At 72.2% G+C, this 55,135-nt stretch carries 57 protein-coding genes and 2 pseudogenes (1 of these 59 cut by a window edge); 12 read left to right on the top strand and 47 right to left on the bottom strand.

From position 1 onward, the window contains the following. The 3 genes in view from G569_RS56085 to G569_RS64340 are tightly spaced (each overlapping or abutting the next) and all read right to left on the bottom strand, a layout consistent with a single transcriptional unit that may run on beyond the window. A protein-coding gene (locus G569_RS56085) for an NAD-dependent epimerase/dehydratase family protein (RefSeq protein WP_053227779.1) crosses the window boundary here: on the bottom strand, positions 1–179 show its start. 871 nt of this gene lie to the left of the window's left edge; only the first 179 of its 1,050 coding nucleotides appear in the window; its start codon is at positions 177–179; its stop codon lies beyond the left edge, outside the window. Continuing rightward, the gene (locus tag G569_RS0141495) at positions 176–1,021 is read right to left on the bottom strand and encodes a lysophospholipid acyltransferase family protein (protein WP_053227778.1); all 846 of its coding nucleotides are present in this window, start codon (positions 1,019–1,021) and stop codon (positions 176–178) included. The genes G569_RS56085 and G569_RS0141495 overlap by 4 nt, the downstream gene beginning before the upstream one ends. Then, a complete protein-coding gene (locus G569_RS64340) occupies positions 1,018–1,560 on the bottom strand; it encodes a 5' nucleotidase, NT5C type (protein ID WP_037503012.1) in 543 nt (180 codons plus the stop codon). Before G569_RS64340 ends, G569_RS0141495 begins: the two co-directional genes overlap by 4 nt. Positions 1,561–1,581: 21 nt before the next feature. Here G569_RS64340 and G569_RS0141485 point away from each other — a divergent pair, with 21 nt between their 5' ends. Then, positions 1,582–2,550 carry an alpha/beta fold hydrolase gene (locus G569_RS0141485; protein ID WP_028067774.1) on the top strand — a complete coding sequence of 323 codons (969 nt, stop codon included), beginning with the start codon at positions 1,582–1,584 and terminating at the stop codon, positions 2,548–2,550. 4 nt (positions 2,551–2,554) lie between these two features. On the opposite strand, the gene ilvD is transcribed toward G569_RS0141485, so the two are convergent. From ilvD to thiD, 4 genes are all read right to left on the bottom strand, one after another. Then, positions 2,555–4,264 carry a dihydroxy-acid dehydratase gene (gene ilvD / locus G569_RS56075; RefSeq protein WP_037503010.1) on the bottom strand — a complete coding sequence of 570 codons (1,710 nt, stop codon included), beginning with the start codon at positions 4,262–4,264 and terminating at the stop codon, positions 2,555–2,557. A gap of 346 nt (positions 4,265–4,610) precedes the next feature. Beyond that, positions 4,611–5,216, bottom strand: coding sequence for a hypothetical protein (locus G569_RS56070; RefSeq protein ID WP_037503007.1), 606 nt, complete (start codon positions 5,214–5,216; stop codon positions 4,611–4,613). Between the two features lie 10 nt (positions 5,217–5,226). Beyond that, a complete protein-coding gene (locus tag G569_RS0141470) occupies positions 5,227–5,478 on the bottom strand; it encodes a hypothetical protein (protein ID WP_028067773.1) in 252 nt (83 codons plus the stop codon). Between the two features lie 7 nt (positions 5,479–5,485). After that, a complete protein-coding gene (gene thiD / locus G569_RS56065; protein ID WP_245602729.1) occupies positions 5,486–6,367 on the bottom strand; it encodes a bifunctional hydroxymethylpyrimidine kinase/phosphomethylpyrimidine kinase in 882 nt (293 codons plus the stop codon). A 63-nt stretch (positions 6,368–6,430) separates the two neighbouring features. Between thiD and G569_RS56060 the strand changes: the two genes are divergently transcribed. Continuing rightward, positions 6,431–7,861, top strand: coding sequence for a circularly permuted type 2 ATP-grasp protein (locus tag G569_RS56060; RefSeq protein ID WP_084286294.1), 1,431 nt, complete (start codon positions 6,431–6,433; stop codon positions 7,859–7,861). Here G569_RS56060 and dprA read toward each other — a convergent pair. The 11 genes and pseudogenes from dprA to ffh form a co-directional block, all read right to left on the bottom strand. Continuing rightward, entirely contained in the window at positions 7,851–8,903 is a 1,053-nt protein-coding gene (gene dprA / locus G569_RS60170; protein WP_053227777.1) for a DNA-processing protein DprA, read from the bottom strand. The genes G569_RS56060 and dprA overlap by 11 nt on opposite strands. Further along, complete coding sequence (locus tag G569_RS56050; protein ID WP_037503004.1) at positions 8,900–10,414, bottom strand: YifB family Mg chelatase-like AAA ATPase; 1,515 nt, start codon at positions 10,412–10,414, stop codon at positions 8,900–8,902. Before G569_RS56050 ends, dprA begins: the two co-directional genes overlap by 4 nt. 406 nt (positions 10,415–10,820) lie before the next feature. Continuing rightward, positions 10,821–11,186, bottom strand: coding sequence for a YraN family protein (locus G569_RS0141445; protein WP_028067772.1), 366 nt, complete (start codon positions 11,184–11,186; stop codon positions 10,821–10,823). Positions 11,187–11,844: 658 nt separating this feature from the next. After that, positions 11,845–12,534, bottom strand: coding sequence for a ribonuclease HII (rnhB, locus tag G569_RS56040; RefSeq protein ID WP_053227776.1), 690 nt, complete (start codon positions 12,532–12,534; stop codon positions 11,845–11,847). Then, positions 12,482–13,132: a signal peptidase I gene (lepB, locus tag G569_RS0141430; RefSeq protein ID WP_245602727.1), complete on the bottom strand. Its 651-nt coding sequence runs from the start codon at positions 13,130–13,132 to the stop codon at positions 12,482–12,484. The genes rnhB and lepB overlap by 53 nt, the downstream gene beginning before the upstream one ends. A gap of 163 nt (positions 13,133–13,295) precedes the next feature. Continuing rightward, positions 13,296–13,646, bottom strand: a pseudogene (rplS, locus tag G569_RS65810) (50S ribosomal protein L19); the annotation flags it as partial. A 43-nt stretch (positions 13,647–13,689) separates the two neighbouring features. Next, positions 13,690–14,373: a tRNA (guanosine(37)-N1)-methyltransferase TrmD gene (gene trmD / locus G569_RS56035; RefSeq protein WP_053227775.1), complete on the bottom strand. Its 684-nt coding sequence runs from the start codon at positions 14,371–14,373 to the stop codon at positions 13,690–13,692. Next, the gene (gene rimM / locus G569_RS62060) at positions 14,363–14,836 is read right to left on the bottom strand and encodes a ribosome maturation factor RimM (RefSeq protein ID WP_306765401.1); all 474 of its coding nucleotides are present in this window, start codon (positions 14,834–14,836) and stop codon (positions 14,363–14,365) included. Before rimM ends, trmD begins: the two co-directional genes overlap by 11 nt. Before the next feature lie 4 nt (positions 14,837–14,840). Further along, a complete protein-coding gene (locus tag G569_RS0141410; protein WP_028067768.1) occupies positions 14,841–15,074 on the bottom strand; it encodes a KH domain-containing protein in 234 nt (77 codons plus the stop codon). A gap of 10 nt (positions 15,075–15,084) precedes the next feature. Beyond that, positions 15,085–15,339, bottom strand: a complete 255-nt coding sequence (gene rpsP, locus G569_RS0141405) for a 30S ribosomal protein S16 (RefSeq protein WP_028067767.1) — start codon at positions 15,337–15,339, stop codon at positions 15,085–15,087. Positions 15,340–15,401: 62 nt separating this feature from the next. Beyond that, a complete protein-coding gene (gene ffh / locus G569_RS0141400; RefSeq protein ID WP_028067766.1) occupies positions 15,402–16,733 on the bottom strand; it encodes a signal recognition particle protein in 1,332 nt (443 codons plus the stop codon). A gap of 31 nt (positions 16,734–16,764) precedes the next feature. On the opposite strand from ffh, the gene sthA reads away from it, so the two are divergent. Together sthA and G569_RS0141390 are read left to right on the top strand one after the other, a co-directional pair. Continuing rightward, positions 16,765–18,168, top strand: coding sequence for a Si-specific NAD(P)(+) transhydrogenase (sthA, locus tag G569_RS0141395; RefSeq protein WP_028067765.1), 1,404 nt, complete (start codon positions 16,765–16,767; stop codon positions 18,166–18,168). Positions 18,169–18,512: 344 nt separating this feature from the next. Then, on the top strand, positions 18,513–19,088 hold the full coding sequence (locus tag G569_RS0141390; protein WP_028067764.1) for a TetR/AcrR family transcriptional regulator: 576 nt from the start codon (positions 18,513–18,515) through the stop codon (positions 19,086–19,088). Between the two features lie 67 nt (positions 19,089–19,155). Here the strand turns inward: G569_RS0141390 and G569_RS0141385 are convergent, their stop codons facing one another. The 14 genes from G569_RS0141385 to G569_RS0141320 all read right to left on the bottom strand — a co-directional run bounded on the left by G569_RS0141385 (position 19,156) and on the right by G569_RS0141320 (position 32,212). Then, on the bottom strand, positions 19,156–20,202 hold the full coding sequence (locus G569_RS0141385; RefSeq protein ID WP_028067763.1) for an SPFH domain-containing protein: 1,047 nt from the start codon (positions 20,200–20,202) through the stop codon (positions 19,156–19,158). A gap of 10 nt (positions 20,203–20,212) precedes the next feature. Further along, positions 20,213–20,644 (bottom strand): NfeD family protein, encoded by a 432-nt coding sequence (locus G569_RS0141380; RefSeq protein WP_028067762.1) that lies wholly within the window; start codon positions 20,642–20,644, stop codon positions 20,213–20,215. A 31-nt stretch (positions 20,645–20,675) separates the two neighbouring features. Continuing rightward, positions 20,676–21,674 carry a signal recognition particle-docking protein FtsY gene (gene ftsY / locus G569_RS0141375; RefSeq protein WP_028067761.1) on the bottom strand — a complete coding sequence of 333 codons (999 nt, stop codon included), beginning with the start codon at positions 21,672–21,674 and terminating at the stop codon, positions 20,676–20,678. A 248-nt stretch (positions 21,675–21,922) separates the two neighbouring features. Then, positions 21,923–22,741, bottom strand: coding sequence for a class I SAM-dependent methyltransferase (locus G569_RS65025; protein ID WP_053227773.1), 819 nt, complete (start codon positions 22,739–22,741; stop codon positions 21,923–21,925). Next, complete coding sequence (locus G569_RS0141365; protein WP_028067760.1) at positions 22,741–23,103, bottom strand: glyoxalase superfamily protein; 363 nt, start codon at positions 23,101–23,103, stop codon at positions 22,741–22,743. The genes G569_RS65025 and G569_RS0141365 overlap by 1 nt, the downstream gene beginning before the upstream one ends. Then, positions 23,100–23,471: a hypothetical protein gene (locus G569_RS56020; RefSeq protein ID WP_037502997.1), complete on the bottom strand. Its 372-nt coding sequence runs from the start codon at positions 23,469–23,471 to the stop codon at positions 23,100–23,102. The genes G569_RS0141365 and G569_RS56020 overlap by 4 nt, the downstream gene beginning before the upstream one ends. Then, positions 23,468–26,803 (bottom strand): chromosome segregation SMC family protein, encoded by a 3,336-nt coding sequence (locus tag G569_RS0141355; protein WP_028067759.1) that lies wholly within the window; start codon positions 26,801–26,803, stop codon positions 23,468–23,470. The genes G569_RS56020 and G569_RS0141355 overlap by 4 nt, the downstream gene beginning before the upstream one ends. Before the next feature lie 4 nt (positions 26,804–26,807). Next, positions 26,808–27,452 carry a ribonuclease III family protein gene (locus tag G569_RS0141350; RefSeq protein WP_245602770.1) on the bottom strand — a complete coding sequence of 215 codons (645 nt, stop codon included), beginning with the start codon at positions 27,450–27,452 and terminating at the stop codon, positions 26,808–26,810. Between the two features lie 196 nt (positions 27,453–27,648). Next, the gene (acpP, locus tag G569_RS0141345; protein WP_028067757.1) at positions 27,649–27,900 is read right to left on the bottom strand and encodes an acyl carrier protein; all 252 of its coding nucleotides are present in this window, start codon (positions 27,898–27,900) and stop codon (positions 27,649–27,651) included. Continuing rightward, on the bottom strand, positions 27,897–28,928 hold the full coding sequence (plsX, locus tag G569_RS0141340) for a phosphate acyltransferase PlsX (protein ID WP_037503143.1): 1,032 nt from the start codon (positions 28,926–28,928) through the stop codon (positions 27,897–27,899). Before plsX ends, acpP begins: the two co-directional genes overlap by 4 nt. Further along, entirely contained in the window at positions 28,921–29,121 is a 201-nt protein-coding gene (gene rpmF, locus G569_RS0141335) for a 50S ribosomal protein L32 (RefSeq protein WP_028067755.1), read from the bottom strand. The genes plsX and rpmF overlap by 8 nt, the downstream gene beginning before the upstream one ends. A gap of 32 nt (positions 29,122–29,153) precedes the next feature. Next, positions 29,154–29,672, bottom strand: coding sequence for a YceD family protein (locus tag G569_RS0141330; RefSeq protein ID WP_028067754.1), 519 nt, complete (start codon positions 29,670–29,672; stop codon positions 29,154–29,156). Positions 29,673–29,678: 6 nt separating this feature from the next. Next, positions 29,679–31,286: an acyl-CoA synthetase gene (locus G569_RS0141325; RefSeq protein WP_028067753.1), complete on the bottom strand. Its 1,608-nt coding sequence runs from the start codon at positions 31,284–31,286 to the stop codon at positions 29,679–29,681. Then, complete coding sequence (locus tag G569_RS0141320) at positions 31,283–32,212, bottom strand: hypothetical protein (RefSeq protein WP_028067752.1); 930 nt, start codon at positions 32,210–32,212, stop codon at positions 31,283–31,285. The genes G569_RS0141325 and G569_RS0141320 overlap by 4 nt, the downstream gene beginning before the upstream one ends. An 18-nt stretch (positions 32,213–32,230) precedes the next feature. Here G569_RS0141320 and G569_RS0141315 point away from each other — a divergent pair, with 18 nt between their 5' ends. Together G569_RS0141315 and G569_RS0141310 are read left to right on the top strand one after the other, a co-directional pair. Continuing rightward, positions 32,231–32,503, top strand: coding sequence for an acylphosphatase (locus G569_RS0141315; protein WP_028067751.1), 273 nt, complete (start codon positions 32,231–32,233; stop codon positions 32,501–32,503). A 31-nt stretch (positions 32,504–32,534) separates the two neighbouring features. Then, positions 32,535–33,824: a hypothetical protein gene (locus G569_RS0141310; RefSeq protein WP_157592663.1), complete on the top strand. Its 1,290-nt coding sequence runs from the start codon at positions 32,535–32,537 to the stop codon at positions 33,822–33,824. Positions 33,825–34,062: 238 nt separating this feature from the next. Here the strand turns inward: G569_RS0141310 and G569_RS0141305 are convergent, their stop codons facing one another. Genes G569_RS0141305 through G569_RS0141295 form a run of 3 tightly spaced genes read right to left on the bottom strand, consistent with a single transcriptional unit; the run spans position 34,063 to position 36,073 of the window. Further along, a complete protein-coding gene (locus tag G569_RS0141305) occupies positions 34,063–34,932 on the bottom strand; it encodes an MYG1 family protein (RefSeq protein ID WP_028067749.1) in 870 nt (289 codons plus the stop codon). Next, complete coding sequence (locus G569_RS56015) at positions 34,929–35,726, bottom strand: arylamine N-acetyltransferase family protein (RefSeq protein ID WP_157592662.1); 798 nt, start codon at positions 35,724–35,726, stop codon at positions 34,929–34,931. The genes G569_RS0141305 and G569_RS56015 overlap by 4 nt, the downstream gene beginning before the upstream one ends. After that, positions 35,723–36,073, bottom strand: coding sequence for a hypothetical protein (locus G569_RS0141295; protein ID WP_028067748.1), 351 nt, complete (start codon positions 36,071–36,073; stop codon positions 35,723–35,725). Before G569_RS0141295 ends, G569_RS56015 begins: the two co-directional genes overlap by 4 nt. A 131-nt stretch (positions 36,074–36,204) precedes the next feature. Between G569_RS0141295 and G569_RS0141290 the strand changes: the two genes are divergently transcribed. Continuing rightward, positions 36,205–37,437, top strand: coding sequence for a phytase (locus G569_RS0141290; RefSeq protein ID WP_028067747.1), 1,233 nt, complete (start codon positions 36,205–36,207; stop codon positions 37,435–37,437). On the opposite strand, the gene G569_RS0141285 is transcribed toward G569_RS0141290, so the two are convergent. The 6 genes and pseudogenes from G569_RS0141285 to rsmD all read right to left on the bottom strand — a co-directional run bounded on the left by G569_RS0141285 (position 37,418) and on the right by rsmD (position 41,723). Continuing rightward, positions 37,418–38,293, bottom strand: a complete 876-nt coding sequence (locus G569_RS0141285; RefSeq protein ID WP_028067746.1) for a hypothetical protein — start codon at positions 38,291–38,293, stop codon at positions 37,418–37,420. The genes G569_RS0141290 and G569_RS0141285 overlap by 20 nt on opposite strands. Before the next feature lie 147 nt (positions 38,294–38,440). Continuing rightward, a complete protein-coding gene (locus G569_RS60155; protein ID WP_053227771.1) occupies positions 38,441–39,511 on the bottom strand; it encodes an ABC transporter permease in 1,071 nt (356 codons plus the stop codon). 53 nt (positions 39,512–39,564) lie between these two features. After that, a pseudogene (locus G569_RS0141275) lies at positions 39,565–40,236 on the bottom strand (ABC transporter ATP-binding protein); the annotation flags it as partial. Then, positions 40,233–40,697 (bottom strand): ATPase, encoded by a 465-nt coding sequence (locus G569_RS0141270; RefSeq protein ID WP_028067744.1) that lies wholly within the window; start codon positions 40,695–40,697, stop codon positions 40,233–40,235. The gene G569_RS0141270 and the pseudogene G569_RS0141275, both read right to left, overlap by 4 nt. A 17-nt stretch (positions 40,698–40,714) precedes the next feature. Next, positions 40,715–41,212 carry a pantetheine-phosphate adenylyltransferase gene (gene coaD / locus G569_RS0141265; protein ID WP_028067743.1) on the bottom strand — a complete coding sequence of 166 codons (498 nt, stop codon included), beginning with the start codon at positions 41,210–41,212 and terminating at the stop codon, positions 40,715–40,717. Next, a complete protein-coding gene (rsmD, locus tag G569_RS0141260; RefSeq protein WP_028067742.1) occupies positions 41,202–41,723 on the bottom strand; it encodes a 16S rRNA (guanine(966)-N(2))-methyltransferase RsmD in 522 nt (173 codons plus the stop codon). Before rsmD ends, coaD begins: the two co-directional genes overlap by 11 nt. 44 nt (positions 41,724–41,767) lie before the next feature. Here rsmD and G569_RS0141255 point away from each other — a divergent pair, with 44 nt between their 5' ends. Next, positions 41,768–42,412: an RraA family protein gene (locus G569_RS0141255; protein WP_028067741.1), complete on the top strand. Its 645-nt coding sequence runs from the start codon at positions 41,768–41,770 to the stop codon at positions 42,410–42,412. On the opposite strand, the gene G569_RS0141250 is transcribed toward G569_RS0141255, so the two are convergent. Both G569_RS0141250 and G569_RS0141245 read right to left on the bottom strand, forming a co-directional pair. Beyond that, positions 42,396–43,115, bottom strand: coding sequence for a VOC family protein (locus G569_RS0141250; RefSeq protein WP_028067740.1), 720 nt, complete (start codon positions 43,113–43,115; stop codon positions 42,396–42,398). The two genes, G569_RS0141255 and G569_RS0141250, sit on opposite strands and share 17 nt — an antisense overlap. Before the next feature lie 39 nt (positions 43,116–43,154). Then, positions 43,155–44,111, bottom strand: a complete 957-nt coding sequence (locus G569_RS0141245) for a hypothetical protein (protein WP_028067739.1) — start codon at positions 44,109–44,111, stop codon at positions 43,155–43,157. A gap of 46 nt (positions 44,112–44,157) precedes the next feature. Between G569_RS0141245 and G569_RS0141240 the strand changes: the two genes are divergently transcribed. Further along, positions 44,158–45,348, top strand: coding sequence for a low temperature requirement protein A (locus G569_RS0141240; RefSeq protein ID WP_028067738.1), 1,191 nt, complete (start codon positions 44,158–44,160; stop codon positions 45,346–45,348). Here G569_RS0141240 and G569_RS0141235 read toward each other — a convergent pair. Then, positions 45,345–45,806 carry an SIMPL domain-containing protein gene (locus G569_RS0141235; protein WP_028067737.1) on the bottom strand — a complete coding sequence of 154 codons (462 nt, stop codon included), beginning with the start codon at positions 45,804–45,806 and terminating at the stop codon, positions 45,345–45,347. The two genes, G569_RS0141240 and G569_RS0141235, sit on opposite strands and share 4 nt — an antisense overlap. Positions 45,807–45,895: 89 nt before the next feature. Next, positions 45,896–47,980, bottom strand: a complete 2,085-nt coding sequence (recG, locus tag G569_RS56005; protein WP_157592660.1) for an ATP-dependent DNA helicase RecG — start codon at positions 47,978–47,980, stop codon at positions 45,896–45,898. A gap of 110 nt (positions 47,981–48,090) precedes the next feature. Between recG and G569_RS0141225 the strand changes: the two genes are divergently transcribed. Then, complete coding sequence (locus G569_RS0141225; RefSeq protein WP_037502990.1) at positions 48,091–49,536, top strand: amino acid permease; 1,446 nt, start codon at positions 48,091–48,093, stop codon at positions 49,534–49,536. Next, positions 49,533–50,417: a universal stress protein gene (locus tag G569_RS0141220; RefSeq protein WP_053227768.1), complete on the top strand. Its 885-nt coding sequence runs from the start codon at positions 49,533–49,535 to the stop codon at positions 50,415–50,417. Before G569_RS0141225 ends, G569_RS0141220 begins: the two co-directional genes overlap by 4 nt. A gap of 43 nt (positions 50,418–50,460) precedes the next feature. Here G569_RS0141220 and G569_RS0141215 read toward each other — a convergent pair whose 3' ends face one another. Together G569_RS0141215 and rpmB are read right to left on the bottom strand one after the other, a co-directional pair. Next, positions 50,461–52,089, bottom strand: coding sequence for a DAK2 domain-containing protein (locus G569_RS0141215; protein WP_028067734.1), 1,629 nt, complete (start codon positions 52,087–52,089; stop codon positions 50,461–50,463). Positions 52,090–52,109: 20 nt separating this feature from the next. Then, positions 52,110–52,298: a 50S ribosomal protein L28 gene (rpmB, locus tag G569_RS0141210; RefSeq protein WP_028067733.1), complete on the bottom strand. Its 189-nt coding sequence runs from the start codon at positions 52,296–52,298 to the stop codon at positions 52,110–52,112. Positions 52,299–52,344: 46 nt separating this feature from the next. Here rpmB and G569_RS60150 point away from each other — a divergent pair, with 46 nt between their 5' ends. After that, on the top strand, positions 52,345–54,264 hold the full coding sequence (locus tag G569_RS60150; protein WP_053227767.1) for a serine/threonine-protein kinase: 1,920 nt from the start codon (positions 52,345–52,347) through the stop codon (positions 54,262–54,264). The last annotated feature ends 871 nt before the right edge of the window (positions 54,265–55,135 follow it).

The following is a 55,135-nucleotide window of genomic DNA, read 5'->3' as shown; positions in this document are numbered from 1 at the left end:
CGCCGCAGGAGCGCGTGCTGCGTGCCGACGCGGACGTACTCCGTGCGCTCCAGCGGGCAGGACGGGTCGTCAGGGCTGACGCCGATGATCGCCTCGTTGTCCGGGTCCTTCTCGAGCTCCTGGGCGAGGCGGCCGCCCCAGATGGTGCTGACACCGGTGATCAGGACTCGCCGTTTCATCCCAGCCACACCGACTTCCGATCGGCGAGCATCTCGTACAGCTCCTCCTGGATCCGCGCGCGGACCTCCTCGGCGACGGTCTGGACGAGGTCCGTGTCGATCCAGGGCTCATCGCCCCACTGGTCGGTCGGGATCGGCTCGAGGAAGCGGATGTGGAACTTGGCGGGCAGGTAGGCCGCGCCCGCGAGGCCGAGCCACGGGAAGAGCGGCGTGACGGGGAAGTAGATCAGGCCGGTGAGTTTCTGCAGCACCTTGATGTGGCCCAAGGTGGGCATGGCCTCCTCCGCGCCCACGACCGCGACGGGGACGATCGGGGCGCGGGCTCTCATCGCCGATTCCACGAAGCCCCCGCGACCGAATCTCCTGAGCTGGTAGCGGTCCTTGTAGAGCTTCTCGGTCCCCTTGCGGCCTTCAGGGAAGACGAGGACGAGTTGCTCCTCGTCGTAGAGGAGCCGGTGCACGTTGGCCGGGTGGGCGGGGACGCCGCCGAGCTTGGACACGAGCATGCCGAGGCCCGGATATCCCTTGAAGAAGTGCTCGACCGTGAGGTGCAGGGGGCGCGGCCGCGGGTGCTCGGTCTTGATCGCCTTGGCGAGCATCGCCGCGTCGGGCGGGAGCGCGCCCGCGTGGTTGGAGACCAGCAGCGCGCCGCCGGTGCTCGGGACGTGCTCGATCCCCTCGACGTCGCAGCGGAACCAGTAGTGGTAGAGGAACTCGTAGACCGTCTTGTCGAGCGCGTTCTCGACCCGCTCGGAGCGGCCCCAGTCGGTGACCTGGCGCTCCGGCTCGACCGCGGGCAGGTACGCGCGGTGGTCCGGTGGGGCGGGGAGCTCGCGGCTCATCCCAGCACCGCTTGCAGCTTCTGTGCGAGGCGCGGCCAGTCCGCCGCGCTGATCACGCCGGGGACGTCCTTGTTCCAGGGGTGGGTGAGCGTCGCCGCGACGATCCCGTGGTCGCGCGCCCGTTGGAGCGTGCTGGGCGCGTCGTCGATCAGCACGTCGATCCCGATCTCGAGGCAGCGGGCGATCTTGTCGTCGGAGCAGTAGAGCTCGTCGTGCGGCAGGCCGATGTTGTGCAGCCACTCGCTCGTGTGCGGGTGGGCGTCGGCGTCGCGGTGGCTGGTGATGTGGATGAAGTGGCCGTCGGCGTGCCACTGTCGGATCGTCTCGACCGCACCCGGGTACGGCTCGGCCTCGAGCACGTGCGTGGGGGTGTGCGTCTCCTTCACGCACGCCTTCAGCTGCGCCGGCTCGAGCCGGTCGATCGCCCACGTGAACTGCGTCTCGTACGGCAGCTCGACCCCGTAGCGCTCGCGCGCCACCGCCGCGAGCTGGTCCCAGTACGGGTGCAGCGTCGAATCGATGTCGATCGCAAGGCGCACGGCCGCTGGTACGGTAGCGGCGTGTCGGGGTTCCTCGGGCAGGTACGCGCGCTCCCCGCCAACGCGTTCGTCCGCTCGTCGCCGGATCCGACGTACGCGGACGGCGACGATTCGACCTGGATCACGGTCGATTGGCCGTCGTTGACGCGAACCGAGCTGATCCTCGGCCGCCGCGTGCGCGTGATCGACACGGGACCGCCCGCCTCGTCTCCCGCCTCGGCGCCTCCCCTCCTCTTCATCCACGGTCTCGGCGGGCTCTGGCAGAACTGGCTGCTGAACATCCCGGCGTTCATGGGCACCCACCGCGTGATCGCGCCAGACCTCCCCGGGTTCGGCGGCTCCGAGATGCCGTCCGGCCGGATCTCGATCCAAGGGTTCGCGCGGGTCATCGACGCTCTGTGCGAGCGGCTGGAGATCGAGTCACCGGTCGTGGTGGGCAACTCGATGGGCGGGTTCATCGGCGCCGAGCTCGCTCTGGCCTTCCCGACGCGGGTGACCAAGCTCGTGCTGATCTCCGCGGCGGGGATCTCGGCGGAGAACATGTGGCGCGAGCCCGTCATGGCCGTCGGCCGGCTGATGGCCGTGGGCGCCGCGCGCGGGGGCGTCAAGCAGCTGCCGGTCGTGAACCGCCCGCGGCTTCGTCGCGCCGCGCTGCAACTCGTCGTCCGCTACCCGGAGCGCCTGTCGGTCCCGTTGGCCACCGAGCTCGTGGTCGGCGCCGGCTCGAAGGGCTTCGTCGGCGGCCTGGACGCCGTGCTCGGCTACTCCTTCCGCGACCGCCTGCCGGAGATCGACGTGCCGACGCTGATCGTCTGGGGCCGCAACGACATCCTGATCCCGGTCGAGGACGCGTCCGAGTTCAAGCGCCTGATCGGCGACAACGCGCGGCTCGAGGTCTTCGACGACACCGGCCACCTGGCCATGCTCGAGCGCCCGTCCCGGTTCAACGATCTGCTCTCGGAGTTCATGGACGAACCTAAAGGGGCCTGACCCTTTAGGTTGCGACGGTCGTGCGGGCCGGTGCCGGCTGCGTGATCGCGCCCTCCGACGCGGACGAGACCTGCGCGGCGTACTTCGCCAGGACGCCCTTCGTGACCGTCGGTGCGGGCGGCTCGTAGTCGGCGAGGCGGGCTTCGATCTCCTCGTCTGAGATGTCGATGTCGATGCGGCGGTTGTCGACGTCGATCGTGACCGTGTCGCCCTCCCGGACGGCGGCGATCGGGCCGCGGTGCACCGCTTCAGGGGCGACGTGCCCCACCATGAAGCCGCGGGTGGCGCCGGAGAAGCGGCCGTCGGTGATCAGGGCGACGGAGTCGCCGAGCCCCTCCCCCACGATCGCGGCGGTGACGGCGAGCATCTCGCGCATGCCGGGGCCGCCCGCGGGGCCTTCGTTGCGGATCACGACGACGTCGCCGGGGTTGATCTGGCCGCTCGTGACGGCCCGCATCGTCGCCTCCTCGCCCTCGAACACGCGCGCCGGGCCGGTGTGATGGCGGCGCTCGTGGCCGGAGAGCTTCACGACGCTGCCCTCGGGGGCGAGGTTGCCTCTGAGGATCGCGATGCCGCCGGTCTTCTTGATCGGGTTCTCGACCGGGCGGATGACCTCCTGGCCGGGCGCCTCGTTCGCCTCGTCGGCGTGCTGGCCGATCGTCTTGCCGGTGACGGTGGGCGCGTCCGCGTGCAGGAGGCCGAGCTCCTTGAGGCGCTTCGCCAGCACCGCGGTCCCGCCCGCGGCGTGCAGATCGGTGGCCACGAAGCGGCCGCCGGGCTTGAGGTCGCACAGGGACGGCGTGGACTCGGCGATCCGGTCGAAGTCGTCGATGTCGAGCGGCACGCCCGCCTCCCGCGCGACCGCGAGCAGGTGCAGGACGCCGTTCGTGGAGCCGCCCGACGCGGCGACGGCGAGGATCGCGTTCTCGAGCGACTCTCTGGTGATCAGGTCGGACGGCCGTTGGCCCCTTCTGAGCACGTCCATGATCAACTCGCCCGCCGCGTACGCGTGATCGGACTTCGTCGCGTCCTGGGCGGGCGTGAGGCTCGGCCCGATCGGGCTGATGCCCATCATCTCGAAGGCCATCGCCATCGTGTTGGCCGTGTACTGGCCGCCACACGCGCCGGCGCCCGGGCTGGCGGCCGCCTCGATGTCGGCCAGCTCCTCCTCGGTGATCTTGCCCGCCGCGAGCGCCCCGACCGCCTCGAAGACGTCCATGATCGTGATGTCGCGGCCCTTGTAGTGGCCGGGCGGGATGCTGCCGCCGTAGAGCATCACGCCGGGCACGTCGAGGCGCGCGAGCGCCATGACCGTGCCGGGGATCGTCTTGTCGCACGCGCACAGCGCGATGACGCCGTCGAAGAAGTGTCCGAGCGTGACGAGCTCGATGCTGTCGGCGACGACCTCTCTCGAGACAAGGCTCGTCTTCATGCCGGACGTCCCCATCGTGATCCCGTCCGAGATCGCGACCGTGTTGAACTCCATCGGCGTCCCGCCCGCGGCCTTGATCCCGTCCTTGACGAACTTGGCCAGCGCCCGCAGGTGGAAGTTGCACGGCATCGTCTCGATCCACGTGTTCGCGACGCCGATGATCGGCTTCGACAGCGCCTCGTCGTCGTAGCCGATGCCCTTCAGGTACGCCCGCGCGGCCGCGCGATCGCGTCCCTCCGTGAGCTGCCGTGAGCGGTGCTTGAGGTCGAACTCGGCGGACATTCGCGCGAGTCTACGCCCGCCCCGAGCCGGGCCGCGGCGCGCCCGCGGCGCGCGTCCGTGGGCGGCTCGCGCCGCGCGGAGCTGCGCCGCCGCGCGCCCGCCGCCGCGCGCCCGCCGCCGCGCGCCCGCCGCCGCGCACCCGCCGCCGCGCGCCCGCCGGCGCGCGCCCGCCGGCGCGCGTCCGGCGGCGCGCCGCCGCCGCGCCGCGTCTCCGTGGCGGGGCCGCAGTGGCCGGGGGTGGTTGACGTTTCGCCCCTGTACAGGGGCGAAACGTACGCCACCCCCCTGCTCTTGTCAGCTGACGCGGCCGAGGGTCTTCGCACCCGCCGCGCGATCGCGCGCGGGTCTACGCCGCGCCGCTGGAGGCGCGGCGGTGACGCTCGAGGCGCTCGCGCTCCCACCGGCCGAGGCGCCAGATGTCGCGTTGGACCTGGCGAGGGTCGACCTGGCGGCCCGGGAGGTGCATGTTGGCGCTGGAGATCAGGCGGCGCTCGTCGCCCTTGAGCGCCATCCACTTGGCGAGCACGTCGTCGGAGTCCGGGAGCCGGGCGCTGCCGTAGGGCTTGGACTCGTCCGGGAACTCGACGCAGTACTCGTTCAGGAGGCGGCCGGTCTGCGGCAGGTAGGCCACGATCGGCTTGTGCGGGTAGACCAGGTACGCGTAGGGGACGCCGCGCAGCTCCTTGTCGAGCGACTCACCGCCCCAGACCCGGATCAGCCCCAGGTCGCGGTACATCTCCCACTCCTCCTCGTTCACGCACGACTTCAGGAGCTCGCGGGCGCGCTGCTCGGCGCGGCGCTCGCGACCCGGGTCATACGCGTGCACGTCGCCGGTCGCGCGCGCGGCGCGATGGTCGCGTCGGCGCTCCAGACGCCGGTTGACATACGGGAGCATGACCTCCCAGAGGAGTGCGATGACGACGATCGCCGTGGCGCAGAGGGCGACGGTCACCGCGAGCTGCTTACTGCGCTCCGCCCGCGGCGCGCGGGAAGAAGATGACCCGATCGGCGGCGCGCGGAATGTCCTCGAACGCCCGCACCATCTCGGCCTCGCGCCTGCCAGAGGCGTTCTCGACCGGAATCGCCGCCCACATCCCCTGCTCGAGCTGGCGCCGGAACTCCTCGACGAGCATCTGCTCGTCCTCGCCGACCTCGACGTCGCCCTCGGCGATCAGCTGCTCGCCATATCCCGGGCGCATGCGCAGGAACTTCATATCCGCATTATGTCACGCGCGACGCGCCGGTCCGCCGGGCATCCGTCCACCCCACCCCCACGCCGAGCACGTTCACCGGACCCGCTCCCCGGCCGATGCCGCGATGCCCGTCGCGCACCGCCTCCGAGGCGACCCGCCGCGCTTCCCGCGCCGCGTCGAGCGGGCTATAGCCAAGCGCCAGGTGCGCCGCGAGCGCACTCGAGTGCGTGCATCCAGACCCGTGAGCAGCACCGTCAGGGTGCCGCTCGCCGGACAGAAAAGTGATGCTCGTTCCGTCGAAAAAGACATCGGTGACCTCATCCCGATGTCCTCCGGTGACGACGACGTTGGCGGGTCCGAGCTCATGCAGCGCCCGTGCGAGGTCCTCGACGTCGTCACGCCCGGCGGCGTCGACGCCGCGCCAGGCCGAGGGGTCGCCCGCCGTCGCGGGTCGCGAGGCGCTCGCCGCCAGGACGCGCGCCTCGGGCAGGTTCGGGGTGATCACGGTCGCGAGCGGGAGCAGCTCCGTGACGATCGCGGCGCGGGCATCGTCATCGAGCAGCACGGCTCCGGACTCGGCGGCCATCACCGGGTCGATGACGATCGGCACGCCGTCATCGAGGTGAGACAGCGCCTCGCGGACCGCGCGCACGGTCTCGGCGGTGCCGAGCATGCCGATCTTGACCGCGTCCACGCCGATGTCGTCGGCCACGGCCCGGACCTGCTCGACGATGAACTCGCCCGGCACCGGATGGATCGCCGTCACGCCCACGGTGCTCTGCGCCGTCAACGCCGTGATCGCCGTCATCCCGTGAACGCCGCAGCGGGCGAAGGCCTTCAGGTCGGCCTGGATCCCGGCGGCGCCGCCGGAGTCCGAGCCGGCGATCGAGAGAACGGCGGGAACAGACACCCGTGTCAGATTAGGACCGCCGGGCGGAGCGCGTTGGACCTCTGTTCTGTCAGGCTCTCGCCGATGGCCCCAGCGCGTGCGGATGACCTGCTCGCCGGCTACTCGGTGAGCGAGGGCGTCTTCGACGAGGCGTTCTCCGCCGACGGGGTTCCGCGCGCCCACGCGCGCGCCGGCCTCGAGGCGGTCGCACGGGCCGATCCCGCTGAGCTTCCGGGCCGCGTCAGCCGCACGCTCCAGCGCTCGGGAGTGCGCTTCTCGTCGCTCGAAGGCGATCTGCAGTTCTACGTCGACCCGGTCCCGCGCGTGATCACCGCGGCCGACTGGGAGCCGGTCAAGCGCGGGCTCGCCCAGCGCGTCCGCGCGCTCAACGCCTTCGTGGCCGACGTCTACGGCGACCAGCGGATCGTCGCCGAGGGCGTGATCCCGCGCGAGGTCGTCACCTCCGCCGACTACTACGAGCCGGCGATGCGGGGCGTGCGGCCGGCGAGCGGTGTGTGGATCGGGGTCGCGGGCCTCGACATCGTCCGCGACGACAAGGGCGAGTGGCTTGTGCTGGAGGACAACGTCCGCACGCCGAGCGGATTCGCCTACCTGCACGCCACGCGCCGCGCCCTGCTCGAGCACATCGATATCCCGCCCGGGGCGACGCCGCGCCCGCTCGACGGCGAGATCGACCTGCTCACCGACGCGCTGCGGGCCGTGGCGCCGGAGAACGCCCGCGGCCGGCGCGCGCCGCTGGCCGCCGTGCTGACGGACGGCGAGCACAACTCGGCGTACTGGGAGCACGCGTGGCTTTCGCGCCAGGTCGGCATCCCGCTGGTCACGTTCGACGAGCTCGAGGTGCGCGACGGCGAGCTGTGGCTGCGCGAGCGCGGGCTTCGCGAGCCGCGGCGGATCGACGTCATCTACCGGCGCACGAACGCCGACCGGCTCGATTCCGACATCGGCCGGCTGCTGATCGAGCCGGTGAAGGCGGGGAAGCTGGGGCTCGTCAACCAGTACGGCACCGGCGTCGCCGACGACAAGCTCACCCACGCCTACGTCGAGAAGATGATCCGGTTCTACGTCGGCGAGGAGCCGGTCCTGCGCTCGGTCCCCACCTACGACCTCGCACAGCCGGAGCAGCTCGAAGAAGCGCTCGACGTGTTCGACCAGCTCGTGCTCAAACCCCGGGCGGGTCACGGGGGCGTCGGCGTGCTGATCGCCCCGCACGCCGAGCGGGCGGACATCGAGGCCACCCGCGAGCAGGTGATCGCCGAGCCCTCCGCCTGGATCGCGCAGCGGATGGTGATGCTCTCCACCCACCCGACGGTCGTCGAGGGGGGACGGTTGGCGCCGCGTCATATCGACCTCCGGCCGTTCGTGTTCCTGGGCGAAGGCGCGACCCCGCGCGTCCTGCCCGGCGGGTTGACCCGCGTCGCGCGCTCGGAGGGCGCGCTGGTGGTGAACTCCTCGCAGAACGGCGGGGCCAAGGACACCTGGGTCATGCGCTGACCGTCCGTTCCCAGCGCCCGGCGTAGCCGCGGCGCACGAGGCCGAGGCGCTCGAGCTCGGCCAGCCCGGCGAGCGCGGCGCGTGCCTGCTCGGGGGTGCGGTTGAGGTGGGTGAGCGTGCCGTCCTCGACGGCGTCCAGGACGCGTCTGAGCGTGGGTGCGAGCGCGACGGGTGGCGGTGGCTGCGGGACGTAGTCCCGGCCGAGCAGCTCAAGCGCGTCGGCCGCGTCGCGGATCAGCGGTGCGCCCGACTGGATCAGGCCGTGGGTGCCCGTGCTGAGGCGTGACGTGACCAGTCCGGGGACGGCGCCGACCGCGCGGCCCAGCTCGGCCGCGAAGTCGGCGGTCGTGAGCGAGCCGGAGCGCTCGGTCGCCTGGACGACGACCGTGGCGGCGCTGAGCGCGGCGATGATGCGGTTGCGGGCGACGAAGCACCACCGGTGTGTCTCCGACCCGGGCGGCATCTCCGAGATGACCGCGCCACGCTCGGCGACCGCGGCGTGCAGCTGCCAGCCTCGCCGCGGATAGGCGGTGTGGGCGCTGCCGGCGAGGACGCCGATCGTGCTCCCCGGCGCTTTGAGCGCGCCTTCGTGGGCGGCCGAGTCGACGCCCAGCGCGAGCCCGGAGACCACAGGCACTCGCGCGGCCGAGAGGCCTCTTCCGAGCGCGGCTGCGACCTCGAGCCCGTATGAGGATGCGCGGCGTGCGCCGACGATGGCGATCGCCTCCTCCTCATGGGCCAGGCTGCCGAGGCCGTGGATGACCGCGGGCGGGTCGCTGAGGTCGCGCAGCGGTGCCGGGTAGTCGTCGACGCAGCGGCAGACGGTCCACAGCCCGGCGTCGGTGGCTCGTTCGCGGGCCGCGCTCGGGTCGAAGTGGGCGTAGCGGTGGCGCGCCTCGCCGTGCGCGAGCTCGAGCAGGTCCTCGTCCGGCAGCGCGAGCACGCGGCCGGGCGCCGAGCGCTGCTTGAACTCGATCTGCAGCCGGCCGGCCAGGGCGGCGATGAGGTCCGTGCGGCGCAGGCACTCGTCACAGGCGGTCATGCCGCCTCCGCGAGCTGGTGGGAGTCGTCGAAGCGCAGGCTCGTCGCGATGCTCACGTGCTCGGTTCCGACCTCGTCCGCCCCGTCGAGGTCAGCGACCGTCCGGGCGACGCGGAGGATGCGGGTGTGGCCGCGGGCGGACAGCGTGTGGCGGTCGTAGAGCTCGCCGAGCAGGCTCAGTGCGGTCTGCGTGACCTTGCCGACCTCGCGGATCTGGCGGGACGTGAGCTGGGCGTTGCAGACCTCGGGATGGTCGGCGAGGCGGTGCAGCTGGCGCTCGCGCGCCGCGATCACCCGCTCGCGGACGGTCTTGGAGGCGGGCGCGATCTGCCGCCGGAGGGCGTCGGCGGGCGGGCGCTCGACGCGCATCAGGATGTCGATGCGGTCCAGCAGCGGGCCGGACAGGCGCCGGCGGTGGCGGGCCAGATCGACCTGGCTGCACTCGCAGTGGGTGCCGCCTCGTCCGCAGGGGCAGGGATTCGACGCGGCGACGAGCATGAAGCTCGTCGGGAACACCATGACGTGCTGGCCGCGGACGATCGTCACGCGGCCGTCCTCGAGTGGCTGGCGCAGCGCTTCCAGGCTGGGGCGGGCGAACTCGCTCAGCTCGTCGAGGAACAGGACGCCGCGGTGCGCAAGGGTCGCTTCGCCCGGTTGCGGCGGGTTGGCGCCGCCGACGAGGCCGGCGGCCGAGATCGTGTGGTGCGGCGCGCGGAACGGGCGCGCGGTGACGAGCCCGGCGGCGCCCCTCAGGCCCGCGATCGACTGGATGCGCGTGACCTCGATCGCCTCCTCGGGCGCTAGCGGCGGGAGGATCGACGGGAGCCTGCGGGCGATCATCGTCTTGCCCGTACCGGGCGGGCCTTGCAGAAACAGGTTGTGCCCTCCGGCCGCCGCGACCTCGAGGCCGGGGATCAGGCCGTTGTGGCCGCGCACGTCGGCCAGTTCGGCCTCCGGTTCGTCGGGGTCTGCGGGCTGGTCGGGGACGGCTTGGGGCTCCGCGTCGCCGCGCAGGGTCGCGACCAGCTCCTGTAGCGAGCCGACACCGACGACCTCGATGTCCGGCACGAGCGCCGCCTCTCGGGCGCGTGAGCTCGGCAGCACGATCCGTTGGAGCCCAGCGCGGCGGACGCCCTCGGCGACGGCGAGCGCGCCGCGGATCGCGCGCACCTCGCCGGTCAGTGACAGCTCCCCCACGATCGCGCAGCCCTCGACCTTCTCGGGCTCGAGTTGGTAGGACGCGACCAGGAGGGAGACCGCGAGCGGCAGGTCGAACGCCGGGCCGACCTTGCGCAGGTAGGCGGGCGCGAGGTTGACCGTGATGCGGCGCAGCGGGAACTCGTAGCCCGAGTTGACCATCGCCGCCCGCACGCGCTCACGTGCCTCCCGCACGGCCTTGTCGGCGAGCCCGACCACCGTGAACGCCGGCAGCCCCTGCCGGATGTCGGCCTCCACCCAGACCCGCCGAGCGTCGACCCCGTCGACCGCGAAGGTCGCAACGCGGGCGAGCATCAGGCCCCACCTTCCACTGCGGCGCCGACAGGCGCACAGGCGGGACCGGCGACGAGCGTTGCGGCCGTGCGACCGCGGGGTGAGACGCGGGGAATGATCGCGCCGGCGGCCCCTTCAACCGCCGGCGCGATCGGGGAGGAACTGCGAAGCGCGACGATCCGCCGCTGGGCGGCGATGCGCAGCGGGGGCGCGAGGCGGGCGGTTGGGCCGGGTGGCGTGGTGGCGTGAGGTGCGGTTGAGACGGACGCGGCGGCGAGGCGTGTGGATGTGTCGGCCGGGAGAGACGGCGGGCGGGCGGGGCGCGCGGTCAGCGCGGGAGCGGCGGCGCGCCGGGCGGCTGGGACGGACGCGACACCGGGGCGAGATGGCGCGGTAGCGGAGTGAGATGGCGTGGTCGTGGGGCGCATCAGAACGCGGCCTCCAGGTGGTCGAGGCGGATGAGGTCGCCCTTGGTGTCGAGGAGGACGGCGATGCCGTCGAAGCGCAGGTGGGGGCTGGAGGGGCGATCGGCGCTGTCCTTGAGCCAGGCCATCGCCATGCGGCGGACTTGGGTGCGTTTGCGCTCGTGGAGGCTCTCCCAGGGTTCCCGGGCGCCGGAGCGGCGGGTCTTGACCTCAGCGAAGACGAGGGTCTCGCCGTCGTAGGCGACGAGGTCGAGCTCGCCGAAGCGGGTCCGGTGGTTGCGGGCGAGGACCTGGAAGCCGAGGCGCTCGAGGTGCTCGGCGGCGAGATCCTCGCCTCGTCTGCCCGCCGTGTGCCGGACGTCTGTCATGGCCGGGCAAGCTATGGCCGGGGCCCGCTACGGCTCTACGCGTATTTGCGACGAAAGTGCACCAAATGTGTGCCTTTTGTGTGTCGGGTTCGCTGCGGGGCGGCGAGAGGTTGCCGGGTGCGCATGATGCGACGCGGTCGGCAGGCGGGGCCGCAAGCGTGACGGGTGACCGCAACGGCGCGCGGGCCGACGAGCCGGCCGGGAGAGAGGCACGGCGCAGCGGGCGGCACGGGCGGCGCGGCGCGCGAGGCGGTGCGGCGGCCCGAGGCGGCCCGGTGGCGGCGGCCCGAGGCGGCGCGATGCGGCGAGCCGCAAGGTGGCACGGCGCGCGCGGCGGCCGGGCGGCGCGCGGGGGCGCGGCGCGCACGGTGGCGCGGCGCGGCGCGCGTGGCGGCGGCGCGCGTGGCGGCCGGGCGCGCGCGGTGGCGCGGCGCGGCGCGCGCGGTGGCGCGGCGCGCGTGGCGGCCGGGCGCGCGCGGTGGCGCGGCGCGGCGCGCGTGGCGGCGGCGCGCGTGGCGGCCGGGCGCGCGCGGGGCGCGGCACGCACGGTGGCGTAGCGTGGCGCGGCGCGCGAGGCGGCGTTGCGCGCGCGGCGGCCGGGAGCGCACGGGGGCGCGGCGCGCATGGCGGCGCCGGCGCGCGGACTCGCGCGGAGTGGCTAGAGGGCGAGTTGTTGGTAGGCCATCGACTGGAACGACAGCCGATGGAGGGGTGAGACGCCGAGTTTCTCGATCGCGGCGCGATGTTCGGGGGTGGAGTAGCCGACGTGGGCGCCGAACTCCCAGCCCGGGTAGCGCTCTTCCATGCGTTGCATGAAGCGGTCGCGGGTGACCTTCGCGATCACGGAGGCGGCGGCGATTGCGGCCGAGGTGGCGTCGCCGCCCACGACGTGGCGCTGCTCGAAGCCGGTGGCGGGGACCGGGAAGCCGTCGGAGAGACAGATGCCTCCGGAGACGCCGACGCGGCGGAGCATGTCCGACAATGCCGCGAGGTTGGTCTTGTGCAACCCCCGCTCGTCGATGCCGCGCACGCAGCGCGACGTCACGGAAACGCGGACGGCGGCCCGCATGACCCGCGGGTAGAGCAGTTCGCGCATCTCCATCGTGTGCTGCTTGGAGTCGTTCAGCGCACTCAAAGAGCGGCGGTCCGACAGAGACAGGGTCTCGTAGTCGAACAGGACCGCTGCGGCGACCAGCGGGCCGGCGAGGCAGCCCCGGCCGGCCTCGTCCGCGCCGGCGACGAACCGGTAGCCGAGGCCACGGTCGAAGCGGAACAGCCGGGAGCCGGCCGACTTCTTAGAGGAGGCCGATGCGCTTCGGCGGCCAGTAGGTCGCGAAGGCTTGGCCAATGATCCACTTTTTGGGGACTGGTCCCCAGAAACGGCTGTCGTCAGAGGAGCCACGGTTGTCGCCCATCATGAAGTACATCCCGGCTGGAATCGTGATCTCGGTCGGGAAGTCGCAGCCTTCGCCCCCACCGCAGGGCTCGGCGAACGGCTCGTTCTGGAGCTTGCCGTTCAGCACGACCCTGCCGTTGTCGATCCGGAGCTTGTCGCCCGGGCCGGCCACGATGCGCTTGATGAAGTTCACGTCCGCGCGGTCGGAGGTCGGCTTGTCGCACGGCTGACCGGCGGGCGGCTGGCCGGAGCCGCAGGTGTTGTCCTGCTCGGCGCCGGCCGGCGGGTGGAAGACGACGACGTCGCCGACGTCGGGGTCCGAGAAGCGGGCGCCGATGCGGTTGACGAGCACCCGCTGGCCGACCTGGAGGGTCGGGACCATCGACTCGCTCGGGATCCGGTACGGCTTGACCAGGAAGGCTTGGATGCCCAGGGCCAGGCCGAGGGCAACCGCCACGATCATGATCAGCTCGAGGAGGGAGCCCGATGCCGAGGACGACCCCTTCTTGGTCGCCACCTTCTTGTACTCCCTAGCTTGCTTGCTCGTCACCGGTGGCCGCCGCAGCCTCGGCGTCCGGGGACGCGTCGGTCTCGACGACTTCGGCCTCGGCGAGCGCCTGCTCGTCGACGGCCTCACCGGGCACTTCGGCGTCGACCGCAGCCGCGGCCTCCGCCGCCGGGTCGTACAGGATGCCGCGCTCGACGACCTCCTCCGGACCGGTGTAGCGGCGCTCGCGGACGCGGGCACGCTTGCCGACGCGGCCGCGCAGGTAGTAGAGCTTCGCGCGCCGGACGTCACCGCGGGCGGCGACTTCGATCTTCTCGATCTTCGGCGAGTGAATCGGGAACGTACGCTCGACACCAACGCCGAAGGACTGCTTGCGAACCGTGAAAGTCTCACGGACGCCTTCGCCCTGGCGCTTGATGACGACGCCTTCGAAGACCTGCGTGCGGCGCCGCGTGCCCTCGATGACCTGGAAGTGGACCTTGACGCGGTCCCCGGCTTGGAAGCGGGGGACGCGGCGCAACTGATTGCGCTCGAGGGTGTCAATAACGGTGCTCATAAGCGATAAGAAGGCGCGCGAGGATCGGCCTCGCGGCGGTCGCTCATGGTAGCGGACGGCCGGCGCGCTTCCGTGATTGCTCGCGCCTCCACTCATCCACGCGGGCGTGGTGGCCGGACAACAGGACGTCCGGAACCGCCCAGCCACGCCAATCCGCGGGGCGGGTGTAGTGCGGATATTCCGGTGCGCCCTCCAGTGCCTCCGAGTACGACTCCTCGACGGCCGACGCATCCTTGCCCAGGACGCCCGGGAGCTTGCGCAGCACGGCGTCGAGCACGACCATCGCCGCGAGCTCTCCCCCGGCCAGCACGTAGCGGCCGATCGAGACCTGCTCGGTCACGAAGTGCTCGAGGATGCGCTCGTCGAAGCCCTCGTAGCGCCCGCAGAGCAGCGTGAGCTCGTCGCACGACGCCAACTCGGTGGCGAGGGCGTCGTCCAAGACACGGCCGGTCGGCGTCAAGGCGATGACGCGGCGGGAAGACCGCAAGGCCACGGGATCCTCCCCGTAGCGGTCACGCAGCGCCGCCTCCATCACGTCCACCCGCAGGACCATCCCCGCGCCACCGCCGAACGGCGTGTCGTCGACCTGCCCCCACTTCAGCGGCGTCGACGCCCGGAAATCCACCGTCTCGACCGAGTGGCCCAACGACAACGCGTTCTCGACGTGCCGCTGGGTCCGGAACCAGTCGAACGACTGCGGGAACAGCGTGAAGACGTCAGCCTTCACCGAGGAAGTCCAGGTCGATGTCGATGCGGCGCGCCTCGATGTCGATCGAGCGGATGCAGTCGCGCACCATCGGCACGAGCAACTCCGAGCCGTCGGCGCGGTCGACCTCCAGGACCTCGACGGAGGGCAGCGCGCTCATCTGGCGCACGAAGCCGACGACGACGTCGCCATCCACGACCGTGCAGCCCGCGAGGTCGGACGCCCAGTACTCGCCCTCCTCCAGCGGAGCCTCGGTTCGCGGGATCGTCAGCTCGTTGCCGCGCAACGCCAACGCGTCGTCGCGCGACGAGGACCCCTCCAACCGCAGGATCGGGCGCTCGGTCGTGCCGGCGCGCCGAACCACGCGGCGAGCCGTACCCAACACGAAGACGACACCGTCACCGCCCGGCAGCGCCGGATCGGGCTCGGCGACGTAGAAGGACCCGTCGAGACCGTGCGGGCGACCGATCCGGCCGACCCGCAGGTGATCACTCGACGATGTCGACGAGGACGCGGCGGTTGTCCTTGACCGCGGCGGCCTTGACGACCGTGCGGAGGGCTTGGGCGGTCCGGCCGCCTCGTCCGATGACCTGTCCGTAGTCATCCTCGTCCACGGAGAGCTCCAATACGAGCGTGCCGTCATCTTCCTCGAACTCCTCGACCTTGACCCCTTCGGGATGATCGACGAGTTGTTTAGCGAGGTACTCGAGCAGCTCGCGCAAAGGGAGCGCTTTAGCGGTTGGCGGGCTGAATGCCCTGGGTCTTGAGGAGCTTCTGGACGGGCTCGGAGGGCTCGGCGCCCTTGGAGAGCCAGTACTGGATTCGCTCCTCATTGAGGACGATGGTGGAAGGCTCGGTCTGCGGGTTGTACCGACCGAGGGTCTCGATGAACCGACCGTCCCGCGGGGAACGGCGGTCGGCGACGACCACCCGCCACTGGGGGTCCTTCTTCCCGCCGACGCGGGTGAGTCGCATGCTGACTGCCATATCGGCGCGGCAGGATAGCGGATCACCGCGGCGGGTCCGCCGCGAAGTGGGCGCGCGGTGAGCTAACGCTGTCTCATCAGCTGACCCAGGTCGGGCATCTTGCCCTGCTGGATCCCGCGCATGAGCTTGCGCATCTGGTCGAACTGCTTGACCAGCTGATTGACCTGCTGGACGGTCGTGCCCGAGCCCTTGGCGATGCGCAGGCGACGCGAGCCCTTGATCAGCTCGGGATGCCGGCGCTCGTACGGGGTCATCGACAGCACGATCGCCTCGACGCGATCGAGCTCGGACTCGTCGACGTTCATCTTCGAGAGCTGGTGGCCCGCGAGGCCCGGGATCATCCCGAGCAGGGACGTGAGCGGCCCCATGCGGCGGATCTTCTTGAGCTGGTCGAGGAAGTCCTCGAGCGTGAACTGGTTCTTCCGGAGCTTGCGCTCGAGCTCCTTGGCCTCGTCCTCGTCGACCTGCTGCTCCGCGCGCTCGATGAACGACAGGACGTCGCCCATGCCGAGGATCCGCTGCGACATGCGGTCGGGGTGGAACTTCTCGAAATCGCCCAGCTTCTCGCCCGTCGAGGCGAACAGGATCGGCTTTCCGGTGACGGCCTTGACCGAGAGTGCCGCGCCGCCGCGCGCATCGCCGTCGAGCTTCGAGAGGATCACGCCGTCGAACTGGGCGACCTCGGCGAACTGCTCGGCGACGTTGACCGCGTCCTGGCCGGTCATGGCGTCCACGACGAGCAGCACGACGTGCGGCTTGACGCGCTTCTTGATGTTCGCCAGCTCCTGCATGAGCGCCTCGTCGACGTGCAGGCGGCCGGAGGTGTCGACGATCAGGACGTCCTTGCCGTCGCGCTTGGCCTGGTCGAGCGCCCAGCCGGCGATGTCGACCGGGTCCTTGTCGGTGCCCTGCTCGTAGACGGTCGCGCCCGCCTGGGCGCCGACCTTGATCAGCTGTTCGACGGCGGCCGGGCGGTAGACGTCGCACGCGGCGACGGCGACCGAGGACTTGTTCTGCTCTTTGAGCAGCTTCGCCAGCTTGGCCGTGGCGGTCGTCTTGCCGGAGCCCTGCAGGCCGGCCATGAGGATCACGGTCGGCGGGCGCGGCGAGAAGGTGATGCCCGCGGACTGGCCGCCCATCAGGGCGGTCAGCTCCTCGTTGACGATCTTGATCACCTGCTGGCCCGGGTTGAGCTGCTTGGTGACCTCGATCCCCAGCGCGCGCTCCTTGACGGCGCTCGTGAACTGCTTGACGACCTTGAAGTTGACGTCGGCCTCGAGCAGCGCCAGGCGGATCTCGCGCATGGCCTTGTTGATGTCGTCCTCGGTCAGGGCGCCGCGCTGGCGTACCCCCGCGAGCGTCCCTTGCAGCTTCTCCGAGAGCGAATCGAACATATGAATTGAGACTGTAGGAGACTTCGCGCCCGTGGAGCTCGATCTTCTTGTCATCGGCTCGGGTCCCGGCGGTCAGAAGGCCGCCATCCAAGCAGCCAAGCTCGGCAAACGCGTCGCCGTTGCCGAACGCCGAAACCGCCTCGGAGGCGTCTCGATCCATACCGGGACGATCCCCTCGAAGACGCTGCGCCAGGCCACCCTGGAGCAGCTCGCCACGCGCCCTCTGGACGTGCTCGATCCGAGCCGGGTCGAGGAGACCGAGCGTGAGGCGATTCAGCAACTCCTCGACCGCGCGGCCGCCGTCGTCGCGGCCGAGACCGCGATCACGCGCGAGCAGTTCCGGCGCAACCACGTCGGGTTGCTGCCCGGTGATGCCGCGTTCGAGGACGATCACACCGTGCGCCTCGACGGCTCGGACGACCCGATCCGGGCCGCCCGCATCGTCATCGCCACGGGCACACGCCCCGCCCGGCCAGCCACGGTCGAGTTCGACGACCGGACGATCATCGACTCCGACGGCCTGCTCAAGCTCGAGAGCCGCGTCCCGCGCACGATGACCGTCGTGGGCGCGGGCGTGATCGGTGTCGAGTACGCGTCGATGTTCGGCGCGCTCGGGACCAAGGTGACCGTCGTCGACCAGCGCGACCGCGTCCTGAGCTTCCTCGACACCGAGATCGGCGAGGCCTTCCAGTACCTGCTGCGGCGCCGCAACGTCACGTTCCGGCTGCGCGAGAAGGTCGACGCCGTCGAGGCCCTCAAGGGCCGCGGCGCGCGGCTGAAGCTGGCCTCCGGCAAGGAGATCGTGTCCGAGACCGTGCTCTACGCGACCGGCCGCCAGGGCGACACGGACAAGCTCGGGCTCGGCGCCACCGGCCTGGAGTGCGACAAGCGCGGGCGGATCAAGGTCGACGAGGCCTACCGCACCGCGGTGTCGCACATCTTCGCGGTCGGCGACGTCGCCGGCGGCGCGGGCCTGGCCGCGACCGCGATGGAGCAGGGCCGGATCGCGGCGCTGCACGCGTTCGACCAGCCGGTCGCCTCGCTGCCGCAGCTGATCCCGTACGGCGTCTACGCGATCCCTGAGCTGGCGATGGTCGGGCGCACCGAGGAGCAGCTGACCGACGAGGCGGTTCCCTACGTCGCCGGGATGGCGCGCTTCAGCGAGCTCGCCCGCGGGGTGATCTCCGGCGACCGCGACGGCATCCTGAAGCTGCTCGTCTCCCCCGAGGACCGCTCCGTGCTGGGCGTGCACGTGCTCGGCACGAGCGCCACCGACCTCGTCCACATCGGGCAAGCCGTGATGGCCGCCGGTGCCGGCGGGCTGGACTTCCTCGTCACCGCGGTCTTCAACTACCCCACGTTCGCCGAGTCCTACAAGGTGGCCGCGCTCGACGCGGACAACCGGATCAAGGCGATGAAGGCCTTCGGGGCATGAAAAAGGGCGGCTCGGAGGCCGCCCTGATTCAAGGGGAGAGAGAGGAAGAGGTCGTTACGCCGCGGGCGTCTTGGGCGCCCGTGGCGTCGTGGCCTGCTCGGAGAGCCACTGGTTGATCAGTGCCGCGTCCGCGCGGTCGCGCAGCGTACGGCGGGTGGCCGCGACCAGCGGCCGGTTCCGGCGGTCGACCGGACGGGGAGCCCGACGACGGCCCTCCTGGGATGAGTCACGCGTGAGAATGGCGTTCGTCTTTCGGTCGTAAGGGATAAAATGGAGGACAGCCTCCACGTTTCCGGAGGCTTGCCTCCACTATAGCGGAGGCTATCCTCCACTCCGAGAAGAAAATGTCCGAGTCACCAACGCTCCTCCCCATCACCGTCCGCCGCCCGCAGCGCGCCGACGCGCGGCGCAACTTCGACGCCCTGATCGCGGCCGCGCGGGAAGTGTTCGCCGAGAACGGGACGGACGCGTCGCTGGAGGACATCGCGCGCCGCGCGAACGTGGGCATCGGCACGCTCTACCGGAACTTCCCGACCCGCCAGGACCTGTTCACGTCGGTCTACGTCGGCGGAGTCGAGGAGCTGTGCGACAGCGCCCGCCAGCTCTACGCGATGGAGCCGTGGGACGGCTTCGCCGCCTGGCTGGAGAACTTCACCGACTACGTGGCGACGAAGATGGCGATGAAGGAGGCCCTGAACAAGGACTCCGAGATGTTCAGCGCCTGCCGCGCCGCGATGTTCGACGCGAGCAAGCCGCTGTTCGCGCGCGCCCAGGCGTCCGGCGAGATCCGCCCGGACGTCGAGTTCGACGACGTCCTGCGCATGGTCTCAGGCATCGTCGCCGCCAAGTACGTCGACGACTCGCAGCGCGACCGCGTGCTGGCGATCGCGCTGGACGGCCTGCGGGCGAAGCCGGAGTAGGCGGCGCGCGGGCGGGCCGCGCGGGGGCGCGGCACGAGGCCGCGCCTAAGGTCGGATGATCGTGGGGCTAGGCGTCGGGCGCCGGCGGGCTGGGCGGCGGCGGGATCTCGCGCGGGACCGGCGACGTCGTCTCGTTGGCCAGCTCGGTCGCCTCGCGGGCGGCACGGGCGGCCTCTTCGGCGTCCGCGGCGGCCTTGGCGTCGATCTCGTCCATGTTGCGCGGGCGCGGCTTGGCCTTGGCCGGCACGCCGTCGGTGAAGCTCGAGACGACGTTGCCGAGCGCCTGCGAGAACTCCGACGGGATCACCCACACCTTGTTCGCGTTGCCCTGGGCGAGCTGCGGGAGCATCTGCAGGTACTGGTAGCTCAGGAGCGCCTGGTCGGGGGCGCCGTCGTGGATCGCGCCGAAGACGGTCTCGATCGCCTTCGCCTCGCCCTCGGCCTTGAGGATCGCGGCGGTGCGCGCGCCCTCGGCACGCAGGACCGCGGACTGCTTCTCGCCCTCGGCCGTGAGGATCTGGGACTGCTTGACGCCCTCGGCGGTGAGGATCGTGGCGCGGCGGTCGCGCTCGGCGCGCATCTGCTTCTCCATCGCCTCCTGGACCGTGCGCGGCGGCTCGACCGACTTGAGCTCGACGCGGTTGACGCGGATGCCCCAGCGGCCGGTGGCCTCGTCGAGCACGGCGCGCAGCGCGTTGTTGATCGAGTCGCGCGAGGTCAGCGTGTCCTCGAGGGTCATGCCGCCGATCACATTGCGCAGCGTCGTCACCGTCAGCTGCTCGATCGCCTGCAGTGGATTCGCGACCTCGTACGTGGCGGCACGAGGGTCGGTGACGGTGAAGTAGATGACGGTGTCGATCCCGACGACCAGGTTGTCCTCGGTGATCACCGGCTGCGGTGGGAACGAGACGACCTGCTCGCGGAGGTCGATCAGCGGCTTCACGCGGTCGATGTACGGCACGATCAACGTCAGCCCGGGCTCGAGCGTGCGTGAATAGCGGCCGAGCCGCTCCACGATCCCCGCCCGCGCCTGCGGCACGATCCGCACCCCTGCGGCGGCGGTGATGAACACGAACAGCGCCAGGACGATCAGAACGATCAAACCTGCGGTCATGCGGTCTCCCTCACTGGCTGACGAGCGCCGTGGCGCCCCGGATCTCGAGCACGTGGACCCTCGTCCCGGGTTCGATGACCTCGTCGTCGTCGAACGCCCGGGCGGTCCAGATCTCACCGTCGAGCTTCACGCAGCCCACGCCTTCGGCGTTCGCGATCCGCTCCACGACCATCGCGGTCTGCCCCACCAGCGCCGCGGTGTTCATCTTGACCTTGCCCTTGGTGCGTTGATGCTCGCGCGCGATCGGGCGCAGCGCCGCGAGCAGGACGACGGAGACCACCAGGAACGCCGCCCATTCGATCGTGGCCCCCGCTCCGAGCGCCGAGAGCACCGCGGCCACGGCCGCGCCGCCGGCGAAGGGCGCCAGGAAGAAGCTCAGCGTGGCCATCTCGCCGATTGCGAGCACCACCGCCGCGATCACCCAGAGCACCCACGGGTCCATGTTCCGATCGTATCTGCTGGATCGTCGCGTGTTACGCGGTCAGCAGGGCTTTCGCGAAGTCGTCGGCGTCGAAGGGCCGCAGGTCCTCCAACTGCTCGCCGATGCCGATCAATTTGACGGGGATCCCGAGCTCGTTGGCGATCGCGAGCGCGATGCCGCCCTTGGCCGTCCCGTCGAGCTTGGTGAGGATGATCCCGGTCACGCCGACGGCCTCGCCGAACAGCTTGGCCTGGCGCACGCCGTTCTGGCCCGTGGTCGCGTCGACGGTCATCAGGGTCTCGTGCGGCGCCTCGGGCATCTGCTTGGTGATGACGCGGCGGACCTTGGAGAGCTCCTCCATCAGGTTCGTCTGCGTGTGCAGCCGGCCGGCGGTGTCGATGATGATCACGTCCGCCCCGCGCTCGCGACCGCGCGCGATCGCGTCGAACGCCACCGCGCCGGGGTCCGAGCCCTCCGGGCCCTTGACGACGTCCACGCCCGCGCGCTCGCCCCAGCGCTCGAGCTGCTCGACCGCGGCGGCGCGGAACGTGTCCGCCGCGCCGACGACGACCGTCAGGCCGAGCGTGTTGCGCAGGTGCCAGGCGAGCTTGCCGATCGTGGTCGTCTTGCCGGTGCCGTTGACGCCGACGACGAGGATCACGGTCGGGTCCGGCCGCAGGTCGATCTTGTCGTCGCCCGTGCGCGCGAGCTTGGCCAGCAGCTCCGCGAGCCGGTTGGTGAGCGCCTCGCCGCCGACGAGGGACCCCTCCTCGGCCTCGCGCTCGAGCTCCTCGACCACCTGGGCGGTGGTGCGGGCGCCGACGTCGGCGTAGATCAGCGCCTCCTCGAGGCGCTCCCACGTGTCGGCGTTGAGGTCGCCGGTGAACAGGGTCGCCTGGACCTCCGCCTGCAGCGCCTCGCGCGTCTTGCGCATGTTGTCGCGCATGCGGCGGAAGAAGCCGCGGCGCCTCTCCTCGCGCTCAGGCTCAGACGGAGGCGGCGACGCGACGTGGGCGCCGAGCTCGAACAGGTCATACCAATCACGGGCCATAAGGTCCGGCGCAGGATATCCTCGGAATCCATGTCCGCTCTCGGTGATGCACGCGAATCGCTCACCTATTGGGAGTCTCGCCTGGAGACGCTCCCGCGGCGGGCGCTGCGCAAGCGGCGCGAGGCGCGCGCGATGGCCACGCGCTGGCGCGAGCGGGTGTGCGAGGCCGAGCGGCGGCAGTACGGCGCCGGGCTGCTGGGCGCGGTGCTGATGGTCGTCGCCGAGCGGCGGCTGCCGACCGAGACGCGTTACACGTCGCGGCGGGTCGCGCGGGTGGCTTCGCGGTTCGCGCTGGGCGCGTTCGCGCTGCTGGCGGCGGTGCTGGTGGTCGGCGGGGTGCTCGTGTTCGAGCTGCTCGCGGCGATCGTCCACGCGCTGTAGACGTCGATCGCGCGGACGACGCGCGTCAGCAATGGGACGAGGAAGCGCCCCGCGTGCGGGAACGGCACGCGGTGCAGGTCGCTGAGCGGGAGCGTGGCGAGCTCGCGCTTGTCGGCGCTCCAGGTCCAGGGCGGGGCCTCGTAGGCGTCGCGCTTCGGGCGGCGGTTCGCGAGCCAGGGCGAGACGACGTCGAAGACGACCTCCGCCGGCGGCATCCGCTCGAACAGGCCGTGGACCTCGTCGCGGGTCAGGTACATCAGCAGGCCCTGGGCGGTGATCAGGTCGGGCTTCGTGTGCGCCCAGGCGTCGACGTCGAGCGCGGAGGCCGTGATCGTCTCGCCTCCCAGGTAGCGGGAGCGGACCGCGATCAGGTCCGGCAGGTCGACGGTGATCCAGCGCACGCGGCCGTTGTCCACGCGGAACCGCTGGGTCTCGAGCCCTTCGCCGAGTGCGACCACCGTCGCGTCCGGCTTGTCGTGCAGGACGCGACGGATCTCGTTGTCGAAGGCGCGGACCCGCAGGCCCTGCCAGGTCGCGGTCTCTCCGCCGCCGAAGCGCGCTTTGAAGGGGTAGTCGATCTCGTCGACGAGCTCGATCGCCTTCGGGTCGTCCAGCACACCCTGCCGCGCCGCCAGCGAGCGGTGGTAGAGCGTCCAGAGCGCGGTCTCTGGGACGCCACCGAGCATCAGAGATGCATCGCCACGTTGATCACGGTGCCGTCGGGGTCCTTGACGAAGAACCGGCGGATGCCCCAGGGCTCGTCGGTGAGCGGGTAGACGATGTCCAGGCCGCGGCGGACCGCCTCCGCGTGGAGCGCGTCGACGTCCTCGACCTCCACGCTCACGTGCGCTTCCGAGATCCCGCGATCCTGGCCCGGGTTGTGCTTGTCGGCGAGGGTGATCTGCGCCGTGCGGTTCGACGGCGAGGCGAACATCGTGAAGCCGGGCTCGTCCATCGCCACGTCGAAGCCGAGGAAGCCCGCGTAGAACTCGCGGCTCTTCGCCAGATCGTCGGCCACCATGTTCGGGATCGCGCGCCGGATCGTCACTTGTGGACGCCGATCTGGCCGACGGCGCCGGTGAGCCCTGAGCAGCCGATACAGCCCACGCAGCCGTGGCAGTTGATGCAGCCGATGCAGCCGACGCAGGCGCTGCAGCCGACGTTGCCGATGCCGCCGACGATGCCGGCGGAGCCGACGACGCCGATCGAGAGCGCGACGCCGGCGCTCCCGACGACGACCGAGCTGCCCGCGACGCCGGCGCTGCCCGTCACGGCGGACGCGCCCGCGACCCCCATCGATCCGGCGACGGCGGCGGAGCCCACGACGCCGAGCGAGCCGACGACCGCGGTCGACGACGTGACGCCGAGCGAGCCCGCTACGTCCGAGGAGTCCGAGACGGCTTCGTCGTGCGTCATGCCGCCTGCTCCTCGACCGCCCGCGGAAGTTTGCGCGAGATGACCTTCGACACCCCGTTGCCCGCCATGGACACACCGTACAGGCTGTCGGCGGCCTCCATCGTGCGCTTCTGGTGGGTGACGACGATGAACTGCGCGCGGTCGGAGAACGAGCGCAGCACCTTCAGGAAGCGGTCGATGTTGAGGTCGTCGAGCGCGGCCTCGACCTCGTCGAGGATGTAGAACGGCGACGGGCGGGCGAGGAACACCGCGAACAGGAAGGCGAGCGAGGTCATCGTCTTCTCGCCGCCCGAGAGCAGCGTCAGGCGCTTGGTCGACTTGCCCGCGGGCGTGATCTCGATCTCGACGCCCATCTTGTCGTCGGGGCCGTCGCCGGTGTTCTCCTCGGGGTCGGGCTCTTCGGGCGCCTGGGCCTCGTCGTCGCCTGCGCCACCGAGGACCGGGCGCGGGCCGGAGTCCTCGCGCACGAGGCGCAGGTTGCCGCGGCCGCCCGGGAACAGGTGGCCGACGACCTCCTCGAAGTTCTTGGCCGCGGCGGCGAAGGTCTCCTCGAAGGCCTCCTTGATCCGGCGGTCGGTGTCGCGGATGAGCTGCTGGAGCTCCCTCAGCGCCGTCTCGAGGTCGTTGCGCTGGCGCTCGAGCTCCTCGACGTGCTCGAGGGCCTCCTTGTACTCCTCCTGCGCGAGCGGGTTGACGGGGCCGAGCCCGTCGCGGCGGCGCTGGAGGCGCTCGATCCGAGTGGTGAGCGTGTCGCGCTCGCTGTCCGGGAGCGCCTCCGCCGACGGCTCGGGCTCGAGGCCGAGCTTGGTCGCGAGGCGCGTGAGCTCCTCCTCGGCGTCCTGCGCGTGGTCGCGCGCCTGCTGGGCCTTGACCTCGCCGCGGGTGACCTCCTCCCCGCGCTGCTTGAGCCGCTGGTGCACGCGCGACTCCTCCGCCGCGCACTCGCGCAGCTCGGCGGTGAGCTTGTCGGCGGCGGCGCGGTCGGCGGCGAGCTCGGCCTCGAGCACCTCGACGCGGGTCTTGATGACCTCGCCGGTCGCCCGCAGCGCGTTCGCGAGCCGGTCGGCGACGGGCTTGAGCGCCTTGTCGCGGGCGAGCCGGCGGCGCTCGTGCTCGAGCCGGCGGGCGCGCTCCTGCCGTTCCCGGTCGGCGCGCTCGGCGAGTCGCTGCTCGGTCTTGATCGCGGACTCGACCTGCGCGCGACGCTCGGCGCTCGGGCCTTCGTCGGGGGCGCTGCGGCGCTGCTGGATGACCCAGCGGGCGTGGCGCTCGGCCTCGGCGGCCTCGTCGCGGGCGCGGGAGGCGGCGCGTGCCTCGCGGTCGATCGCGTCGCGCGCGGCGTCGGCCTCCGCGACCTTGGCCTGTGCCTGCTCGACCTCCGCCTGCGCGGCACGCTCGGCCTGGGCGGCCTGCTCGACCTGCTCGACGAGCGCGTCGCGGCGGTTGCGCTCGGCGAGGACCCGATCGGCGCCGCCGGGCGCGACCTGGCGGAGCTCGCGCGTCGAAGGCGACCACACGCGCCCGTCCTTGGTGACCGCGACGCCGTTGAACACGGGGTCGACGGCATTGACGTCCTCGACGACCCACACGTCCGCGAGGACGAGCGCGGCGAGGCGCCGCGCCGCGTCGTCGCCGGCGGGCGTGACGTGGGCGGCGAGGGGCTCCGCGCCGGGCGCGGGCGGAGAGGGCGCGTCGGCGGGCGGTGCGGTGGCGGCCTGCGGCGCGGCGGCGGCGGGCGGCGAGGCGCCGGCGTCGGCGGGCGCCGCGTCGGCGGGCGCCGCGTCGGCGGGCGCGGCGGCGGTGGGCGCCGCGGCGGCGGGCGGCGCCGCCGGGACGATCAGGGCCGCGGCGCCATCCTTGCCCGCCTTCGCCAGCAGGGCGGCGCCCGCTTCGAGGTCGGAGGCGACCGCGGCGCGCATGCGGGGGCCCAAAGCGGCGGTGAGCGCCAACTCGTAGCCGGGGGCGGCGGCGAGGAGGTCGGCCATCGCCTTGGCGCCGCCCGGGGCGCCGGCGTTGGCGCGGAGGAACTGGTTGGCCTTGGCGAGCTCGGCGCCGATCCTCGCCGACTCGCGGCGGGCCAGTTCGGCGGCCTTGTCGAGCTCGCGGCGGGCCTTGCGGGCGGCTTCGGCCGCTGCTTCGCCGGCGGACCGGCGTGCCGCGGCGGCGCCGGCGGCCGCGGCGCGTTCGGCGACCAGGGCGGTGGCGGCCTCGCGGCGTTCCTCGAGTTCGGCGAGCTCGCGCTCCAGGCGGGCCTTGTAGTCGTCGGCGAGCTCCGCGAGCTCGGCCTGCAGGGCGGCGATGCGCTCGGCCGCGCCGTCGTCGCCGGTGTCGGCCTCGGCTTCGGCCTCCAATCGCTGGATCGAGGAGCGGCGGCGGGCCGCGCGCTCCTCCAGCTCGCCGACGGTCCGCAGCGCGGCGTCCAGCCGCATGGCGATCCGCTCGCCCGAGGACCGCGCGGAGTAGAAGCGCGAGGACAAGGCCTCGCGCTCGGACGAACGCGAGGAGAGCGCCTCCTCGGCGGCCTCGCGGCGCTTGCCGACCGCTTCCAATTCGGTCTCGGTCGCCGAAGCGGCGGCGCGAGCGGCCGCGACCGCCTGCTCCGCGGCCGCCAGCGCGGCGCGGGCGACGCGGGAGCCGTCGCGGGCCAGCGTCCAGCGCGCCTCGTCCATCTGGCGCTCGATGCGGGCGTGCAGCTCGGCCGCCTCCGCCTGGCGCTTCAACGGCTTCAGCCGCGTCCGGGCCTCGCGCTCGACGTCGAGTGCGCGGTCGAGGTTGTCCTGCGTGCGCTCCAGCTTCAGTTGCGCGCGGCGGCGGCGCTTGCGGTGCTTGCCGAGGCCGGCCGCTTCCTCGATCAGCATCCGGCGATCGCGCGGCTTGCTCGTGACGATCTCCGCCACGCGGCCCTGCGAGACGACCGAGTGCATCTCCTTGCCCAGGCCGGTGTCGCTGAGGATCTCGATGACGTCCGACAGCCGGCACTTGGCGCCGTTGATGCGGTACTCGCCCTCGCCGGCGCGAGTCAGCCTGCGGGTGATCGCCACCTCGCCCACCGGCAGGTCCAGCGTCCCCGACGCGTTGTCGAGCACGACCTCGACCTCGGCCTCCGAACGCGCCTGAACGCCGTGGGCGCCGGCGAAGATCACGTCCTGCATCGAGGCGCCGCGGACCGCGACCGGCGACTGCTCGCCCATCGCCCAGAGCACGGCGTCGGTGATGTTGGACTTGCCCGACCCGTTCGGCCCCACGATCACCGACACGCCGGGCGAGAACGTCAGCCGCGTACGGTCGGGGAAGGACTTGAAGCCCTTCAGGGTGATCGAGCTCAGGTGCATGGACCTAGGGAGCCAGTGACTCCAGCGCCGCCTCGGCCGCGGCCTGTTCCGCGTCCTTCTTCGAGCGCCCGGAGCCGCGGGCGAGCTCCTCGCCCTCGACGACCGCCACGACCTCGAAGGTCCGCTGATGCGGCGGGCCTTCCTCGGCGGCGATCTCGTACGCCACGACCGTCCCGCGCCGCGCCAGCCGCTCCTGCAGCGCCGACTTGAAGTCCGCGGGCTGCGTCAACGCCTGTTCGATCTCCGGCGTGAACGCCTCGACCACCGCGTCGGCGACCTCCAGGTAGCCGAACTCCAGGTAGCAGGCGCCGATCACGGCCTCGATCACCGATGCGAGCACGCGCTCGGTCTGCGCGAGCTGCTCGGTCGCGGGCCCGGCGACCGACTCGGGCGCCGCCAGCCGCAGCCGCTCCGGAATCCCGAGCCGCTCGGCGACCGCCCGGCACGAGCGCCCGGAGACCGCCTGCGCGCGGATCTTCGTCAGCCGGCCCGCCCCGTACGCGTCCGCCTCCAGGCGCGGGTACAGGTGCGTCGTCACCGCGAGCGACAGCACGGAGTCGCCCAGGAACGCGAGGCGCTCGTAGGAGTCCGCCCGACGCTCGGTCCAGGACGAGTGCGTGACCGCCTGCCGGGCGAGATCGTCCGGCAGGGACTCGAGCAGGTCGTGCAGCTTGCGCAGCGCTAGTGCCTCGATTCAGAATTTCGCGGGCACCTAGCGGACGCCTCGTCGCGCCTGACGGCCGCCGGCGATCCCGCACGTACACCCGGTATGCACCGGATCGCCGGCGACCGCCGGCCACGACGATGCGGGCCGCTATGCGCGCGCGAACTTCCGACTCGCGACACTAGGGCCTCGACGGGTTGCGGGCCAGGACGAAGTCGATGGCTTGCGCGACCGTGTGGATCTGGGCGGCCTCCTCGTCGGACATCTTCACGCCGTACTGGTCCTCCAGCTCCTGCACCAGCGTGTAGAGGTCCAGCGAGTCGGCGGACAGGTCCTCGCGGAAGTGCGTGGACTCCTGGATCCGGGCAGGGTCGAGCTCCAGCTCGTCGGCCAGGTGCTCGCGGATCAGCTCGAGGACTTCGTCGCGCGTCATGACTCCTCCGGCACGCTAGCCGCCGGGTCGGACGCCTTCCGCAGCGCCCCGGCCGCCTGCAGCCGCGCGTGGGTGCGCCCGGCGACGTCCTCGCGCACGCCGCGGGCGGCGACCTCGATCGCCCGCTGGAAGCCCAGGGCGCCGAACGAGCCGTGCGGCACGACCCCCAGCTTGCGCAGCCCGAGGAGCACCGCGCCGCCCTGTTCCTCGGGCGAGAGCTCGTCACGAAGTCCCCGCAAAGCGGGACGAAGCAGCATCCCGCCGAGCTTGGACCGCCACGACGAGAGCGCGACCGTGCGGACGGCGCCGAGCAGCGCGCTCGAGGAGCCCTCCATGACCTTCAGCGCGACGTTGCCGGTGAAGCCGTCGGCGACGATCACGTCGGCTTCCCCCGTCCCGATCGCGAAGCCCTCGACGTTCCCGATGAAGTTCAGCCCGGGCGAACCCTGCAAGGACGCGTGCGCGGCGACGACCGTCTCCGGCCCTTTCGAAGCCTCCGTCCCGTTCGACAAGAGCGCGACCCGCGGGGACGACACGCCACCCACGGCCTCCATGAACGCCGCGCCCATGTGCGCGAACTGGACCAGGTGCTCGGGGCGGACCTCGACGTTCGCACCCGCGTCGAGCAGGAGGAACGGCTTCCCCGGCACGGGGATCATCAGCGCCAGCGCCGGCCGATGGACCCCGCGCGCGCGTTTGAAGGTGAACAGCGAGGACGCGAGCGCAGCACCGGTCGAGCCGCCGCTCACGAGCGCGTCGGCCTCCCCGTTCGCGACCGCGGTGACGGCCTGCACGATCGAGGACTCGGGCGTGCGACGGACCGCGCGCGCCGGGTCCGGGTCCTTGGCGATCGAGACCGGCGCATCGACGACCGACACGCCGTCGGGAACGGCTCCGATCTCCGTCGCGGGACCGAAAAGGAGCACGCGGACGCCACCCGCAGCAGCGCGAGCAGCCCCGCGAGCGACCTCAGCGGGGCCCAGGTCGGCCCCGTTGACGTCTACCGCGACGGTGACTTGATCAGTGATCGTGATCGTGGTCGTGGTCGTGCACGTGCACGACCTCGCGACCGCCGTAGAACCCGCAGTGCGGGCACACGCGATGCGGACGCCGCGGCCGGCGGCACTGCGGGCAGCCATTCACCGTCGGAGCGGTGATCTTGTGCTGCGCGCGTCGCTGCGCGGTGCGCGCGTGCGACTGCTTCTGCTTGGGGACGGCCATAACGGCGGGGAAGGATAGCGACCGGCGGGCCGCTACTCGAACTTGATCTCGGACAACTTCGACCAGCGCGCGTCCGGCTCGGCCTCGTGGGCGTGGTCCGGGTCCTCATTGAGGTTCGCGCCACACTTCGGGCACAGGCCCGCGCAGTCCACGCGACACGTGAGCTGGGCCGGGAGCGCCAGGGCGAGCGCGTCGCGCGCCCACGCCTCGAGGTCGAGCCCGTGCTCGCCCATGTACGGCGATCTGAGGTCGTCGTCGCCCGCGCCGGGCTGGTGGACCTCGTAGGAGTCGACGTCGAACTGCGGCGTCGCGTCCTCCAGGCAGCGCATGCAGGGGCCGTCGAGCGTCGCGGAGAACCGCAGGCGCAGGGCGTAGCCGTTGGCCGTGGTGCGTGAGATGTCGACGCGCGCGGGCACCAGCTCCGGGTCGACGGCGTAAGTGGAACCGCCGTATTGGAGCGGGTCGACGTGGACGTGGAGGTCCAGACGCCGGCCCTCGCCGGAGGTGAGCCCGAGCCGCGACAGATCGTAGATATCTGTGCGCTGAGGCATTGCCCCTTACAGATTACGAAGCTCCCGCTTGAGCACTTTCCCGGTCGACGTGCGCGGCAGCTCGTCCACGAACTCGACGTCGCGCGGGGACTTGTAGCCGGCCAGGTTGGCCTTGACGTAGTCCTGGACGTCCTTCTCGCTCAAGGACCCCTTCTTGACGATGACGGCCTTCAATCGCTGGCCGAACTTCTCGTCGTCGACCCCGAAGACCGCGACGTCGGAGACGTTCTCGTGCCCGAGCAGGAGGTCCTCGACCTCGCCCGGGAAGACGTTCTCGCCGCCCGAGACGATCATGTCGTCGTCGCGGCCGTCGATGAACAGGCGCCCGGCCTTGTCGAAGTGGCCGACGTCGCCGGAGGAGAGCAGGCCGTCGATCTCGTCCTTGCTGCCGCCGCCGGTGTACCCCTCGAAGCGGACGTCGTTGCCGACGAAGATCCGCCCGGACTCCCCCTCGCCCACCAGGCCGCCGGCCTCGTCGTAGATCTTGACCACGCTGCCCCGCGGCGGGCGGCCGACGGTCCCCGGCGCCTCGCGCAGGTCGCGCGGCGTCGCGATCGTCGCCCACGCGACCTCGGTCGAGCCGTAGAGGTTGTAGAGGTTCTCGCCGAAGTGGTCCATCCAGCGGTCGGAGATCGCGCCGGGCAGCGCTGAACCGCTGACCGGCACCGCGCGGACCGACGAGAGGTCGTAGCGGTCGAGCACCTCGTCGTCGAGCTCGAGGATGCGCTGGAGCATCACCGGCACCACGACGAGCGCGTCGCACTGGTGCTGGGCGGTGAGCGAGAGCGTCGACTCCTCGTCGAACTTGCGCTTCAGGACGACCGTCGTGGCGAGGCTGATCCCGAGCGCCCATTGCGCGAAGCCCCAGGCGTGGAACAGCGGCGCCGCGATCATCGTCTTCTCCCGCGCGCGCAGCGGGATCACCGACAGCAGCGCGGCGATCGGGTCCAGCGACTTCGGCATCGAGCGCGACGCGCCCTTCGGGGTCCCGGTCGTCCCGGAGGTGAGGATGATCGCCCGCCCCTGCTCGGGCGGCGCGCCCGGCGAGGTCGTGTCGCCGCCTTCGATCAGGGATTCGAGCGTGCGGTCCTTGGTCTTGCCGTCATGCCAGGCCACGTAGCGCTTCCGACGGGTGGCGGCGTCGTGCAGCACCTCGGCGAACTCCTCGTCGAAGACCACCGCCTTGGGCTTCTCGCGCTTGGCGACGTCCGCCAGCTGCGGCGCGGAGAACGCGGTGTTGAGGAACAGCGCGTTGGCGCCGAGCTTGCTGCAGGCCAGGACCGCGTCGACCCACCCGCGGTGGTTGCGGCACATGATCGCCACGCCGTCGCCCGCCTCGATGCCGTCCGCCGCCCAGGCGCGGGCGAGCGCGTTGGTGCGCTCGTCCACCTCGCGGAACGTCAGCGTGCCGAGCTCGTCGATGATCGCCGGCTCGCCGGGGAAGTTCTTGGCCGCCGCGGTGTAGCCGGCGGCGGGCGTCGTGCCGTAGCGCAGCAGCGCGTGCACGGTGTTCCAGAGCCGGTCCGGGCGCTCCGGGTGGACGATTCCCGCCCGCGTGAGCGTCACGAGCGTCTGGAGCTTCGTCTGGGCCTGCGTGGCGAGCGTCGTGATCATCGCGGCAGCCTCATACCCGCCGGCACCTCTCCTGTCTCGATCAGCTTCTTGATCTCCGCCGCCTTGCGCGGGTTGAGGTAGACGTGGCGCTGGCCCACCGACGGCTTCTCGGCCAGCAGCCCCGCTTCCAGCAGGGCCTCCCCCACTTCTTGCGCGAGCGCGCGGTCGTTGCCGGCGAAGCCTCGCGCGAGATGCGCGAACTCTGTGTGATATCCGCCCCACTTCCCCATGCCGTCGAGCCTCTGCAGGATGCGGCGGGCCGCTCGCAGGCTCGGATCGGGGTCGTTGTGCGGCGTGGGGACGTTCCCGCCGGGGCCGAGCAGGGCCAGGACGGCGTCCTCGAGCTCGTCGAACGCCTTCGCGGGATGCCCGCCGAGCCGCGCGACGGCCTCGGCGATCCGCAGCGGGTGGCGCGAGCCGATCGGCTCCTTGAGCGTGACGTCGTCGATCACGCCGGGCGGGAGCGCGCGGGCGGTCGCGCGCAGCCGGTCGATCGCGTGCGACTGCTCCTCGAAGGCGAGCTCGACGAAGTCGGCCTCGAAGGCATCCGCCGGGTAGGCGAGGACGAGGTGGCCGCTGCTCAGCTCCCCGGCGCGCAGGCGCAGGTCGTCGGGGCGGGTGAGCTGGCCCGGCTCGGCGAGCTCGACCAGCGTGCCGACGACCGCCGCCGTCAACAGCCATTCGCGCTCGCTGACGATGTCGGGGTCGGCCCGCAGCCCGCCGGTGACGGGGACGGCGGCGACGAGGCTCCCGCCCTGGGCGGCGATCCCGATCTCGACCGGCTCGTCCTTGCCCGAGCGCGGCTTGGCGAGCTCGGCGCGGCCGGTCTTGAGCGCGTCGTTGAGCACCTCGCGCAGGCGAGCGGCGGCCGTGGCCGGGGCATCAGCGCCGCCACAGGCGTCGAGCTCGACCTCCAAGGCCGTCATTCGCTCTACCGTACCCGCATGGCTGACGTGCGCAGACGCGTGGTCGCTGGAGGCCGTGTGCAGGGGGTCTTCTTCCGCGACGCGACGCGCCGGGAGGCCGAGCGGCGGGGCGTCGCCGGCTCCGCGCGGAACACGCTCGACGGGACGGTCGAATGCGTCTTCGAAGGTCCTTCGGAAGCGGTCGAGGCCATGATCGAGTTCGTGCGCCGCGGTCCAGGCCACGCCACGGTGTCCTCGGTCGACGTGATCGAAGAGGAGCCGCAGGGCATCACCGGCTTCGCCACGGGCTGAGTTGTCCGGCGCGGCTCGTAGCGTGGTCGGCGTGGAGGCCGCCACCCCGCTACGCCAACCCCGGGTCCATGTGCTGATGGGCCGCGTGATCGTTGACAACCTCGTCGTCGACGATCCCGCGACCGCGTCGTTCCTGGACCGGCGCATCGAGGCCGGCGAAGACGCGACGGCGGTCGTCATCGACGCGATCGAGATCGGCGCGCGGGTGCTGGAGCGCGAGCACAACGCCGTCGACGCCGAGTTCGTCCGCACCGAGTTCGAGAAGGTCTCACGCGAGGTCGAGACCGCGTTCACCGACAAGGCGCGGGTCGTGGCCGAGTTCTTCGGCACCAAGGTCGACGAGGTCTTCGGCGCCGAGAACGGGCACCTGGCGAAGGAGCTCACGCGGCTCTTCGGCGACGGATCGAGCGCGGCCGTGCAACATCAGTTGCGGCAGGTGATGACGGAGCAGTCCGCCCGGATGCGCGAGGACCTGCTGCGGCAGTTCTCGTCCGCGGACGGGTCGAACCCGCTCGCCGACTTCAAGGCCGCGCACCTGCGGGCGGCGCGCGACGCGGCGACGCGGCAGGAGGCCCAGCTCGAGCAGATGCGCGAGCAGATGGTCGCCTTGAAGCTGGAGCTGGCGGGGCTGCGGGCGGAGCGCGAGAAGGCGACCGAGGTCGCGGCGGAGGTCGCGCGCGGCACCGCCAAGGGCCGCCCCTACGAGGAGGCCGTGGCCGAGGCGGTCGATCTGATCGCCCGCGGGATGGGCGACGACGCCGAGGCGGTCGGCGACTTCGGCGGCGCCGGCGGGCGCAAGGGCGACGTGGTCGTCGACATCGACGGCTGCGCGGGCGCGTCGCGGGGGCGGATCGTCTTCGAGGCCAAGCACTCGCGCAAGTCGCGCAAGGAGGCGCTGGGCGAGCTCGAGGAGGCGATGGCCCAGCGCTCCGCGGACTACGGCGTCTGGGTGGTGCCCTCCGAGGACCGGCTGCCCGCGCGGGCGGTCGCGTTGCGCGAGGTCGGCGGCGACAAGCTCTTCGTGGTCTTCGACCCGGACGAGGGCGCCCTGGCGCTCCAGGTCGCCTACTCCCTGGCGCGGGCGCGCGTGCTGATGGCCAAGGGCGGCGTCGAGGGACTCGACGCTCCGGCGCTGCGGGCGGAGGTCGAGCGCACGCTCGGCGCGCTGGACGAGGTCCGGCGGATCAAGCTGCACCTGACCAACGCCGCGGGCGGCATCGAGTCCGCGCGCGGGGTGCTCGAGGGCATGGTCGAGCGGGTCCGCGGCCACCTGGCCGCGATCGACGACCTCGTGGCCGCCGCCGACGCGCCCGCCGAGTAGGGCGGCGCGGCACGGGCCGGCGCGGCGCGCAGGGCGGGGCGGCGCGGGCGCGCAGGGCGGGCCGGCGCGGCGCGCAGGGCGGGCCGGCGCGGCGCGCAGGGCGGGGCGGCGAGACGCGCAGGGCGTGGCGGCGCGTCTCGCAGGGCGGGCCGGCGCGGCGCGCAGGGCGGGGCGGCGAGACGCGCAGGGCGGCGCGGCGCGGCGCGCAGGGCGGGCCGGCGCGGCGCGGGCGCGGGCGTCAGGCGTCGAGCGCCTGACGGGCGAGCGCGAGGATGCCCTCGCGGCTGCGCGCCGAGGCGTAGAAGCGCTTCGTGTGGGCGAACATCGCGTCCGGGACGCCGGTGATCGCCGCGAGCTCGTCGTCGGAGTGGCCGGCCCAGGGTTCGGGGAGGTCCTTGCGGTTGGCGAACTCGCCGAGCGCTTTCGGGACCGCCTGCATCCCCCAGCCGTCGGACTTCGGGTAGATGACGTAGAGGGCGTCGGGCGCGGTGGTGACGACGGTCTCGTGCCACGGGGCCTTGCGGTCGAGCTCGATCAGGCGAGGGTCCTCGGCGCGGGCGATCGCGCCGCGGACGATGTCCAGGCCGCGGCGGTAGGCCTTGGCGCCGGAGAGCTCGCGCTCCAGCACCCCGCGCGCGAACGCGACCGCCTCGAGGAAGCGGGCGTCCTCCTCCTCGGACGTCCACTCCTCGTCCCAATGGGCGTTCATGGCACCGATGACGCCGCTGACGGTCATCGGGCGGATGCCTTCGACCAGCGCGGTCGAGATGTTCTGGCCCGTGTCGTTGGCGTCGACGCCCTGGACGAGCCGCTCGTCGATCGCGTTCGCCGCGTCCTCGCCGCCCGCCAGCGTGGGACCGAACTCGCGCCAGACCAGGCCGAAGCTCGCGTAGCGGATGCCGTTCGCCCGCTCGCCCGCGCCGCCGCGCTGGTGGTGGTCGAAGTCGCCGGTCGCGGGGTCGCTGCGCCCGCCGATGTCGACGCGGACGTCGGCGTCGACGGCGTCACGGGTCCGCACGACCTCCAGCTCGCCGTGGATGAGCTGCAGCACCGCGACGGCGAAGACGTCGTCGGCGTGGAAGTTGCCGGGGTGCGTGGCGACCTTCATGCGCGCGCCAGGAACGCCTCGTGCTGGGCGACCGCGCGCGTCCACAGGCGCTCCAGCCGCTCGCCGCCGACGACCACGCCGAACTCCGACTGCAGCACGCCGGCGAACTCGTCGCGCTCGAGCACGCGCTTGGAGTCCGCCTCCGGGCCGACCGCCGACCACGTGCGGGAGCGCACGGTGACGATCCGCCCCGGCTGCGGGCTCTGCACCACGAACGTCTTCACGAACGGCGACTCGGGATCCAGGGCAAGCCGCTCGTGGTGCGGGTCGAAGTCGGCGAGCACCGACTCCTCCTCGGTCATCCGGAAGCCGCGGAACGACGTCCACTCGTGCATCCCCACCCACCACGTGCCCGCCTCCTCGCGGGTCAGCGTGTAGGTGAACGGGCCGAGCGTGGTCGAGCCCTCGCCGAACGGCAGCGGCTCGACGAAGCCCTCCCCCAGCCCGGCGTCCGCGAGCCAGCGCTCGCCGTCCAGATGCACGAGCAGCGCCATGTGGTTCGTCGGCCCTTCGCCGCCCACGACCGCCTGGTGGTGGGTCACGACGAACCCGCACGCGCGCAGCAGCGCGGCGAGCACGGTGTTGAGCTCGAAGCAGTACCCGCCGCGCCCGTCCCCGGCGCACACCCGCGCGATCAGCGCGGCCTCGTCGAGCGGCGCGGTCTCCCCCAGCTGGACCGCGATGTCCTCGTACGGGACCGCGGCCAGATAGGCGCGGTGCAGCTCACGCAGGCCGTCGACGGTCGGCTCGGGCATCGCGGAGAGCCCGATGCGCCCCAATAGCGCGTCGATCACTGCTCGTCTCGCAGGGTGAAGCCGAGCGCCGCGGCCGCGCCGGCCGCGTCGCCGTCACGGGCCGCCGCGGCCGAGGCCCGGGCGCGGTCGGCGATGTCCGGCACCTCGGCCCACTCGATCCGCAGGCGATCGCCACCCACGGTGACCGGCAGCACGTCCCCGAGCAGCGGCGCCTTCAGCGCGGGCATCTGCTCGACGTGCTCGACCCGCCGACCGTCGAGCTCGAGAACGAACCGGTACTCGACGTCGCGCTTCTCGGTCTGGCGCGCGCCCTTGGCGGTCGGCCCGAGCTCGAGCACCTTCGCCTGACCCCGCACTCCGTCCTTGATCCGGCCGCGTCCGAACATGCCCTCGATCCTACTTACACCCAGGGATCAGACCCCTGTATCCCGCTTGCATACCGCTCGTATACCGGGGTCTGGCCCCGGTATACGACTTGGATACATGAGAGGACGCGGGCGGACGTAGCGTCGCCGCCATGCCCAGGTTCGCGCTTCTGCTCGCGTTCATCGCCATGCTGGCCGCACCCGCGGCCGCTCACGCGCAGGTCAAGGCCACGCTCGAGACCGCGCCGCTGTTCGACGACGAGGCGGGCGGCGACGCCGACGCCGACGATCCCGCCGTCTGGATCAACCCGACCGACCGCGCCCGCTCGCTCGTGATCGGGACCAAGAAGAACGCGGGCCTGGACGTCTACGACCTGAAGGGCCGCACGCTGCAGTCGATCCCGGCCGCGCCCGGGCGCTTCAACAACGTCGACGTCATCACCGGCGTCAAGCTCGGTGGCAAGCTCCGCGACCTCGCCGTGGCCTCCGACCGCGGCCTCGACAAGCTGCGGATCTTCGCCGTCAACACCTCCGGCACGCCGCTGACCGACGTGACCGTCGCCAACGCCCCGCTGGTCTTCTCCGCCAACCAGGACGAGGTCAAGACCCAGGCGACCGCCTACGGCGTCGCCGCCTACGTCGACCACGGCGACGGCTACATCGCCGTCTCCCGCCGCTCCCGCACCGCGGTCGCCCTCTACAAGCTGATCGACGCCGGCAACGGCCGCGTCTCCTACAAGCGCGTCGACGACTTCACGCTGCCGAGCGCGTTCCGCCTGCCCAACGGGCAGAGCTGGTCGCCGTGCGAGGACCCGGGCGACGGCCCGCAGGTCGAGGGCATGACGTTCGACGACCAGCGGGGGCTGCTGTTCGCCGCCCAGGAGGACATCGGCCTCTGGGTCGTCAAGGTCGACCGCACCGGCTTCAGGAGCGTTCCCACGCTGCTGGAGAAGGTCAAGGAGTTCGGCGTCCCCGGGACCTTCGACCCTGAGAGCGAGGAGTGCATCCCCGGCGCCGACCCGGGCTTCGGCGGCAGGCACGTCGCCGCCGACATCGAGGGCCTGACGATCTGGCGGATCCCGTTCGTGCGCGACGTGCTGCTGGTCTCCAGCCAGGGCGACAGCCGCTTCGTCGCCTACGCCGACGGCGGCCTCGGGCGCTTCCTCGGCGACTTCACGATCGACGACGGCAGCGTCGACGGCGTCCAGCACTCCGACGGCGCGCAGGTCGTCGCCGAGCCGCTGCCGGGCTTCCCGCTCGGCCTACTCGTCACCCACGACGGCGAGAACACGCCCGACCCGGACGAGCGCTCGAGCACGAACTTCAAGTACACGCGGCTCGAGCGCGTCGCCCTGGCGCTGCTGCTCAGGCCTCTGGGAAGCTGAGGTCGAGCGAGAGCAGCGGCGTCCCCGGCGGCAGCGCGCCCGCCAGCGGGCCGAGGAGCGGCGTGAGCGCGCCGCCGACGGTGACGTGGAGGTCGTCGACGGTGACGGTGCCGTCGGCGACGTCGAACTCGAGCGTGCTGGTGTCGAGGTCGCCGATCTTGACCCGCGCGCCGTCGACCTTGGCGAACAACCCGCTCTGGGAGGCGGTCGCGCCGACGACGACCTCGGGGTCGACGAGCGCGACCTCGCCGCCGGCGGGCAGGGTCAGCACGAGGCCGCCGCCGAGCTTGATCGCGCCCGTGCGGGTGCCGGCGTCGAAGCTCACGTCCTGCAGCGGCAGCGCGGCGACGCCCAGGTCGGGTGTGCCGTCGCCGTCGAGATCCTGGGAGAACCCGGGCAGCAGCGGTGAGATCGTTCCGGCCGGCAGCAGGCCGAGGAGGCTGGGCGAGACCGTCAGCGTGCCGCCGGGCGTCGTCCCGCGCCCGGGCACGTCGGAGCCGCCGCCGCGTCCCGGTTCGCTCGGCGCGCTGCCCGCGGGCGGCTTGAGCAGCCGGAGGTCGAGCGTGCCGAACTGGCTGAAGCGCTCCAGGACCTTGCGCTTGAGGCCGCGGTTGACGGAGTTCGCCCCCGCCTGGGTGAGCTTCAGACGCAGGCCGTCGATCGTCTGCAGGCCCGCCGTGTCCGTCGTCGTCACCTTCGCGGCGGCGACGGTGAAGACCTTGATCCGCTCGTTGGCGATCAGCGCGGTCACGTACCCGCTCGTCGGCGTGTCCAGCAGGAGCCGCGGGTGCACCACCGCGACCGAGCGCTTGCCGCGCTCGAGCTTGAGGCCCGTGTTCTTGGCGAAGTAGGCCACATCGCCCTCGCGCGCGGCGAAGTCCCAGCGCGAGAGCGTGTACGGGAGCGCGAAGCTCGCGCCGGTCTTGCGCGCGGCGCCTGAGTGGACGAGCGTGACCTTGCCGCGCTTGAGCGTCTTCAGCGTCGCCGCGTTGACGGTCGTGTTCTACGAGCGGGCGAGGCGGATCGCGTCGCGCAGCTTGACCGCCGTCCCCGTACGGAGGACGACCGCCGCGTAGACCCGGCCGGCGAACGGGATCAGCGCGAGCGTCGAGACCACCATCAGCGCCACCGACGCGGCGATCTCCCACGCCGGCGCGGCGCCGAGGATGATCCGCGACGGCATCGTCACCGGCGCCACCGGTGGGATGAACGCGGTGACGTGGGCGAGCGTGCCGTCCGGGTCGTCGTTGACGGCGAAGCCGATGAACAGCGAGACGAGGATCAGCATCGTCAGCGGCGTCGTCGAGCTCTGGATCTCCTCCTGGCGCGGCACGAGCGCCCCGGCGACGGCGTAGGCGGACGCGTAGAAGGCGTAGCCGAGCACGAACCAGACGAGCGAGAGCGCGACCGCGCCGATCAGGTCGCCGTCGACGTTGAGCGCGCCGGTCGCCGCCGCGACCGCCAACCCGAAGAACGAGACGATCAGCAGCTGGCCCAGGCCGAGCACGCCGAGCCCGAGCACCTTGCCCGCGAGCAGGTCCTTCGGGCGGATCGTGGCCAGCAGGATCTCGATCACCCGCGAGGCCTTCTCCTCGACCACGCCGGTCGCGACCCAGAAGCCGTACGTCAGCAGCTGGCCGTAGAGGATCAGGATCGTGAAGAAGGCGAGGCCGGCCTTGGCGTCGGCGTCGGGGTCCACGGGCTTGGTCGTCTCCACGCGCAGCGGCGGCGGGCCGCCGGTCTGCGCGGCGACCTGGAGGATCGAGACGAGCTTGTCGTCGGGCTCATCGTCGGCGCGGATGACGCCGTTCTCGACCGTCACGTCGCCGTCCCCGAGCTTGACCTTGGCGTCGAACTGCGGCGCGAGGCGGGTGGCGCGCTCGACGATCGCCCGGTCCTGCGGGCTGGAGGCCGACACGGTGTACTCGTTCGGCCCGCCGAAGCCGAGCAGGGTCGGCAGCAGGAGCACGACCACGACGATCCCGAGCGTGATCCCGGTCGAGATCAGGAACGAGCGCTCGTGCAGGCGCTCGGTGAGCTCGCGGCGGGCGACGAGCTTGACCGTCTCGTTCACTTGACGGCCTCGCGGAAGAGCTCGGCCAGCGTCGGGCGCTCGATGACCTCGCGCACGACCTTGTGGCCGGGGCCGCGCAGCTCGTCGACCGTGCCGGAGGCGACCAGGCGACCGTCCTTGATGATCGCCACGGCGTCGCAGAGCCGTTCGACGAGCTCGAGCTGGTGCGAGCTGAAGACGACGGGGACGCCCGTGGCGGCATAGTCGGCCAGGACGCCCGACAGGACGTCCACCCCCACGGGGTCGAGACCGCTGAACGGCTCGTCGAGCACCAGCAGCTCGGGCTCGTGGACGAGCGCCGCCGCGAGCTGGACCCGCTGCTGGTTGCCGAGGCTCAATGCCTCGACGCGGTCGTCCGCGCGCTCGGTCAGCCCGAGCCGCTCGATCCACCGGTCGGCGGCGGCCTGGGGCTCCGCCACCCCATGAAGCGCCGCCAGGTAGCTCAACTGGGCGCGCACCCGCATCTTCGGGTACAGGCCGCGCTCCTCAGGCATGTAGCCGAACCGGCGCCTCGTCGCGGGCGTCACCGGCGCCTCGCGCCAGCGGACCTCGCCGGAGTCCGCGGCGAGCACGCCGAGGATGATCCGCATCGTGGTCGTCTTGCCCGCCCCGTTCGGGCCGACGAAGCCGAACATCTGGCCGGGCTCGACGGAGAAGGAGACGCCGTCGAGGGCGACCCGGTCGCCGTAGCGCCGGGCCAGCTCGATGACCGCGAGTCCCGCTATCCGACTTCAGCCGGCTCGTCGCGGCCCTGGAGCCGCTCCCGCCCGCGCTGCACGGCGGCGATGAACTTCGAGAGATTGACCTCGAGGGTGTTGAGGATCTCGTCGGCGTAGTCCTCGGCGCCGAGCCGGATCTCACGCTCGCGGGCGCGGGCGTCCTCGATGATGTCCTCCGCCGCGCGCTCGGCCTGGCGGGTCACTTCCTGCTGTGAGACCAGCTGTTCCTGGCGCTCGCGCGCTTCCTTGACGATGCGCTCGGCCTCGCGCTTGGCCTCCGCGAGCATCTCCTGGCGCTCCTTGACGATCCAGCGCGCCTGCTTGATCTCCTCGGGGATCGTCGCGCGCATCTGGTCGAGGATGTCGTAGATCTCCTCTTTGTCCACGCGGACGGTGTCCGTCAGAGGGACAGCCTTCGCGTTGTGGACGAGGTCGTCCAGCTTGTCGATCAGTACCAGGACGTCCATGGTGATTCCCCGTTTCGCTACCGCCCCAGCGCTTCCTGCAAGCGGCGGGCGACCTCCTCCGGTACGAGCCCCGAGACATCGCCGCCGAATGTGGCGATCTCCTTGACTCCGCTGGAAGAAAGAAAACTGTACTGCGGACCCGCCATCAGGTAGACGGACTCCACGTCTGAGGCCAGCGAGCGGTTGAGCTGATTCATCTCCAGCTCGTACTCGAAGTCGGAGATCGCGCGCAGGCCTTTCACGATCGCCTTGGCCCCCTGTTCGCGGGCGAAGTCGACCACGAGCTTGTCGAACGGCTTGACGGTGATGTTGCCGAGATGGGCGGTCGCGTGCTCGATGAACGCGATCCGCTCGTCGGCGGCGAACAGCGACTTGCTCTTGCGCACCGAGGCGTTGACGACGGCGACGATCACCTCGTCGAACATGCCCGAAGCGCGGGAGATGATGTCGATGTGGCCGTTCGTGATCGGGTCATAGGAGCCGGGACAGACGGCGATGCGCGGGTCAGGAGCCATAGATGCGAATGAGGGTGTCGCCGTAGCGGCGTTCGTCGTTGAGGGGCAGGTCGAGCGCCAGCGGCGCCCGTCTGTCGCTCTCGGCCACGGCCACCGCGCCGGGCGCCAGCACGGCGGGAAGGGCCTCCGACAGCGGCGGCGCGAGACGCTCCGCGAGCCGGTATGGGGGGTCGAGGAAGACCAGATCGTATTGCAGAGCGCCTCCCAGGAACCGCAGTGCGTCCGTCTGGCGCACGTCCGCTTCGGCTTTCAGCGTCGCCAGGTTGCCCTTGATCGCCGCGATCGCGGAGCGGTCGTCGTCCACGAAAGTGACGCTCTGAGCGCCGCGCGACAGCGCTTCCAGCCCGAGCGCGCCGCTGCCGGCGAACAGGTCGAGCACCCGCGCATCCTGCACGCGATCGCCCAGGATCGAGAACAACGCCTCGCGCACCCGGTCCGACGTCGGGCGGGTGCTGTCGCCCTTCGGGGCCTTGAGGACTCGGCCTCCGTAGCTGCCGGCGATGATCCGCATCGCAACCAACCTAAAGGGGTCAGGCCCCTTTAAGGTGGGCGCCCATGGATCCCCTTGCCGCCGTGCCGGTCAGCACGCTCTGCGACGTCGACAAGTCCCTGCCGATCGTCGACCCGGCGCTGCGGCCGCTGACGTACTCGCGCAAGCTCTTCGGGCCCGCGTACACGGTGGTCGCGGCGGGCGAGTTCCTGTCCGTCCTGTACGCGATCGGCGAGGCCGCCCCGGGCGACGTCCTCGTGATCCAGGCCGGCGGGGCGCCGCTCGCCGCGCTGGGGGAGCTGCTCGCCACGTGGGCGTGGCGCCGCGGGCTGGGCGGGATCGTGGTCGACGGCTACGTGCGCGACCGCTCCGGCCTCCCGCCGGACCTGGCGCTGTGGGCGCGCGGCACCGTGCCGATGGCCGGCCGCTCGGACGTCGCGCCGCGGGTCGGCGGGGCGGTCGAGTGCGGTGGCGTGCGGGTGAACCCGGGCGACCTCGTGCTCGCCGACGACGACGGCATCGTCATCGCGCCGCGGGCACAGTTGGAGGCCTGCCTGGAGCGCGCGGCCGAGATCGAGCGCGTCGAAGCCGCGGTGCTGCGCGCGCTCCAGGGCGGCGACTCGCTGGCGGGCATGACGAACCTGGCGGACCACGTCGCCGCGCTGCGGCGGGGTGAGGACTCCAAACTGGCCATCACGCCGCCGAGCTGAAGTCGAACTCGACGTCGCCCAGCGTGAACGACTCGCCGTCGCCCTCGAAGACGATGCGGGTGATGCCGGCGGCGCCGTTGGCGCGCAGCTCGAGCGGGCTGGGCGCGAGCGGGAGCTTGGACCAGTCGTAGCCGGCGGTCCCGACCTCGATCGCGAGCGGCTCGGGACCGTGGCCGGCGGCGGTGCGCCAGGCGTCGGCGTCGAACTCGTACTCGGTGACGACGGCCATCGTCCGCCCGGCGTTGCGGGTGGCGGCCTTGGCCAGCGGCGGCACCCTGGTCAGCAGGCCGGCGGCGGCCCCGCTCACGCGATCGATCAGGCCGGGCTTGCGGATCGTCGCCGGCACGGGGAACGGGTCCGGAAGCAGACCCTGCACCTGGAGGGCGCGCCAGGTGCGCCCGTCGGCGGTCGCCCGCGCCGGAACCGAGGTCGGATAGCCGCGTCGGCGCAGGTCCGCGCTCACCTCGGCCAGCGGCGCGTCGGCCGTGAACCCGAGCCCGTACCCGCAGACCGGCGCGGGCGGCGTCCCGCCCACGCGCAGCACCTCGAGATCGAGCGCGCCCGCCCGCAGGATGCCGCTCGCGAGGCCCGCGACCTCCTCGACCTCGGCCAGGACAGGCGCGCCGAGGCGGTCGGCGAGCTCGGCCAGCGTGGCCTGCGGGTCGGCGGCGCGGAGGATCAGATGGTCAAGAGTGAGCTGCACGGCGCCGGAAACCTACCGGCGCCATGCTCGGACCTGTTTCTAGGCGGGGAAGCGCGGGTTGAGGCGGTTGGCCGCGGGGACCGGGAACGGCGCGCCGAGGACGACGGCCTGGCCGCGCACCTGGTTCTGCGCCTGGCAGTCCGTCGTGCAGGTGGTGGCGGGCGGAGCGACCTCGGTCGCGTCCTCCCCCGTCACGCCGCCCATGCGGCCGCCGGAGGCGACGTCCCACACCGACACGCCGCCGCAGTGGTCGACCGTCTGGAACCCGCCCGGACGTCGCGGCGCGGGAATGCTGTTGACGCAGCCTTGCGTCACGCGGGTGGCGACCTGCGGGCTGTCGCGGGCGACGAGCTTGGACGTCAGGTCCGTGCCGATGTTGATGCGGGCCGTGACGGTCGCGGTCGTGTCCTTGTACGGGACGACGTCGCCCTCGCGGGCGCGGAAGTTCGGGTTGTCGAAGTAGAAGACGTCCGGGCCGAGCGTGTGGGTGAAGCGGGTGGTGGTGCCGTCGGCGCGCTCGGGCTCCATCTGGAAGAGGCCGCCGTTGGCGCAGTCCTTGGCCTGCAGCTTCATGCTCAGGCCGATGCCGGTGCGGCTGAGCTCGAGGTTCTCCTTGTCGAGGCGGATCGACGCCGCGTCGGTCAGCGTCAGGCCGCGGTGGTCCGGGACCTTCGATGCGTAGAGGACGATCCCGCGCCCGCCGGTCTGGTCGAGCGGGTTCGGGGCGCCGGTGAAGGCGTAGTCGTAGACGGCGAAGCTCGCCGGGTCGATGGCGAAGGTCACGTACTTGCCGACGGCCTGCACGCGCGTGCCGGCGGGCAGCTTGGCGGCCGCGATCGAGCCGCGGAAGTCGGGCTTGACGGTCGAGCCGTCGGCGAGGCGCAGCGTGAAGCCGCCGCCGTCGCAGCCCTTGGAGGAGGCTGCGGAGGCGGCTGACGGGGCGAGCAGGGCGGCGACGAGCGCGCCGCCCGCGAGGGCGGTCTTCAGTAGGGCCATGCTCTCGTGACACGGCGTCCTCGCCAAATGTCACGCTCTCATTTCGATGAGCCGCTATCAGCGCACCCACGACGGGTCCGAGCAGAAGACGACGACGCTCGAGCTCTTTTATGACCTCGTCTTCGTCTTCGCCATCACGCAGGTCTCCCACTATCTGCTCGAGCACCTGACCTGGCAGGGCGCGGGGCAGGCCGCCCTGGTGCTGCTCGTGGTCTGGTGGTCGTGGAACTACACGACCTGGGTCACGAACGAGCTCGACCCGGAGGCGATCGTGGTCCGCCTGCTGCTGATCGGGTTGATGCTGGCGTCGTTCCTGATGGCGGTGGCGATCCCGGAGGCGTTCGGCGACCGCGCGCTGCTGTTCGCGGGCGCGTACGTGGCGATCCAGGTCGGCCGGCACACCTTCCTGACGTTCGCCGCGGCGGCGCCGGGGACGATCGAGCGCGCCCGCTCGGGGCGGATCCTGACGTGGTTCCTGATCGCGGCGCCGTTCTGGATCGCGGGCGGGCTGATCGACGGGCCGGGGCGCACGATCCTCTGGCTGATCGCGCTGGCGATCGACTACGGCGGGCCGCTGTGCACGTTCTGGGTGCCGGGCGCGAAGCGCGTCGCGCCCTCCGCCTGGGAGATCGAGGTCGGCCACTTCGCCGAGCGCTTCCAGCTGTTCATCATCCTCGCGCTCGGCGAGTCGATCGTCGTCACCGGCGCGACGGCGTCCAAGGAGGACCTCGACGCCGAGCGCCTGGCCGCGTTCGCGGTCGCGTTCCTGGGGACGGCGACGATGTGGTGGGTGTACTTCAACGCCGCCGCGGCGGTCGCGCAGCGGCGCCTGGAGCTCTCCGGGAACCGCGTGCAGATGGCGCGCGACGGCTACACGTACCTGCACGTGCTGATGGTCGCGGGGATCATCGTCTCCGCGGTCGGCGACGAGCTCGTGATCGCGCACCCGGGCGAGGTGCTGCACGGTCCCGAGGTCCTCGCGATCGTCGCCGGGCCGGCCATCTACCTGTTCGCGCTCGTGCTCTTCCGGCTGCGGATGGCGGGCACGCTCTCGCGCAAGCGCCTGGCCGGCGCGGTCGCGTGCCTGCTCGCGGGCTTGATCGGCACGGCGATCTCCGCCCTCGCGCTCGGATTGTTGATCGTGGCGATCATGGTCGCGGTGATCGCCGCGGAGATCGTCGCGGGCTCGCGCCGGCGGGCGCGCGGCGAGCCGTCGCCTTTGGAGGCCCTGACCTAAGACGCTTGGGCGAACGTCACCGTGAGGTACACGTTGACGACGTCGGGGGCGTTGCAGGCGTGGCGGCGGTGGCCGCGGCGGTTGATCGTGCCGCAGAAGCGGTTGATGCCGAAGGTCCCCTGGCTGATGCCCGAGCCGTAGTAGGGCAGGTTCGGGTCGACGTCGACCGACCAGACCGCGCCGAGGCGCATCCCGGCGATCGCCCCGAGCTCCTGCGCCTTGCGGCGCGCGTCGGCGAACGCCTTCGGGCGCGCCCTGGCCTCGGCGGCCGCGACCGCGCGGCGGATCGTGGCCTCGCTGTCGCGGTCGGTCGCCTTCACCCCCGCCGCGGCGAACCCGATCGTGGTCACGCCCGGCGGCGGGTAGCCGCGGTCGACCGGAGGCGGGCCTGAGGCGAGCGCCATCGCGCCCGTGGCGAGGAGCGCGCCCATGATGAGCGCGACGAGGAGGCTGCGCATGCCCGCAATACGGTTCGACGCACCGTCAAGGTCCCGCCGCCTCAACGTCGGATGATCGGGGTGGGGCGGAGAGGTGTCCCGCCTCAGATTCAGGCCGCGACTCTCGCGTCGCCGTAGACGCGGGCGATCGCGTCCTCGATCAGCGGGTGCTCTTCGAGCTCCGGGTCCTCGTCGAGGATCTGGCGGGCCCAGCGACGGGCGCGCTCGAGCAGCTCGACGTCCTCCGGCAGGCGGGCGAACTTGAACGCCTGCATGCCGGACTGGCGGACGCCGAGCATCTCGCCCTCGCCGCGCAGCTCGAGGTCGATCTCGGCGAGGCGGAAGCCGTCGGTGTAGTCGGCCAGGGCGCGCAGGCGCCGCGAGTCCTTCGGGCCGAACAGCAGGCAGAGCGACTCGAACCGGCCGCGGCCGATCCGCCCGCGCAGCTGGTGCAGCTGGGAGATCCCGTAGCGCTCGGCGTCCTCGACCAGCATCACGGTCGCGTTGGGGACGTCGATCCCGACCTCGATCACGGTCGTGGCGACGAGCACGTCAGCGCCGCCCGCGGCGAACTCCTGCATCGCCTCCTGCTTGGCCTTCGGCCGCATCTGGCCGTGCATCAGCACGACCCGGTAGTCCTTGAGCTCGCCGCCCTTGAGCCGCTCGAACTCGGCGGTGGCGGCCTTGGCCTGCAGCGCCTCGGACTCCTCGACCAGCGGGCACACGACGAAGGCCTGGCGGCCGGCGTCGAGCTCCTCGCGGATGCGCTCGTAGGCGCGCGCTCGCTCGTGGTCGGTGGCCGCGACGTGGGTGACGATCGGTTGGCGACCGGCGGGGAGCTCGCGCAGGACGGTGACGTCGAGGTCGCCGTAGGCGGTCAGCGCGAGCGTGCGCGGGATCGGCGTCGCGGTCATGTGCAGGATGTGCGGCGCCAGGCCGGCGGGCGCCTTGCGGTCCAGCGCGCGGCGCTGGTTGACGCCGAAGCGGTGTTGCTCGTCGACCACCGCGACGGCCAGGCGGTCGAACTCGACCGGATCCTCGATCAGCGCGTGCGTGCCGACCAGCAGCTTCAGCTCGCCGGACGCCAGCTTGCCGAGCAGGTCGGCGCGGCGGCCGGCGGGGGTCGAGCCGGTCAGCAGCGCGGCCTGCACGAGCTCCCCCGGCATCAGCTTCTGCAGCGTCGCGAAGTGTTGTTCGGCGAGGGTCTCCGTCGGCGCCATCAGCGCGGCCTGGGCGCCGGACTCGACCGCACGCAGCATCGCGTAGAGCGCGACGACGGTCTTGCCCGAGCCGACCTCGCCCATCAGCAGCCGCTGCATCGGGCGCTGGAGCGCGACGTCGGCGTCGATCGCGTCCATCGCCTTGCGCTGGTCGCCCGTGGGCGTGAATGGGAGCGAGTCGCGCAGCCAGCGGGTGGTCAGCTCGCCCGGGGGCGCCAGCGGGTCTGCGTGAGCGCCTTCACGGCGGCGGGCGCGGCGGCGCAGGAGCGCGATCTGGAGCAGCAGGAGCTCGTCGAAGGCGAGCCGTCTCCGGCCGCCCTCCTGGTCGCCGAAGTGGGCGGCGTCGAGCGCCGCGGCGCGGTCCGGGAGCCGCTCGAGCGCGCGGATCCGCGCGGGCAGCGGCTCCAGCACGTCGCGCATCGTCGCGCGGTGCTCGTGGACGAGCGCCGCGATCTGCACCGAGCTCAGCCCTTCCGACGCCGGGTAGGTGGCCATGTCCTCCCCCACCGCCGCGACCTCCCCGGTCTCGGCGTGCTCGTTGACCCGGAAGCCGCGGTGGCCCTGGTACTTGCCGGTCAGCAGGAGGCGGGTGCCGGGGCGGTAGCGGCGCTCCAGCCACGGCTGATTGAAGAACGTGACCGTCATCGTCCCGGACTCGTCGGAGACGCGGGCGGAGACGAGCGGCTTCATGCCGCGGCGGCGGACCGGCCGCGACGTGATCGAGAGGACCTGGACGACCACGGTCGCGACCTCGTCCATCGCGAGCTCACCGATCAGCCGCGCGGCGCGGCGGTCCCGCGGGATGTGGTCCAGCAACTCGCCCACGGTCTCGATGCCGAGCTTCTCCGCGGCCTTCTCGGCCTTCTCTCCCGGGAACGCCACGTCGAGATCGAGCCGCGACGGTTTCGGGTACCGGGGAGCGAACGCCGCCCGGTCGGGCAGCGGGTCCCGGCTGGCGAACTCCGTCGGCCTCACGGGGGCTGATTCTGACCGGTGGCGCGGATCGAGAGCGCAGGCGCGCCAGAACACGTGACAACCGCCACGTGGTTTAAGGTTTGTAAAGAAGACCTAAGGGGAGGTAGGGCATGGCCGGGGGTCGCAATACGTTGACGGGGCCGTGGGCGATCAAGGATCACGACCATCTGATCCGCGAGACGCAGACGGGTGACGAGGAGGGCGGCCTCAAGCGTGCGGTCGGTGCGCTCGACCTGACGGCGCTGGGCATCGGCGCGGTCATCGGCACCGGCATCTTCGTGGTGATCGGCGAGGGCATCGGCAAGGCCGGCCCGGCCGTGATCCTCTCGTTCATCCTGGCGGGCGTCACCTGCGTGTTCTCCGCGCTGTCGTACGCGGAGCTGTCGTCGTCGATCCCGGTCTCGGGCAGCGCGTACACGTACGCCTACGCGACGCTGGGCGAGCTCGTCGCCTGGATCATCGGCTGGGACCTGATCCTCGAGTACGGCGTGTCGGTGGCGGCGGTCGCCGTCGGCTGGGGCGGCAACCTCAACTCGTTCCTGTCCAACGCGTTCAACTACGACCTGCCCACGAAGATATCCACGGCGCGAGAGGACGGCGGCATCCTCAACCTGCCCGCCGTGTTCATCGTGCTCGCGGTGATGTTCCTGCTCTCGCGAGGCGTGCGTGAGACCGCCAAGGTCAACATCGTGATGGTCGGCATCAAGCTCCTGATCCTCGCGTTCTTCGTCGTCGTCGCCTTCGTCGCCGCGTTCAACGCGGACGACCTGAAGCCGTTCGCGCCGCACGGCGCCGACGGCATCGTCAGCGCCGCGTCGATCATCTTCTTCGCCTACATCGGCTTCGACGCCGTCTCGACCGGCGCGGAGGAGGCAAAACACCCGAAACGCGACCTCCCGATCGCGATCGTCGGCTCGCTGGTGATCTGCACGGCGATCTACGTGCTCGTGTCGGTCGCGGCCGTCGGCTCGCTCGACGCTGCGACGTTGGCGAAGTCCGACGCCCCGCTGGCCGACGTGCTCGACAAGGGCGCCGGCATCAGCTGGGCCGCGTCGCTGCTGGCCTTCGGCGCGCTGATCGCGATCACGTCGGTGATGGTCACGGTCTTCTACGGCCAGACCCGCATCTTCTTCGCGATGGCGCGCGACGGCCTGATGCCGCGCAAGCTGGCGAAGGTCAACCCGCGCACCGGCACGCCCGTCTATCTGACGCTGATCATGGGCGGACTGATCGCGTTCCTGGCCGCGTGGGCGCCGCTGAACGAGATCGTCAAGCTGGTCAACATCGGCACGCTGTTCGCGTTCTTCCTGGTCAACATCGGCGTGATCATCCTGCGCAGCACGCACCCAGAGATGGAGCGGCCGTTCCGCGCGCCACTCGTGCCGATCTTCCCGATCATCGGCTGCCTGCTGATCCTCTACCTCGTCTACAAGCTGCCGGGTGAGACGTGGATCCGGTTCGTCGTCTGGCTCATCATCGGCCTGGCCGTCTACTACTTCTACGGGCGCAAGCACTCGCGGCTGCAGCTGGCCAACCGGGGCGGTGAGCAGACGTGACCATCGTCGTCGGCCACGACGGGTCGGACTCCGGCGAGGACGCGGCCGTCCTCGGCGCCCGCGTGGCGCGGGCGACCGGCGAGGACCTGTTGGTCGTGACGGTCTATCCGCAGGAGAACCCGGTCGGGACGATCGGGCGCGTCGACGCCGAGTGGGTCGCGGCGATGCGCGAGCACGCGGACGAGGTCAGCCAGGGCGCGCGGCGGGCGCTGGAGGCGATGGGCGTCACCGCCGAGTACCGCGTCACGGGCTCAGGCTCGGCGGCGCACGGGCTCGACGACATCGCCGAGGCGCGCGGCGCCTCGATGATCGTGGTCGGCTCCGAGCGCCACGGCGCGCGGCGGCGCATCTCCCCCGGCTCGACCGGCGACCGGCTGCTGCACGGCGCGATCTGCCCGGTGGCGGTCGCGCCGCGCGGGTTCCGCGACCGTGCGGTCGATGCTCCGGTCGAGCGGATCGGCGTCGCGTTCATCGACACGCCGGAGGGTCACGAGGCGGCCTCCGTCGCGGGCGCGCTGGCGGCGCGTACGGGAGCTTCCTTGACGCTGTACACCGTGGTCGCGCGCGGCGCCGAGGTGGTGCTGCCGGTGATCGGGCGTGACGGCGAGGACGCGTTCCTGGCGACCGTCCGCGAGGGCGCCCGCGAGGCGCTCGACAAAGCGCACGCTGGGCTGCCCGACGGCGTCTCGGCCACCGAGGAGCTGCTCGAGGGCGACACCGTCGAGGCGCTCGCAGCCCTCGACGAGCACGAGATCGACCTGCTGGTCTGCGGCTCGCGCGGCTACGGGCCCGTGCGCCGCGTGCTGCTGGGAGGTGTGCTGCGGAAACTCGTCCGCCGCGCAGCGTGCCCTGTCGTGGTGGTGCCCCGCTGTGCCGGGTAGCGACCCGCGGAACAGAACCTAAAGGGGTCAGGCCCCTTTAGGTTCACTCGGCGCTGACCAGCCACCACCAGGACGGCTGGCCGCCGCGTTCGAGCTCGAGCTCGGCGCCGGTGGGTGCCAGGCCGGCGACGATGTCGCGCTCCAGGGGGGCGCCGTCGCCTTCGATGACGGTGAGGAGCTCGGCTTCGCGGCCGAGCTCGCCGAGGACGACTTCCAGCGTCTCCCCCGGCTCGCCCCAGGCGACGAGCTCCTCGTCGATGAAGCCGACGCTGTCGCCGCGGCGGAAGCGGCCCTTGGTGTCGTCGCGGGCGGCCTCGGTGACGCCGCCGGTACGGACCCGCTGCAGCGTCTCCTCCATCGCGGCGGCGTTGGTCGCGGCGTCGGCGGTCGCGTCCAGCGCGACGGCGGCGGCCAGGCCGGCGGCCATCGAGCGGGTGGGAACGACGCGGACGCGCTTCTCGCTGAGCTCCGCGGCGCGCTCGGCGGCCATGCGGACGTTCGGCGAGTTGGGCAGGACGACGACCTCCTCGGCGGGCACCTCGTGGATGCCGGCGAGCAGCTCGTAGGTCGAGGGGTTCAGCGTCGCGCCGCCGTCGAGCACGCGGGCGCCCATGCCCTCGAACAGCGCGGCCATCCCGTCGCCGTTGACGACCGCGAGCACGCCGCAGGTGTCGAGCACCTCGCGCACGCGCTGGGTGCGCTGCTCGACCTGCTCGTGCATGTCGGCGACGTCGAGGCGCGAGACCGAGCCGACGCCGTCGAAGAGCCCCGTCGCGCGCTCCGGCTCGTCCGTGTGGACGTGGATCTTCAGCGTGTGGGCGTCGCCGACCACCAGGACGGAGTCGCCGAGGCGCTCGAGCCGCGCGATCCACGGTCCCGCCTCGAGGTTCTCCCCCGTGACGGCGAAGTTCGTGCAGTAGCGGTAGGTGCTCGAGTTGTGCTGGGGCTGCGTGATGCGGGCCGGCGAGTAGTGCTCCAGCGGTGGCGGCTCGTTGCCGCGCAGCGCCGCGATCACGCCCGCGAAGATGATCGTCAGGCCGTAGCCGCCGGCGTCCACGACGCCCGCGTCGCGCAGGATCGGCAGCAGCTCGGGGCCGCGCTTGACGGACGCCTGGCCCGCGTCGAGCGCGTGCTCGAGCACGTAGGCGAGCATCTCGTTCTGCGTCGCGTCGTCGACGCGGTGCTGCAGACGGGGCTCCGCCATGTGGGCGATCTCGGACGCCGCGCGGGCGGCCATCTCCCTCACGACCGTGAGGATCGTGCCCTCGGCGGGGTCGCGGACGGAGCCGTACGCGCGGTCGGCGGCGCGCGCCATGGCGGCGGCGACCAGCACGGGGTCGACCAGCTCGCCGGGGCGGCTGATCAGCTCCTCCGCCGCGCCGCGGATCAGCTGGCTGAGGATGACGCCGGAGTTGCCGCGCGCGCCGAGCAGCGCCGCGCGAGCGACGGAGTCGACGATCTGGTCGCGGCCGATCTCGTCGATGTCCCCCTGCGTGGAGAGATTGTCGAGCTCGATCAGCACGGCGCGCAATGTGAGCGCCATGTTGTCGCCCGTGTCGCCGTCGGCGACCGGGAAGACATTGAGGTCATTGACCTCTTCGCGCCGCGACTCCAGCTGCGCGAGAGCCGCCTCGATGACGAGGCGGAACCGGAGGAGACTCGGGTCGGCCAACGCTGCCCCGCGGCCGCCTGCTACGCCTTGGTGACTTTGCCCGCCTTGAGACAGCGCGTGCAGACGTAGACGCGCTTCGGCGCACCGGCCTCAACGATCCGGACCTTCTGGACGTTGACGTCGAAGCGACGCTTGGTCGCGACCATGGAGTGGGAGCGGCTCTGGCCAAAAGCCGGTCGCTTGCCGCAGGAGTGACAGATTCGAGCCATCGGAGCGGAGAGTATAGGAGCCGCACCGGCGGGTACCGTGTGTGCGATGCCGCCGGTCAGTCCGGATCGCATCTCCCTGCCCGACCGCTACCGCGTGGTCAGGCATCTCGCCAACGGCGGGATGGCCAGTGTGTGGGAGGCGCACGACGAGCTTCTCGACCGCGATGTCGCGGTCAAACTGCTGGCTTCGCATTTGGGCGAGGATTCGCGTGCGCGGCGCCGTTTCCAGCGTGAGGCGCGCGCCGCCGCGGGCCTCTCCTCGCACCCGAACGTGGTCACGATCTACGACGTCGGCGAGCATTCCGGCCGCGTCTTCATGGTGATGGAGATCATGCGGGGCGGCACGTTGGGCGATCGTCTTAAGAGTCGTGAGGATGTGCCGCACGCTCACGCGTTGCGCTGGCTGCGCGAGGCCGCTGCCGCGTTGGACGCCGCCCACGCCGCCGGCGTCGTCCACCGCGACATCAAGCCGGGGAACCTGTTGCTGGACGGCCGCGACCGGCTCGCGGTCGCCGATTTCGGCATCGCCCGGCTGGCCTGGGAGGACCAGTTGACGGCGACGGGCCAGGTGCTGGGCACCGCCGCGTATCTCTCGCCCGAGCAGGCGATGGGCGAGGCCGCGACCCCCGCCTCCGACCGCTACGCGCTCGCCGTCGTCGCCTACGAACTGCTGACCGGCACCCGGCCCTTCGAAGCCGAGCACTTCGCCGCCCAGGCACGCGCCCACGTCGAGGATCCGGTCCCGCCCGCTTCCACGCGAGCGGTCGTCCCGCTGTCCCAGGCGGTTGACGCCGCGTTGGAGAAAGGACTCGCAAAGGACCCGGCCGACCGGTGGGAGAGCGCCGAGGCGTTCGTCGACGCGCTCGAGCGCACGCTCGCCTCGCCGCGTGAGGAGACGAAGCCGACGCGCCTGCTCGGCGGGCGCCGCGGCAAGGGCGCTGCCGCCGCGGGTGGGGCCGCGGCCGGAGCGGGCGGGGCGTGGGCGGCGGACGAGGCCGCGTCGCGGCGCTCGCGGCAGGAGTCGCCGCCGACGGACGAGTACGACGCCCCGGGTGGCGGGGCGGGAGGGCGCCGCGATGACGCGTGGGCCGAGGATCGCGACGCGCGGCGCGGTGGCGCCGGCCGCGATGCGTCGGCCGACGGGCGCGGCGGACGGCGCGATGGCGCCGCCGACGACGTGCGGGCCGACGGGCGCGGCGGACGGCGCGATGGCGCCGGCGACGACGCGTGGGCCGACGGGCGCGGCGCACGGCGCGATGGCGCCGGCGACGACGGGCGCGGCGGCGACCGGGCGACTCGGCGGCGCGCGCTCGCTGCCGGCGGCGGCGGGCGCAACGGCGCGAGCGGGCGCTCGGCCGCGCCCGAACGCGGGCGCCGGCGTTCGCCGGCGCCGCTGCTCGCAGCGCTGGCCGCGGTCGCGGTGCTGGCCGTGATCGCGGCGATCGCGTTGGCGAACCGCGGCGGCGGTGGCGGCGACACGCCGCGCGCCGAGGACACACCGACGGCGACCGCGACCAAGACCGCGAAGCCGGAGCGCACCAAGACGCCGGCGCCGACGAAGACGGCGACCCCCGCGCCGACCGAGACGCCGACGCCCACCGAGACCACGTCGCCCGAGCCGACCCCGACCGCGACCGCGACGCCCACGCCCGCGGCGCCCTCGGGAAACCCGTCGGAGCTCCAGGCCAAGGGCCACACCGCCCTCCTCGCCGGCGACATCCAGGGCGCGCTGACCAACCTCAAGGCCGCGGTCGACGCGTGCGGCGACAGCAGCCAGGTCGACCCCTGCGCGTACGCGATGTACGACTACGGCGCCGCGCTCGTCGCCGCCGGCCGCCCCGCCGAGGCCGCCCAGGTCCTCGAGGCGCGCCTCGCCCGCTTCGACAACCAGAACGGCACCGTCCGCGACCTGCTCAAGAAGGCCCGCAAGGCCGCCAAGCAGGGCGGCGGCGACGAAGGCGGCTGAAGAGCCGGGCCCGCCGCAGGCCGGCGAGGCGCCACGCGGGAAGAGGCGCGAGGCCGAGGCGACCCGCACGGCCGCGCCGAAGGGCACGGGCGCCACGACGCGGGACCAGCCGGCCGATGAGGTGGCACATCAGGGTGGTCGGCGCTGCCGGCGCGGCGCTGCACGGCGCGGCATGGCGAGGGGCGGCGGGGCGGCGCCGGGGCGACCCGGGCGGCGCGGCCCGCAAGGCGCGGCGCGCTCGGCGCGGCACGGCGAGGGGCGGCGCGGCGGCGCGGCACGAACCCGGGCGGCGCGGCGGCGCGCTCGGCGCGGCACGACCCGGGCGGCGCGGCACGACCCCGGCGGCGCGGCCGGCAAGGCGCGGCGCGCTCGGCGCGGCACGGCGAGGGGCGGGCGGCGCGGCACGACCCGGGCGGCGCGGCCGGCGCGGCGCCACGCCACGCCACGCCACGCAGCACGGTCACAGGGCGTCCGGCGACGGCGCGACGTGGCCGTGGGTCGGGCGCGGGCCGCGCACCGGCGGAGGTGGTCGGTCTGATCGAAGCGACGGTCAGTGCCGTGGGAATCGATCGTGTTCGCGCGGTCGGGTTGGCGTGTTGGCGGGGGTGAGGTCGGTGAGTCCCGCCAGGCGGGACTCAGTTGCCGCACCCGCTCAGCCGCGCCGAGAGAAGCGATCAGCCGGCCGGGAGAACGATCAGCCTGGCCGCGAGAAACAATGAACCCGGCCGGTGAGGAGCGAGCGGCCGGCCGCGAGAAACGATCAGCCCGGCCGGTGAGGAGCGAGCGGCCGGCCGCGAGAAACGATCAGCCCGGCCGGCGAGGGAGCGAGCAGCCGGCCGCGAGAAACGATCAGCCCGGCCGGCGAGGGAGC

It is taken from the genome of Solirubrobacter soli DSM 22325 (assembly GCF_000423665.1).
Lineage (GTDB): Bacteria > Actinomycetota > Thermoleophilia > Solirubrobacterales > Solirubrobacteraceae > Solirubrobacter > Solirubrobacter soli.
Note: the sequence above shows the minus strand (reverse complement) of the source record. Positions and strands in the feature narration are given on the sequence as shown.

Bases quoted from the DNA above. Each gene is read 5' to 3' on its own strand.
- G569_RS0141495 (WP_053227778.1), bottom strand. From the start codon at position 1,021: ATGAGCCGCGAGCTCCCCGCCCCACCGGACCACCGCGCGTACCTGCCC.
- ilvD (WP_037503010.1), bottom strand. From the start codon at position 4,264: ATGTCCGCCGAGTTCGACCTCAAGCACCGCTCACGGCAGCTCACGGAG.
- G569_RS0141470 (WP_028067773.1), bottom strand. From the start codon at position 5,478: ATGAAGTTCCTGCGCATGCGCCCGGGATATGGCGAGCAGCTGATCGCC.
- G569_RS56060 (WP_084286294.1), top strand. From the start codon at position 6,431: ATGGCCCCAGCGCGTGCGGATGACCTGCTCGCCGGCTACTCGGTGAGC.
- dprA (WP_053227777.1), bottom strand. From the start codon at position 8,903: ATGACCGCCTGTGACGAGTGCCTGCGCCGCACGGACCTCATCGCCGCC.
- G569_RS56050 (WP_037503004.1), bottom strand. From the start codon at position 10,414: ATGCTCGCCCGCGTTGCGACCTTCGCGGTCGACGGGGTCGACGCTCGG.
- G569_RS0141445 (WP_028067772.1), bottom strand. From the start codon at position 11,186: ATGACAGACGTCCGGCACACGGCGGGCAGACGAGGCGAGGATCTCGCC.
- rpsP (WP_028067767.1), bottom strand. From the start codon at position 15,339: ATGGCAGTCAGCATGCGACTCACCCGCGTCGGCGGGAAGAAGGACCCC.
- ffh (WP_028067766.1), bottom strand. From the start codon at position 16,733: ATGTTCGATTCGCTCTCGGAGAAGCTGCAAGGGACGCTCGCGGGGGTA.
- G569_RS0141390 (WP_028067764.1), top strand. From the start codon at position 18,513: ATGTCCGAGTCACCAACGCTCCTCCCCATCACCGTCCGCCGCCCGCAG.
- G569_RS0141385 (WP_028067763.1), bottom strand. From the start codon at position 20,202: ATGACCGCAGGTTTGATCGTTCTGATCGTCCTGGCGCTGTTCGTGTTC.
- G569_RS0141380 (WP_028067762.1), bottom strand. From the start codon at position 20,644: ATGGACCCGTGGGTGCTCTGGGTGATCGCGGCGGTGGTGCTCGCAATC.
- ftsY (WP_028067761.1), bottom strand. From the start codon at position 21,674: ATGGCCCGTGATTGGTATGACCTGTTCGAGCTCGGCGCCCACGTCGCG.
- G569_RS65025 (WP_053227773.1), bottom strand. From the start codon at position 22,741: ATGCTCGGTGGCGTCCCAGAGACCGCGCTCTGGACGCTCTACCACCGC.
- G569_RS56020 (WP_037502997.1), bottom strand. From the start codon at position 23,471: ATGACGCACGACGAAGCCGTCTCGGACTCCTCGGACGTAGCGGGCTCG.
- G569_RS0141355 (WP_028067759.1), bottom strand. From the start codon at position 26,803: ATGCACCTGAGCTCGATCACCCTGAAGGGCTTCAAGTCCTTCCCCGAC.
- acpP (WP_028067757.1), bottom strand. From the start codon at position 27,900: ATGACGCGCGACGAAGTCCTCGAGCTGATCCGCGAGCACCTGGCCGAC.
- rpmF (WP_028067755.1), bottom strand. From the start codon at position 29,121: ATGGCCGTCCCCAAGCAGAAGCAGTCGCACGCGCGCACCGCGCAGCGA.
- G569_RS0141330 (WP_028067754.1), bottom strand. From the start codon at position 29,672: ATGCCTCAGCGCACAGATATCTACGATCTGTCGCGGCTCGGGCTCACC.
- G569_RS0141325 (WP_028067753.1), bottom strand. From the start codon at position 31,286: ATGATCACGACGCTCGCCACGCAGGCCCAGACGAAGCTCCAGACGCTC.
- G569_RS0141320 (WP_028067752.1), bottom strand. From the start codon at position 32,212: ATGACGGCCTTGGAGGTCGAGCTCGACGCCTGTGGCGGCGCTGATGCC.
- G569_RS0141315 (WP_028067751.1), top strand. From the start codon at position 32,231: ATGGCTGACGTGCGCAGACGCGTGGTCGCTGGAGGCCGTGTGCAGGGG.
- G569_RS0141305 (WP_028067749.1), bottom strand. From the start codon at position 34,932: ATGAAGGTCGCCACGCACCCCGGCAACTTCCACGCCGACGACGTCTTC.
- G569_RS0141295 (WP_028067748.1), bottom strand. From the start codon at position 36,073: ATGTTCGGACGCGGCCGGATCAAGGACGGAGTGCGGGGTCAGGCGAAG.
- G569_RS0141290 (WP_028067747.1), top strand. From the start codon at position 36,205: ATGCCCAGGTTCGCGCTTCTGCTCGCGTTCATCGCCATGCTGGCCGCA.
- G569_RS0141270 (WP_028067744.1), bottom strand. From the start codon at position 40,697: ATGGACGTCCTGGTACTGATCGACAAGCTGGACGACCTCGTCCACAAC.
- coaD (WP_028067743.1), bottom strand. From the start codon at position 41,212: ATGGCTCCTGACCCGCGCATCGCCGTCTGTCCCGGCTCCTATGACCCG.
- rsmD (WP_028067742.1), bottom strand. From the start codon at position 41,723: ATGCGGATCATCGCCGGCAGCTACGGAGGCCGAGTCCTCAAGGCCCCG.
- G569_RS0141255 (WP_028067741.1), top strand. From the start codon at position 41,768: ATGGATCCCCTTGCCGCCGTGCCGGTCAGCACGCTCTGCGACGTCGAC.
- G569_RS0141245 (WP_028067739.1), bottom strand. From the start codon at position 44,111: ATGGCCCTACTGAAGACCGCCCTCGCGGGCGGCGCGCTCGTCGCCGCC.
- G569_RS0141240 (WP_028067738.1), top strand. From the start codon at position 44,158: ATGAGCCGCTATCAGCGCACCCACGACGGGTCCGAGCAGAAGACGACG.
- G569_RS0141235 (WP_028067737.1), bottom strand. From the start codon at position 45,806: ATGCGCAGCCTCCTCGTCGCGCTCATCATGGGCGCGCTCCTCGCCACG.
- G569_RS0141225 (WP_037502990.1), top strand. From the start codon at position 48,091: ATGGCCGGGGGTCGCAATACGTTGACGGGGCCGTGGGCGATCAAGGAT.
- rpmB (WP_028067733.1), bottom strand. From the start codon at position 52,298: ATGGCTCGAATCTGTCACTCCTGCGGCAAGCGACCGGCTTTTGGCCAG.
- G569_RS60150 (WP_053227767.1), top strand. From the start codon at position 52,345: ATGCCGCCGGTCAGTCCGGATCGCATCTCCCTGCCCGACCGCTACCGC.